The following is a 57,671-nucleotide window of genomic DNA, read 5'->3' as shown; positions in this document are numbered from 1 at the left end:
CATGACGGGGAATGTGGCAGACTGTGGGTTCCACCAGGTATAGGCTGACTGCTGCGCAAATAACGGGTTGACAAGCAGCAGCAATGCTGCGAAAATGAAGCTGTATTGTTTTTTGATCATAAAAAAAGGACACTGCTGTATTGCTACAAAAGTGTCCGGGCGGTTAATTCTTACTGGATTGATGCGCTATTTTACAATTACACCTTCCGCGATAAATGTCAACTCCTCCTCTGGTTTGGTTATCCCCGCAATTTCCTCCTTGCTTTTTCCGGCATCTTTGGCATAGTGCTGCAGGTCGGCCACGGATACCAGCTTTTTCCGGGCCTCGCCTTCAAACACCACCGTTTTGCCCGTAATATCCTTGGGCACAAAAAATGCATAGTCCTTGAACATCACCCGCATGGTACCGCCATTTTCGGTATTCACCTTCATCCAGCAGCCTTTCATCTGACATACCGACTCTACCGTGCCGCTGACTTTGGTATGCATCTGCTCCTTGTCACCCATCTTACCGGCCAGCTGAGTAGCGGGAATTGCATTGGACTCGGTAATATCCTTACCTGCTTTCACGGTATTCTGCGCGTAAACTGTGCCAGCCGCAACCAGCAGCAGGACCAGGCATATGAGTTTTTTCATGGGTTGTTGTGTTTATAATGTGACAAGATCTGCTTTGCAGAGGTTATGCTAAACTTACTTTTTTAAAAACAATTTTACAATACCACCCTATTCCAGTACTTCTACCCAGCCTTTGCAATGCGTACCCTGCGGCGTATCGACTACATAAAAATAAGTCCCGTTACCAATCCCTTTCCCCCAGTCATTCCGGTAATCCGCAGCCTTGAAAACCGACTTGCCCCAGCGATTGAAAACTTCAAAGTTTGATCCCGGGACGGGTACGACAAAAAAGTCATTTTTGCCGTCACCATTGGGTGTGATGACATTGCTTAATGTAAATGCGGGTGCAGCCCGGATCATTTTGGACGCCGTAAGCGCACAACCCGCTGCATTATAAGCTGTAACAGTCACGGTATATTCGCCTTCGGTCCCATACTGATAATTTGTGACCGTCTGCCCAACCTGCCCCACCCCGTTTCCAAGGTCCCATACATACCGCACGCCTTTGCCGGCGGGATCACTCATGGTATACAAAAAAGCCTCATTGCATGCGCCACCCGACTGAATAATGCTGAGTTCGGGCTGATAGGACCGGTCTACCGTCACGCGGATCTGCCGCACAGGCTTGCAACCATCCGCATAAATGCCCTGCACAGTGTAGACAGTCGTTTTTTCAGGCTTTACGGTTACCGAGTTGCCGGTAGTTTGTTCCAGACCATCGGCAGCCTGCCACACGTACTGGCCCGCATCACCCGCTACGGTAAGGGTTACGGTGGCACCCACACAAACCTCCGTGTCGGGCATACCGGCAAAGTCGGTCTTTTTGTTGACCACAACCTTTACAGTACGGGTAACCTTGCAGCCGGCCGCATTGCTGATCACGACGGAGAAATCTGTCGTTTGTTGCACTGTAACACTCGGAGAGGCAGAAGCTGCATTGCTCAACCCCTGTGCAGGCGTCCATTGATAACTCGTTCCGCCGCCTGCCCGCAGCTGCAATGTCGTATTTTCACAAACGGTCGTGTCGGGCATAACCGTGGTATTCAGCGTCACTACGGTAACTTTCTTTTCTGCGACATCCATGCGTTTGCAGCTCAGTTGATTATAGGCAGTAAGCTTTATAATGTACTCGCCCGGCTGATTGAAAACGTACTCAGGACCATCTTCTTCCCGAGAAATCGTGTTTCCATTAACCTGCCAGATATAGTCTATTCCTCCTTCGCTGGTGTTTGCAAATGAAAGCGCGAGCGGGGCACAGCCGGTAGTTACATCTTTGGTTTCACCTGCATATACATCGAAATCGGCACGGAGCCGGTCAATGTCAATCTTGAATGCGGCATTGTTGCAGTTTTCGCTTTTATTGGTTTTGGACCACGCCTGCGGTGTGACGGGAAAGTTGCTTCCCCCGCATGCACAGGTTGCATGGTAAATCGTTCCGTTTTTGTCAAACCGGCTCGTACCTCCGTCCACATGGTCGCCCTCGACCTCGTTGTTGCGGCTGCTACTTCCAAAAAACGTTGCATACAACAATGACCTGGCACCCTGTTCGAGGATGGCAATGTAAAAGTTATTTCCGTTTGTGACCTTCTGCATGGCATCTTCCGTAACAGGCAGGTTGCTGGTACTGCTGAGCGGATTATTGTTTGTCTGACTGTTGACACTCCCGCCCCATCCTGCGAGGTAGATGTTACCGCATTCGCTCACCAGAAATGCCGTGGGCGAAATATCCGGCGTACCGCGACCCGACCCTATGATGGTAGAAAAAACCGAAGTGGTCAGGCTGGCATCCAGCGCATGCACAAACTGGCCGCTTTTTGCATTGCTGTACACGCCTTCGCTCACCGGATAGCTTCCATTTGTAAGACCGTAAATACACACGTTTCCGGCAGGATCAAGATCCAGGAGGTAGCCTGCATCCTGCGAATCAGTACCCAGGTATGTCGTTTTCACAAGCTTATCGCCGCTGAACTTTGCAATGTAAGCATCCTCCGACCCTTTGAGTGCCGGCTGATAAGCACCCTTTGTTCCCGGAAGTGCAATGCTGGTGGTAGAGCCGGTTACATACACATCCCCATTCGGAAGTACTTTCAGTCCAAATGCGGTTTCTTCCTTTTCAGCACCAATGTAGGTACTCCACAGCAGCGTACTCAGTGCGGGATCAAGCTTGGAAACGATCCCGTCCTGATAACCTCCCAGTCTGGTTTGGCCGGGATTTTTCAATGGAAAATTACCCGAATTGGTACTCGATGCGATCAGCACATTATCAGCTGCATCCACCACGATTTCACCGCGGAAAGGATCACCATAATTATGTATGGTAAAAAAGGAAGTCTGGCTGACGCCATCATTCATATCACCACCCAGGTAAGTGGAGGCAGCCAGCTGCCTGCCGTCCGCACTTAGTTTTGAAATAAAAATATCACTTCCATTTGTCAGATCAAGGCCGGAGATAGGCCTTGTACGCACACCCTTCCCGAAGGTTTTTTGAAATGCATCGGATCTCACCGGAAAATTGTCGGAGCCCGTGGTACCGAGTATGAGCAGCTCGTTTTTTGAGTTGACGATCAGGCTGGTAGGCAAATCTGTATCCTGCCCGCCCAGGTAAGTGGCGTAAAGCAGCTGGCTGCCATCGGGAGAAAATTTGAGAATGGCAACATCCACCAACCCTCCGAACCTGACCTGGAAAGCTCCCTGGGTTGCCGGAAAACCCAGCCCGAAGACAGTTCCGCCCGAGTAAAGGTTACCTGCCGCATCGTAAGTAGCCGTGTGGCCCCAGTTGTCCGCAGTTGAGCCCGAGTAGGTGGAAAAAATCAGCTCGGGATCAATGGTGAGCTCACATGTATGATCGTAACTTTCCAATGCAAACCGCACGGTATTGCTGCCAGCAAGGGCAAATTTCGACGAAACAGGCTTTTTGCCCCCATTTACTTCCTGAAATGTAAAAGGCTCAGCCTCTCTGAACTGCCCTACCGAGGTTTTGACAACTATTTGCCCGTTTTCATTCAGTGAAAGCTGCTCCGCCCCCTGGTAGGCAAGGCTGATTCGGGCAGGATCAGCGCCGGGACTCACAATAAATTCGTATTTGAGGGTAAACTGATGCGTATAAACGCGAAGGTCGATGCCGGGATAAATCCCCTTGTAGCGTACTTCCTGGTAAGCGCCGGCATTCCGCGCCCATTTACTTTCGTCCGATCCCATGAAGTAGCTGTAACTGGTCGGCAATGCTTTGGAAGGCACCACGGCAGCATTCGCCGCGGCATTTTCAAAAAACATCTCCACACCATGCGCCCCGATGGTCTCGGGAGGATCTGCATGGCGTGCAAGTGCCTCCGTGTGCGACTTTCCGGCATGCCGCGCTGCTACTGCAGCAGCATCGTACATGACATAAACAATGGATTTTTGTTTCAGAAACAGGAAGCCGCCGGGTATTTCGGTCCGGAAGAGAACTTCGCGCTCCCACTGCCCCTGATTTTGAATAAAAAACATCCCGGTGGCCAGCAGCTTGCCGGGGAACCATAGCAGTACAATAATCAATAGCAGCATTGACTGTAAACTTCTCCCCATAGCCAGCTTTAATTCTTTCTACTTGAACGCAGAAACGGAAATGATATTTTTACAAAATTCATATTCCTGGGGCACATTGGAACCCAGTAACAATAGCTGACCGGCAGTGTTTTGTGTCACATGGTCGAGGTACCAGCGGGTGCCTTCCGCATCGAGGTTGGTGGTAGGTTCGTCAAGAAAAACGACCGGAACATCGGACATGAATGCCAGACCTAACTTCACCCGCTGCTTCATACCCGATGAAAAATGGCGGATAATCTTGCCGCCCGCATGCGACAGCCAGATAAAATCCTCGAAATCAGCAGGAGACATCGCGTTTTTGAATGGTTTAAAACGAACATGAAACTCGACCAGCTCACGCAATGTAAATTCCTCTATGAGTTCCAGGTACGGCGCCGCGATGACCAGGTGCTTGTACCAGTGATCCGAATCAATGGCATTGCCCGGCTCCCGGAAGTAAGTGATGGAACCTTCGGTTACAGGTACCATGCCGGTAAGCAGCTGCAATAAGGTAGATTTTCCGCTGCCATTGGGGCCGGTAAACGTGTAGGCTTTTCCGGTTTCCAGCTCAAAACTCGCATGACGCACGATCCATTCTTTGATGAATTTCTTGCCAAGGTTTTGAACGGAGATGTGCACGGGGGAATGACTGAATGATTGAATGACTGAATGATTGAATGGTGGGGCAAGTTAGTGAGTTAGTGGGTTAGTGAGTTTTTTGGTGACTTGATTTTCATTTTATAGATACCTTTTTCTTACTCTGGTTTTTCGATGGATAGTTTGACGAGTTCGATGCGGGTGTCTTGCATGGAGACTACCTGGAATGAGTAAGGTGGAATCAGGACGGTTTCATTTACTTCCGGCAGGTCACCATGGTAGTCGATCAGCATGCCGGCGAGGGTATCATAGTCGCCCTCGGGTAGCTCCCAGCCATATTTTTCGTTCAGGTAGTCGACCTCGTGGCGTGCGCTGAGGATATAGCTGCCGTCTTCCTGCTGCCGCTCAGTCCAGTCCTCGGTGGAGTCGTACTCATCCTGGATTTCACCGAAAATCTTCTCCACTACATCTTCCACACTCACCAGTCCCGCTGTACCGCCAAACTCATCCACCACCAGTGCCAGGCTGCGGCGCTCTTCCAGAAACCGGAGCATCAGGTCGCTGGCCTGCATAGCCTCGGGTACAATCAGTATAGGTGTGATGATGTTGCTGATTTCTTTCGGTTTTTTAAACAAAGACAAAGCATGGCAATATCCCAGTACATCATCTACCGAATCGCGGATCACGATGATTTTGGAATGCCCGCTGGACAGGAATATGGACCGGAGATCTTCAATGCTGTCGTGCACATTCACCGCCGAAATTTCGGTACGCGGGATCATACAATCCCTGATCCGCAGGTCTTTAAAGTCAAGTGCATTGATAAACATACGCTCCTCAATGCTGTGATCGTCGAAGTCGGGATCATCGGCAGAAACAATATCATCCCGCAGGGAAGCAGACAGGATATTTTCTTTTACAAATGGCTCTACCAGCCAGTACAGGGGTGTCATAAACCATTCCGCAAAGCGCACCGGGAAGGCAGTAAGGTCCAGCACTTTCGGGAAAAACCTGCCAATTTTGACCCAGCCTGTGTAAGAGGCCATCCACGCAGAAATCAGTACGACAAAAAGCAGGAAAATAAGACCTTGTTCCTTACCCGATGAATCCGTGGAAAACATGGGCCAGACCGTCGCCACGGCAAAAAAGCAACCCAGCGCTACCACCAGCAGGCGGATCATACGCAGGATACGGCGCCAGTAAAGCGTTTGCACCACATGCTCATTGTTTTCCTGCCGCCACGAAAAACGGTCGAAGGAGATTTCAAGCAGGGCCGACCGCACAGCGCCATAGTAGCCTGCCAGCACAAAAAATATCAGGGCGGTCAGCAGGGGTGCGGGACTCATTTGCGATGCGGTTTATCCGGCGTATTTTCTTTGCTGGCCTGTGAAGCTTTTAGCCGGTTGAACTGAAAAAAAAGCAGGCATACAATGCTGAGCAGCAACAGCCAGTAACTTTCAAAAAGACCTGCGCGACGGAATTCAAGCACCCACACCACAAAGAAGCCCAGCGTAAGTGCGAGCAGTATGGTTCGGGAAAGTTTGGAATTCATCATGTTGATTTCGGGTCAGCTTTTGTACTGGTCCAAAGATACACAGATTGCTTTAAAACGGCGATTAATGGATAAATCTTCCGCAATGCCGCTAATATGGCCTAGTTATTTGACCCGTTTTGGCTAAAATACCTAACTTGCGCCAGTTGCCGGACAGGCAGGCTTGTGCACCTGAATGGTTTTATAAAATCTTGAATAAATACTCTTCTTTACTATGAGCGAGACCACAAAACGCTTCGCGGCCGGTGTGATTACCGGAGACGGAGTGAGCGAAATTTTCCGTCATGCCAACGAAAATAACTACGCACTCCCGGCAGTCAACGTGGTGGGTACTAACTCGGTAAACGCAGTACTCGAAACTGCCAAAACCGTGAACAGTCCTGTCATCGTCCAGTTTTCAAATGGCGGTGCTATTTTTTATGCAGGTAAAAGCCTCTCCAATGCCAATCAGCAGGCTGCAATTGCCGGTGGTATTTCGGGAGCAATGCACGTGCATCAAATGGCTGCGCTTTACGGAGTGCCTGTCATTCTGCATACCGACCATTGTGCCAAGAAGCTCCTTCCGTGGATCGACGGCCTTCTGGAAGCAGGTGAGCGCTACTATGACCAGCATGGCAAACCATTGTACAGCTCCCACATGCTGGACCTTTCGGAAGAACCGATCGAGGAAAACATTGAAGTATGCTCTAAATATTTTGAGCGCATGGCCAAAATAGGCATGACGCTGGAAATTGAGCTGGGTGTAACCGGCGGAGAAGAAGATGGTGTGGATAACAGCGATGTGGATAGCTCCAAGCTATATACCCAGCCTGAGGAAGTAGCTTACGCTTACGAAGAACTTTCCAAAATCTCTCCCAACTTCACAATTGCCGCAGCCTTCGGAAATGTACACGGCGTGTATAAGCCAGGGAACGTGAAATTGCAGCCTAAGATCCTTAACAACTCGCAAAACTATATCAAGGAAAAATTCGGAACAGGCGACCTGCCCGTGAACTTCGTGTTCCATGGCGGCTCAGGCTCTTCGCGTGAGGAAATCCGTGAGGCAATCGAATACGGTGCGATCAAGATGAACATTGATACCGATATGCAATGGTCGACCTGGGAAGGTATCCTGAAATACTACAAAGAAAAAGAAGGCTATCTGCAAACACAGCTCGGCAACCCCGAAGGTCCTGATTCACCAAACAAGAAATACTACGATCCACGTGTATGGCTTCGTAAAGGTGAAGAAAGCATGATGGCACGTCTGAAAGCAGCATTCGAAGATCTGAACTGCATCAACCAGCTGGGATAATTCCTACCTGACCTGATAAGCAAAAAGCAACCTGATGAGGGTTGCTTTTTTTGTTACAGGCGGAATATTAGCTTTGCGGCTCATTTTACTACTCTCCTCATGAAATTGCTTTTACACCTGAGATCCACATGCTCGGGGATCTTTGTTGCGCTGCTATTCTTTGCTTTTACGAACGTTTGTCTGGCGCAGGAGGAAGACTTCCCGGAAATTACGGATGAGGAAGTTACCGAAGAAGTGGCTGAGCCGGAAGCAGACGAAAATATGACGGATCAGCTCGAAATGGGCACATTGCTGTTTTCGTCTTCTTCCAATACCCCTGTTTATGGTCAGTATAAACTGCAGATCGTGCATCTGCAGACCTACCGCAAAACTGAAATCTGGTTACGGAGGAAAAAGAACCAGCAACATTTCAGGGACGGGATCACGAATGTACATTACAATACCCTGGACCTGCCCGAAGGCGATTACAAGATCTTCGGGTGGAAAATAGAAAGTGGCAATGTGACCTCTTTTACAATTGCGAACTTCTCACTTCCATTTACGATCGTTGCTGGTAAAGTCAATTACTTCGGAGATTATTTTGTCAATGTCAAGGAAGTAAAAAATTGGAGCCCGATCCCTAAAAAACAAACCACGCTCATTGCCAGCGACAGGTTCCGGATTGATTATGACCAAATTAAAAATCGTTTCCCTACACTCGATATCTCCAATACAGTAAGTGCCATTCCTGACTTCCAGGAAGGTAACAGTGTGTACAGCGGTATTTTCTTCAAAGGAATTGGTGCTCCCTGACATTCACTCCTTCTCGCTAGTCGGCTGCGACATGTGATTGGCTTTTTGAAAAGGGAAGAAAGCATGATGGCACCTTTGAATAGAGCATTCGAAGATCTGAATTGCCTGAATCAGCCGGGATGAATTCTGATTGATTTGATAAGAAAAAGCAACCTGGTGAAGGTTGCTTTTTTTGTATTTACACGAATAATCATTTCATGCTACCGTAGGATCAAGGAACTTGCAACTGCTACAAAGTTGTAATTGGTCGCCTGCTATATTATCCAAATTATCTTCAAACATGTTCGCTGGTTGCGAACTCAAATGGCTAATTTTGGATTATGAGAATATTTTCTCTGAAAACCCTCAAAGTGTTTTGGACAAATTACCCCGACTCAGAAATCAACCTCTTACACTGGTACGGTAAAATCGCGAGACAGGATTATCAATCGCCTAACCATGTTATACAGAATTTTAAGGGAGCAGACTACGTCGGAAATGAGCGAATTGTATTTAATATCTGCCATAATAAATACAGATTGATTGCTGCATTCAACTACGAGTATCAGATATGCTTTATTAAGTTTATTGGCACACACAAAGAATACGATAAGGTTGATGCCCGAACTATCGAATATTAACTATGGAAATGATTAAACCAATTAAATCAGAGCAGGACTATGAAAGTGCGCTCACACAAATGGAGCACCTGCTAGACGCAAAGAAAGACACGCCGGATGGCGATACGCTTGAGATACTTGCATTGCTGATTTCTGATTATGAACGCAAGCACTATCCGATCAGACAATTGTCACCCATCGAGGCGTTGAAAGTAGAAATGGAAGAGCAAGGTTTGACGCAGAGTGCACTGGCAGCACGTTTTGGCATGAGTAAAGGATCCATTTCTGATATAATCAATGGCAAAAAGCAGATGAGTGTGCGTTTTATGAAATTTTTACACAAAGACCTCGGCATCCCTGCTGATGTGCTTTTGGCCTGAAAAGCCGGGATGAATCCTGACTGATTTGATCAGCAAAAAGCAACCTGATGAAGTTTGCTTTTTGCTGATCAAATCAGTTCTACAAAACCTACCGGCCGATCATTCAACTACCCGGCAAATCATTTCTTCATGCAGGCTGGCAGATCTGAAACTAATATGTGATACCCAGATTTTGCTTTTGACCAGAGCTATGCTCCGGAATGAGCTCGGGGTACATTCAAATTCCTGAAAGTGAATGCTTATTAAAAAATTGCACCACCCCCACATAACCAGCGTGAATGAAATTGTATAAATGGATACTGCTTTCAGCTTTGGCGGGAGTGACTTCCTGTGATGATCAGTTTGATAAGCAGAAGTATGATTTTCAGCTTTCTGTCGTAAATAAGACGAGCTCCATCATCCCCAAAGTTCGGATTGACGGGGCAAATGGGAGAAAAACATGGACCCTCACTGACCTACCCGCCGGGGAAACGAAAGAAATTAATGTGAATATCAGGCGCGACCTGGGTGTGCCCGAAGGTGGGTTCATTATAACAGCATACCTGAGCTCGACTGATTCCGTCACGCTGAACTCAGGATATTTTACAAACTGGCAATACCAGGGACCGCAGCCAGCCCGGTTTGGGATTTATTCCGGCCAGATCAGAAATGAATAATTCAACAGGCATTCAGGTTCAGACTACTCTTTCTTCATAATCCGCTGCCGGTGCGCCACGCCCCAGTTGCGCAGCACTTCAATCACACTTTTCAGCGAATGCCCATATTCCGTCAGGTTGTACTCTACTATTACGGGAATGGAGTCGTAAACCGTCCGCTTCACGAGGTCATTCGATTCGAGCTCGCGCAGCTCTTTGGACAACATCTTGTCCGTAATGCCAGGCACTTCCTTCGCGATCTGGGAAAAACGCTTGTTGCCGAACATCAGTGAAATGATAATCGGCAATTTCCATTTGCCGCTGAGCACTTCCAGCGCATCGCGCACAGGCAACATGCTTTTGGTACACTCACCTACTGTATGGACCCGAACCGACTCTGTGCTTTTTGTGACCATATCCAAACCAATTTAACTATCCTTTTGTATAGTACTTACTATTGTATAGTCAATTTATTTAAGTTTGTGCAAAAATAAAAATTTCTCTCAATATGAGCGACTTAATTTCAAGACTGCACTGGAGATATGCAGCAAAACGGATGAATGGAAATATAGTACCCGCAGCAAAACTGGGTACGATCCTGGAAGCAATCAACCTGGCGCCAACCTCGGTGGGCCTTCAACCATTCAATATACTGGTTATTGAAGACCGGGAGACCAGGGAAAAGATGCACCAGGCAGCCAACAGCCAGCCACAGATTCTAGAGGCATCTCACGTGCTGGTATTTGCGGCTTGGGAAACGGTTACTGCTGATAATATTGACCATTATATCAATCTGATTGCCTCAACCCGCGGCATTCCGGTGGAATCGCTGGCATTGTTTCAAAACAAGATCAAAGAGAGCCTTCTGAGCCGGTCGCAGGAAGAACTATTTAACTGGTCGGCCCGGCAGGCGTACATTGCGCTTGGCTATGGCCTGATTGCCGCTGCTACCGAACAGGTGGACGCTACGCCTATGGAGGGTTTTGATGCAGCTTTGCTGGATGAGGTCCTGAACCTGAAGGAAAAAGGTTTGAAAAGTGTGGTGATGGTGGCGCTGGGCTACCGGGACGAAGAAAAAGACCCGCTGGCATCGGCCAAAAAGGTACGCAGGCCGCACGAAGAACTTTTTATTACAGTTTAGTTGTAAACAAAATCGGCGACCCGACTGTTTACCCAAACAAAAGAATAAGATGAAAGTCGAAATATGGAGTGACGTAATGTGCCCGTTTTGCTATATCGGCAAGCGGAAGTTTGAAAACGCACTGGCAACCTTCCCTGGTCGCGAGCGCGTAGATGTGGAGTGGAAAAGCTTTCAGCTGAACCCGGACATGAAAACCGAGCCGGGCAAAAGCATTAATGATTACCTGGCAGAAGTAAAAGGCTGGGCTCCGGATTATGCACGGCAGGTCAATGACCACGTGACTAACCTGGCAGCGGAAGTAGGCCTGGAATACAACATGGATCAGGCCGTGGTAGCCAACTCTTTTGATGCACACCGGTTTGTACAGTTTGCCAAAACAAAAGGCAAGGGTGATGAAGCCGAGGAGCAGCTTTTCAGAGCATACTTCACGGATGGAAAAAACACGGCCGACCATGATGTGCTGGTTGCACTCGGAACTGCCATCGGGCTGGACGAAGTGGAGCTGAAATCTGTGCTGTCCGGCAATGAGTTCGGTGCTGCGGTGCGGCAGGATGTGTATGAGGCACAGCAGGTAGGTGCGCGCGGTGTACCGTTTTTTGTCCTCGACCGGAAATACGCCGTGTCCGGCGCTCAGTCATCCGAGACATTCTTTGCGGCACTTGAAAAATCATTTGGTGAGTGGGAAAAAGAAAACCCGCAACCCCTACAGAGCCTGGCTGAGGGTGCTGCCTGCACGCCCGACGGCATTTGTAACTAACGAGCTGAACATACATGGAGCAGCATCTGGCCTTCGCGCTGCATGCTGCTTTTCTTTTTTACCAGTACGATCACAGCCGGCTGGTACAGTTATATAATGTTTTCAAAGCAGGGAAAATTGGTATTTTCGCCCGATCGGAATCCTTGTCTATTCATTATAACTGTACAACACCTCGACGCATGCGCCTGGCTGTCCTTCTCGTATTTTGCTTACTTTCCTACACAGCGCGCGCAGGCGGCATCAAAGGTAAAATTACCGCAGCAGGCGGGCAGCCACTGCCTTATGCGGGTATAACGGCAAGAGGTACAAGTGAAGGCACCATGGCCAACAGTGAGGGGATTTACGAGTTTGCCCTGCCTGCCGGAAACTACGAAATTGTATTTCAATACCTTGGTTTTAAGAGCATTGTAAAAAAAGTCGCCGTCACAGAAGCCTTTACCACACTGGATATAACGCTGGAAGAACAAGCCCTGAACCTGCCGGAGGCCAGCATTGGCAAAGACAAGGAAGACCCCGCCTATACCGTAATGCGGCGGGCGATTGCGAAGGCACGTTTTCATCAGCTTCAGATCAGAGGTTATACGGCACGCGTATATTCCCGGAGTACAGGGCTGCCGACAAAAATCCCCGGACTGCTTGAAAAACGCCTGAAAAAGGAAGGTGTGCAGGAAGGTAAATCGATTCTCAACGAAAGTGTGGCCGAGATCCGCTATCGCCGCCCCAATACGTACAGCCAGAAAATCATCTCAACCCGCAATAGTTTCGACAACAGTTTGCCGTCGCCCAATGAATACATCCTGGCGAGCCTGTACAGTCCTGAAATTGCCGGCACGATCTCTCCCCTTTCGCCCCGGGCATTTGCCTATTATAAATTCGAATACGAAGGTTACTTTGAAGAACACGGGCAGGTTGTCAACAAAATCAGGGTCATACCCAAAGCGTATGGAGAAGGAGTTTTTAAAGGAAGCATTTTTATCCTGGAAGACTTATGGTCCATTCACAGCTACGACCTGCAGACGACCACCAGCGGGCTCAACATTGCGGCCAAACAGTTTTTCAGTCCAATCCAGCAGGTTTGGGTTCCTGTCAACCAGCAATTCAGCCTGAGTGGCAGCTACCTAGGATTTGCCGGTGAGTTCAGGTACCTGGTTTCACTCACTTATCAGAAGCTCGACATTGATCCTGCTTTAAAAGAGCAAATCCAGATTACCGACCATAAGAAAGAGGATAAGCCCTCACCGGAAAAAGGAAACAACCTTGAACAGCTTATTGCACAGCAAAAGGCTTTTTCCACGCGTGACTTTCGCAAACTAACCAGAAAGTACGAGCGTGAACAAAAGAAGGCGGGTGCCGTACAGGAAACCAGCGACCGCCTCGTGCGTGAGGATTCCATTGTTGTGGATCCGCTGGCCAACAAGCGTGACACTGCCTACTGGCAGGTTCTCAGACCTGTTCCCCTCACGCAGTCGGAGGTAGCGAGCTACGTTTCGCAGGATAGCATTCAGGTGGTTAAAACAGTGTCCGGTACCAAAGCCCGGCCCGATTCTCTGTATTTCAAGCCTGTTCACCTGGCTACCGGCAACACTTATGCACTGGGCGATCGCAGGACTTTTTACTTCAAAAGTCCGCTCCTTTCCATCAGCTACAACACGGTAGAGGGCAATGCCATTAATTTTCTGACAAAATGGGAAAAGAAGTGGGGCAAAAACAGCTATTTCAATGTAAACCCACTGATCCGCTACTCATTCGGCCGGAAGCGGGTATACGGAAACCTGGAAACGAATGTGGGAAATGAGAAGTGGAACCTGATGCTTGGCGGCGGCGAGATGGCACGGCAGATCAACAATGCAAACCCGATCCCTCCTCTTCCCAACAGCCTTGCAGCCCGCTTTTTTGACCGGAGTTTTATGAAGCTTTACCAGGGACAGTATGGGACAGCCGAATTTACACTGCGAAACATAGGTGATATACTGAGTATCAGCGGAAATGTGGAGTATGAACACCGAAAGGAATTATTCAACCAGGAGAGCGCCCGGCCTATTTTCTTCTGGAACAATTACAGTTATACCCCCAACAGACCTGTGAGCAAAGAGCTTGCAAATACCGGTTTCCCTCAGCACAATGCATTGTTGTTTAATCTGAATGCACAGATACGTCCGTGGCGCAGGTACCTGATCCGGAATGGCGAGAAACGCTATCTCCGGAGCAAAGGGCCATCATTTGGAGTACATTACAAAAGTGCGGCGGCATTTGGGGGCGACGTAGCTTACGACATGCTTGAAGGGACTATCCGCCAGGACCTGAGCCTGGGGCCACGCAGCCATTTGGAGTATTATGTAAACGGAGGCGGATTTCTCAGTACCAAAAAAATGTACTTTCCTGACTACCGGCATTTTATGGGTAACGAATTCTTTTTTCAGTACGCCTACCCGCCGGACCAGTTCCGGATGTTGCAATACTATCGTTACAGCACCGACTCCTGGTTTTTCCAGGCACATGCCGTATGGACCATGCAACACTTTCTGCTGACGCGGGTGCAGGCACTGCGGGTTACAGGTCTATCGGAAACATTGCAGCTGCATTACCTGCGCGTACCGAGCATTCGCAATTACTCCGAGGTGGTATATGGGCTGGATGACATTCTGCGGGTGATCCGCCTGGAAGCAGTAGCCCAGTTCCACGGAAGCCATTTCAAGCAAATGGGCTTCCGTGTCGGGACATCCATTAAGTTCGGGAGGTAATCAGCGTATTACCTTTTCGCCTCTGGCGCGGGGTGTTTCCCGGTTGGCAGTAGCGGGATAGGTATTGTTTTCAGGCTCTATATCCGCCATTCTCTGGCTCGGATCTATCACAATGCGGACAATATCAGCCTGGTTCCTGTCGATGGTAAACGAATATTCGGGATACGTCCAGCCCCAGTCGGCGAGCAATGTGGTTTTGGAGTAAAGCTTTTCCTCCTTTTCTCCGCGCATCATTTCCAGCGGAATGTAAAAGTTCTCCTGACTTCCGTCTTTATAGCTCACCACTACATCCAGCGGCATGGGCATCTGACCAATACGTTCCAGCACCACATCGGTTTTCCCTGCATTCGCCGTTACTTCGCGGATGCTGTAATCAATGGTTTTCGTAGTACCGACAAAGTCTTCCCAGTACCAGTCAAGTTCAAGTCCCGATTCCTTTTCCATAATGCGCTTCAGATCGGTGGGATTGGGATGCTTGTACTCCCATTCACGAAAGTACCGCTTCATACCGCTTTCGAGCTTGCTGCTGCCGATGATGTAACCCAGCTGGTTCAAAAACACCGCTCCTTTGCTGTAAGCCGCAATGCTGTATGCACGATTGGTATTATAATGATCGGAGTGCGTGGTCATGGGTTCTTCGAGGCCCGATTTTACCAGCGCCCGGTAACTGTTGGTGCTGCCTGCCTGCGGATCTCTTTTAGACGGAAAAAGCTCGGCCATCACCAGGTTCTGCGCATAGGTGGTAAAACCTTCGTCCATCCAGGCGTACTTGGATTCATTGGTACCCAGCAATCCCTGAAACCAGCTGTGGATGGATTCGTGCACGGCCACACTCACCAGCCCGCTCAGTCCCTGACGGCCCGTAATCAGCGTAGCCATCGGATATTCCATCCCGCCGTCGCCACCCTGTATGATGGAGTATTGCTTGTAAGGATAGCGGCCGAACTTTTCATTCATAATCTTGAAGCTGCGCACGGCGAGCGGCTCCATTTCTTTCCAGACACTGGCGAGTGTATCGGTTTGGTAAAAGAAATGCAGGTCAAGTCCATTATCAACCTTCACGATGTCGTGTGCATAGTCCCTGTCAGCGGCCCACATGAAATCATGTACTTCAGGCGCAATAAAATGCCACGTCAGCTTTTCGCCCGGCTTGTGCTTCACATCTTTTTTGGAATAACCGTGACCGATCTTGTCGGGATCCTGAAGGTAGCCGGTAGCAGCCACCACATAGGCAGCATCCAGTTTTATTTTTACATCAAAATCTCCCCAGATACCATAAAATTCCCGGGCAATGTACGGGTTCGCATGCCAGCCTTCATAGTCGTACTCGCACATTTTAGGATACCATTGCGCCATAGAATAGTCGATGTCTTCCTTATTGTCGCGGCCCGTGCGTCTGATCTGTACAGGTACCTGCGCTTCAAACTCCATTTCAAAGGTATGCTGGGTTTTGGGCAGGATTTTCTCAGAAAGCGTCACTTCCAGGATGGTGCCGACCACTTCGTACTTTACAGGCTTTCCATTGTGTTTGAGCGAGCGTATTTTCTCAAATCCGATTTCTGAGGGCGAAAGTTTTGCGATACGGTCTTTCACGCGCGGATCAGGATCACTGATGGTACGCGACCGGACGTCCATCTGGCTGCCCGGCTGAAATGCATTGAGGTATAAGTGATAAAAAACCTTTTGCAGTGTATCGGGCGAGTTGTTGGAGTAAACCAGCTTTTCTGTACCTGTATACTGGTGCTTGGTTGCATCAAAATCCACCTCGATCTGGTACTTCACGCGTTGCTGCCACCGGTCGCTTTGCGCCAGCGCATGACTTGCAATCAAAAGAAAACATGGAATAAATAATCTGAATCTCATCAGGGACTTTAACATGGTTGTTTTTGCAAAATAGTGTATTTGAACGGTTTGTTGGCAGTTTCAGCAATAATGTACTACTTCATCCTGCTGGCTGAAGCCTAGTATTATGGCAACTTTTTGGGAATGTATCTCCACAATGCGCAGGCTGTCTTTGACTGAATTTATGGTTTTTTCTATTGGCAGCGCAGTTTCAGAATTCTGGCACATGTTTGGTAGAAACCAGAACATACATCAATAAATAACATACATCAATAAATTAAGAACATTTAAATCTTTTCAACCATGCTTAAATGGACCGTAATTTTCCTGGTAATCGCCATCATCGCTGGTATTCTGGGCTTTGGAGGCATCGCTGCAGGAGCAGCCGGAATTGCTAAAATCTTGTTCTTTGTGTTCCTTGTACTGTTTGTACTAAGCTTGCTGAGCAGAGGCGTAGGGCGATCCTAGGTTCTGCCAGTATAACACCACACAAAAAAAGCGGATTTCGATCCGCTTTTTTTGTGCCTTCTTATTCCCATTCAATGGTCGCAGGCGGCTTGGAGGAAATGTCATACACTACCCTGTTCACCCCTTTTACGCGATTGATAATATCATTGGAAACTTCTGCCAGGAATTCGTACGGCAAATGCGCCCAGTCGGCGGTCATACCATCCACAGACGTTACGGCCCGCAGTGCAACGACGCGCTCATAGGTACGCTCATCACCCATTACACCCACACTTTGTACAGGCAGCAGCATGGCCCCTGCCTGCCATACATCCTTATACAAGTCCCACTTTCTGAGTCCGCCGGTGAAAATGGCATCCACTTCCTGAAGAATGGCCACCTTCTCCGCAGTAATATCACCCAGAATACGGATGGCCAATCCAGGCCCCGGGAAAGGATGACGGCCCAGAATTTTTTCCGAAATGCCCATGGTCCGTCCTACCGCACGTACCTCGTCTTTGAAAAGGGTATTGAGCGGCTCCACAACTTTGAGCTTCATAAAGTCAGGCAGCCCGCCCACATTGTGGTGAGACTTGATCGTAGCCGATGGACCTTTAATGGAAACAGACTCAATCACATCGGGATAGATGGTACCCTGGCCCAGCCATTTCACATCCTCGATAAGGTGGGCTTCCTGGTCAAAAATGTCGATAAAGGATTTGCCGATCGCCTTGCGTTTTGCCTCAGGATCGGTCAGGCCGGCAAGCAGACCGTAAAAATGGTCTTTCGCATCTACACCTTTAATATTGAGGCCCATATCTTCATAGGAGTGCAGCACTTCCTCAAACTCATTTTTACGCAGCAAACCATTGTCTACAAAAATGCAGTACAGGTTTTTGCCAATCGCCTGGTGCACCAGCATGGCAGCTACCGTGGAGTCTACCCCACCCGAAAGCGCCATCACTACCTTGTCGTTGCCGAGCTTCTGACGCAGGCTGCTGACGGTTTCCTCCACAAATGATTCGGAAGTCCAGTCCTGCGAGCAGCCGCAGATATCCACGACGAAATTGTGCATCAGCTGCTTGCCCTCAGTAGTATGTGTTACCTCGGGGTGAAACTGTATCCCATAAGTAAGCTCATCTTCCAGCTTGAAGGCAGCTACCTGCACGGATTCCGTAGAGGCAATAATGCTGAAATTATCAGGAATCCTGACGATGGTATCCCCATGGGACATCCACACCTGCGACGACTCCGAGATGCCAGCCAGCAAGGACGAATCCCTATCGCCGACTTCGAGCCTCGCCCTGCCGTACTCGCGGTGCTGCGAAGGCTTGACGTCACCGCCCAGCAAATGCGCCATCAGCTGAGCCCCGTAGCACACACCCAGTACCGGAACTACATTACGGAACTGGTCGAGATCAACTTTCGGGGAATCAGCGTCGCGTACGGAGCAGGGGCTGCCTGAGAGGATGACGCCTTTGATATTGGGAGTAAGCTCGGGGAAATTGTTATAGGGATGGATCTCACAATAGACATTCAGCTCGCGTACTCTTCTTGCAATTAGCTGTGTATACTGTGAACCGAAATCTAAAATCAGAATTTGTTCAGTCATATATAGGTTTCTAAAACGCAAAGATAGACAGATTGACCGAAATGGAAATAATTACTTAAAGGTTCGGGAAACAGCTTTAATGCACGCGGAAACCGGCAGAGCGCCATTTAAACTTTTTTTATGGACAAGTGCAACATTCTTTACTCCCTTTGTATCTATAAACAAAATGTAAGGCACACACCGTCCGCTTATATAACATTCAAACCATTTATGTATTGAAAGGTTCTATGTTATACAAAGTACTTACTTTTGCAATGTACCTGACGCAGGAAAGTCAGTTGCATTGAATCATAATCTGTTAGCCATGAAATTCTTAACTTACCTAACTGCGGTAGCCCTGCTACTGACCGGAACTGCTACGTTTGCCCAAACCACGCCCGCCAAAACCGGCAAGGGAAAAGTTTCGGGTGCTGTCCTTGACGAAAAGTCGCAGCCATTTCCTTTCGTGAATGTACTTCTGCTGAATGCAAAAGACTCTGTACTTGTCAAAGGTCTGGCAGCCGATGATAATGGAAAATACCTGTTTGAGCAGGTTGCTGAGGGAAAATACATGGTGCTGGTGTCCATGGTAGGATATCAGAAAAGTTACAGCGAGACTTTCCAGGTAAAAGAGGCACTGGTTGCCCTGCCGGTGCTGGCATTAAAAACAGACACCCAGTCGCTGAACGAAGTGACGGTAGTTGCCAAAAAGCCTTTTATAGAGCAGGAAATTGACCGGACAGTCGTCAATGTTGAAAACAGCATTGTATCCGCCGGCGCCACGGCTCTGGAAGTACTCGAACGTGCTCCCGGCGTAACGGTTGACCAGCAGAATGAGCAGCTCAAACTGCGCGGCAAGGAAGGCGTGATTGTTCAGATCGACGGCAAGCAGACATTTCTGTCACAGCAGGAACTGATTACCCTGCTCCGCAACACCCCCAGCGACAACATCGAGAAAATTGAGCTGATCACTAATCCTTCGGCCAAGTACGATGCAGCCGGCAACTCGGGCATCATCAACATCAAGATGAAACGCAATAAAAATTACGGCACAAACGGGAATGTCAACCTGGGCGGCGCGTGGGCCAAGTACGGCAGGTCCAATGCAACTGCTACTGTCAACCACCGCGCCGGAAAAGTAAGCACATTCGTTAACGGAGGCGCTTTTCTGAACAAAGGATTCAATAACAACGACATTTACCGCACCATACCCTTTGAAAACAAGGTGACGATTTTCGACCAGCGGACCGAGCGTGTCAACAAATCCCAATACTATAATGTACGTGCCGGAGTTGACTATTTTGCTACTGAAAAAACAACTATCGGAGTGCTGGTTTCGGGTTTTTACAACACATTCAGCAATCCTTACGGACAAACCAATACCCGCATCCTGAACGAAGACCTGACGCTTCAGAGAACTTTTCGGACCGACGTTTTTAACGGGGGCAGCCTGAACAACATCAGCGGTAACCTCAACTTCAAACATCAGTTCAATGATAAAGGCAAGGAGCTGACCTTTGATGTGGACTATGTCAACTATTCCGGCGACCGTACGAGCAGGCTGGATACCCGCTACTTCCTGCCCGCAGGCCAGCCCGACGGCAGTCCCGAACTGGTACGGAATGATATGCCTTCGGACATCAACATCGGCGTCGCCAAGCTCGACTATGCGCAGCCTCTGGGAAAAGGCAAATTTGAAACAGGACTGAAATCCAGCTACGTCGCCTCAGACAACAATATGGTGTTCGAGACCAAAACCGATGACTGGGTCATTGATCCTACGCGCTCCAACCGGTTTAAATACACAGAAAACGTGAATGCCGCCTATGTGAATTACAATGGCAACCTGACCAAAAAGATCAAATACCAGCTCGGGCTCCGGGGCGAACACACACACTCCATTGGTAATTCCGTGACATTGAACCAGAAGCGCGACCGGAATTATGTCAATCTTTTCCCGAGCGTGTTCCTGTCTGACCAGCTCGACAGTAACAATGTGATCAATCTTTCATACAGCCGCCGGATTGACCGTCCGAACTACCAGTCGCTGAACCCTTTTGAGTTTTATCTTGACCCATATACTTTCCAGCGCGGTAATCCCAACCTCAAACCCCAGTATACCAATTCTTTCCAGCTGGTACACGTTTACAAAAACCTCCTGAACACCACGCTCGCATACAGCCGCATCAAGGATATGATCGCCGACGAGCTGCCTCAGCAGATCGCGTCTGAAAACAAAACATTCGTCACTTCCGATAACCTTGATAACCAGGACAATGTGAGTCTGACGGTTTCATTCCCCATAACCGTAGCCAAATGGTGGACAGTACAGGCGAATTTCACGGGAGTGTACAACCATTACAACTCCATATACCTGGGCGAAACGCTCGAAATCAAGCAGGCTTCGTGGAATATGTATGCCAGTAACCAGTTTACAATGCCCAAAGGATGGTCTGGCGAGATCTCGGGCTGGTATAACAGCAGGGCATTTTACGGATTGTATGCTGCCAAACCAATGGGCATGCTCAATGCAGGTATTCAGAAGAACATCCTGAATAAAAAAGGAACGATACGATTCAATGTAAACGACATTTTCTGGACCAATAAATTCCGGGGCCGGGCGATTTACAAGGACATTGATTTTGTAGTAAAATCTCAGTGGCCCAGCCGGCAGTTCAGGTTAACCCTGACCTATAACTTCGGAAACCAGAATGTGAAGGGAGCCCGCCAGCGGAATACCGGTTCTGACGATCTGCAGAAACGCGCAAGTGGCGGCAATTAAGCAGGAATAACGGCTGAGAAGCCGCATTCATAAATTAGTTAGGTTTGTTATGCAGAAAATCCATCCCACGGCTTCGAGGGATGGATTCTTGTCTTATAAACAGTATAAATCAGTTTTCGAGTGCGGCTACGCCAGGCAGGACTTTGCCTTCCATGTATTCCAGCAATGCGCCACCGCCGGTAGATACGTAGCTTACGCGGTCACCAAATCCTGCATTATTGATCGCAGAAGCCGAGTCGCCGCCGCCAATCAGTGAAAATGCATCGTTTTCTTCGGTTACCGCCACCACTGCCTCAGCGATTGCATTGGTTCCGATCGCGAAGTTCGGGAATTCGAACACGCCCATCGGACCGTTCCAGAGTACTGTTTTTGAATTTTTGATGATCTCAGCAAATATCTTCACAGTCTCCGGACCAATATCGAGTCCTTCCCAATCATCGGGAATCTGGCCGGCTGCTACTACCTTGCGTTCAGCATCGTTTGAAAAATCATTGGCTACCACGGTATCCACAGGCAAGATCAGGTTGACACCCCTTTCTTTTGCCTTCTGAACCAGTTCGAGCGTAAGATCCTGCTTATCTGCTTCCAGCAGCGACTTTCCGATGCTTCCGCCTTGTGCTTTGGAGAATGTATAGGACATTCCGCCGCCGATGATCAGGTTATCAACTTTATCAAGCAGTCTTTCTATAATCAGGATTTTGTCGGAGATTTTGGCACCGCCCATGATCGCGGTAAAAGGCCTTTCCGAATGGTCGAGCAGCCTTTCAGCATTATCAAGCTCAGCCTGCATCACATACCCGCAAACCTTATCCTTGAAAAACTTACCGATAACCGCCGTAGATGCGTGTGCCCGGTGAGCGGTACCAAATGCGTCCATCACCCAAACATCACCCAGCTTCGCGAGCTTTCCGGCAAATTCCTCATTTCCTTTTTCTTCTTCTTTGTAAAAACGCAGGTTTTCAAGCAGCAATACTTCGCCCGGCTGCAGGGAAGCAGCTTGCTCCGTAGCGCTCTCGCCGATGCAGTCGTCGGCAAACTTCACCGTTTTGCCCAGAATGAGCGAAAGCGGGTTGACAAGGTGTTTCAGGGAAAATTTTTCGGTAGGTCCGTCTTTCGGCCTTCCCAGGTGCGACATCATGATGACGGCGCCTCCATCGTTAAGAATCTTACTGATTGTGGGAATTGTAGCACGGATACGTGTATCGTCCGTGATCTCAAATTTGTCGTTCAGTGGAACGTTAAAGTCAACGCGTACCAGGGCTTTTTTGCCTGAGAAATCGTAAGAATCTAATGTAGTCATGGGCAGGTAAAATTGTTTTCCATAGGCAGCAAATGTAAACCAATTTCTTTATTATATACTATGATTGATAGGTGCAGCAGCTTTTGTAATAGGTTAAGTTCAATTTTTACCTTTTATTATTCTAAAAACATCATCAATAAAAGAATAACTGTAAATCCGCAACTTTGCTGTCTGAAAACGGGGAATTTGGTAACTTTAAACTTCATTACACTGGCCACTTTCGTTTAGATTATCGTGCTACCGGATCCATTTGGGCAGAATAACGAGTTCCCGACCGACTTACCTCCCAAGTATTACCACGAGTATTTCAATTATGTGCTCGATTTCGTAAAACGTCGGTACTTCCATGTACTCAATGCCGAGGAAGAAACTTTCCTGCGCGACTACGAAGGATTGAGCGAGGATGCACAATGCCTCTTTATCCGCTTTAGCAACCGCAGCAAGTCGTTTTTCCGGGTTGAAACAATATCCTACTCGGAAATCACAGACATGCCCGCAGTACTCACCGAGCTGCTGGAAAATCACTTCATCGAATCCCTTTGCGGAGCGCATACCAGCCGCTTTTCAGAAATCATTGACCTTTTTACAAAACCGGAACTCCTGGCTGTCACAAAGCTGCTCGAACCGCCTGTGATGCCTTCGAAAAGCATCAAGAAACCCGACCTGGTGCGCTGGCTCCTGCACGAATACGATTTCAGCACGCTCTGTGAAATCATCAGCGAGCTGGAACCGGTCGTGAAGGTAGCCTATGAAGCGGAGGTGATGTTGATGAAATTCCTTTTTTTCGGCAACCGGCATGCCGATATGACCGAGTTCGTGATCCGCGACCTGGGACACGTGCGTTTTCAGAATTTCGACGAGCAGCATCTGGCGGTTCAGTTTGATACCCGTAAGGATGTGGACGATACGCTGATGGTGTCGTTGATGAAGGAAACTTTCGACCTGATCAAGCAAGAACAGCCTCCGGAGGATATTTATGACTGGTTTATGAACTGGCATACCAGCAGCGGGACCGGGCTCAGCCCCAAGGCAGCCGCTTCCTTTAATGCATTCATCCTCCGCGTGAGCGCCTGGCTCGAACGAAAAAAGATGCTTTCACAAGCGCTGACCATTTACCAGCTGACGAATGATGCGCCTGCGCGCGAAAGACGGGTAAGGCTGCTTTTCAATCTGGGAGAAATAGAGGAAGCACTGGCGCTTTGTGAAGAAATTGCTGAGAGTCCGCAAAATGCGGACGAGCGCTTTTTCAGCCTGGATTTTTACGAAAAAATAAAGAATAAAAAGACCCGGGTCATCAAGCGCACTACCCAGGCACTGAAAGCGGCGGAGGCGATAGAAGTACCTGTTATGTACCGCTTCCGGGTAGAATATGGCGCGCTCGAACATTACCGCGCATTGGGGTACCAGGCTTTTTTCAGTGAAAATGAACCCTGGAGGTCACTGTTCGGGCTGTTGTTTTGGGACATTATATATGATACCAATGTGCAGACGATCCACAATCCGTTCCAGCGCATTCCCTCGGATTTCTTTATGCCCGATTTTTATTTTAAAAGGGAAAATCAACTGAAAGAAAGACTGACAGCTGCCAGTACCCGCGAAGTGATCAACGAAATTGTCACGCAGACTTTCGTTGATCACTATGGGGTTACCAATGTACTTGTGCCGTGGTATGAAGGCGCGCTGGAAAAGGTACTGACCCTGACCTCGCTGCTCACCGTGCAGCAAATGCATCTGGTCCTGCTTGAAATGGCGCTCAACCTGCGCGAGAACACCCGTGGCTTTCCGGATCTGCTTGTGTGGAATGAAAACGAATATGCGTTTATAGAGATCAAATCCCCGACCGACCACCTGTCATCCCGGCAGCTGCACTGGCAGCACTTTTTCCGTGAACATGGCGTCCAGAGCCGGATCGTGCGCGTGAACTGGCTGAAAGATGCGGATCAGTTGATGGTGAATGAAGCTACCACCGGCAGGTGATCGGAGGCGTATTTTTCATTGATCACCCTCGTATCCCCACCTTTGAGAAGATCGCTTTTCCTGTACATAATAAAATCAATCGTTTTGTCCGGATTTTCGACGGGGATTGTAAATCCGCAGGCTGAGCAGGTGCGAACAAAATACTGGTCGAGGTAAGCAATCACCTTGCTATCGGGTGTTGCATTGAAATCACCTCCCAAGATTACCGGCAGCTCGGTACCCTGAAAATGCTTCAAGAGTGTTTCGGCCTGCAAAACCCGGTTGGGCTCCTTCAAACCCAAGTGCGTGCTCGCAAAAATGATCTTTTTCCGATTGGGCAGCTGCACGGTTACCGCCGCCAAAGTCCGGTTTTCTTCTTTCAGCTCAGGATGAATCGGCAATGCAATGCGCATGGAATCCAGGATCGGATACCTGGACAATACAGCTACGCCGTAATCCCCGCCCTGATGGTCTATTGCTTTGGAAAAATAGAAATTCATTCCGGTAAGTGCTGCAAGCTGCCGGGCCTGGTTTTTACCTTTTCCTGAACGCTCGGTATTTACATCCACTTCCTGCAAAGCCACAAAGTCAGGCTTTTCGGCATTGATCACTTTTGCGATCGCTTCCACATCAATCCTGTCGCCAGCCGAGGGTGGGTTACAATGGTGGATATTATAAGTCATTACCTTGATACGAGCAGCTTTGCGCCCCGGCTTACCGGGCTTGTGCATTACGCCGGCTGATGCAAACAGGTGTACAAAGACCACCAGCAATCCTGAAAAAACCAGACTTCTCATGTTAAAAATGGATTTAGGAAAATGGAAATAAGGCAAAAATAGTGGGTTACGCTTTAATCAGGCATTTTTGATTATCATTACAAATCAATTAAAAATGCTGGTTCATGATGCTAAGAAAACTGCTGCTGGTAACCGTGAGTGCCATTTGGTCGCAAATGGTACTGGGACAAACCAGGCCGGAAGATGTAAAAACCTTCATCCTGCCCAATGGTATGAAGTTCCTTGTCCTGGAAGACCATTCCATTCCTACGGCCAATATGTACCTGTTCTGGAAGGTAGGCTCCCGGAACGAAGCGCCCGGGATCACGGGGCTTTCGCACTTCTTTGAACATATGATGTTCAATGGATCAAAAAATTACAGCCCGAAGCAGTTTGACCGCGTCATGGAAGCCAATGGTGGCTCCAACAATGCCTATACTTCCGAGAATGTAACCGTGTACACCGACTGGTTTCAGAAAGACGCACTGGAAACGATTTTCAAACTGGAATCCGACCGGATCGCAAACTTGTCCATCGCACCCGAAATGGTGGAAAGCGAGCGGGGCGTGGTACTCTCCGAGCGGAGTACAGGTCTTGAAAACAGCAATTACCGCCTGCTGGGCGAGCAGGTACAATCTGTTGCTTTTCAGGAACATCCGTACATGTTCCCGGTGATCGGGTTTGAGTCTGATATTAAAAGCTGGACGCAGCAGGACCTCGAAACGTATTTCAAAACCTACTACTCTCCCAATAATACCACGGTTGTGGTGGTGGGGGATGTGACTTTTGATCAGGTAAAAAAATATGCAGACCAGTACATGGCGCCCATTGCAGCGCGCGGACTGCCTCCTAAGATCCGGACCGTGGAACCCGCGCAGAACGGTGAAAAGCGGGTCACGACCTACAAGGATATTTCCACGCCCAATGTCATGCTGGCCTACCACACGCCCCAAACCAGCCACGCCGATTTTTATGCACTCGACCTGCTGAGCAGCTTGCTTACCTCAGGAAACTCTTCCCGGCTGGTAAAATCGCTGGTGATGGATACTACCGTGGCCACGCAGGTTTTCACCTCATTCGACCAGGGTTTTGACCCCGGCCTTTTTGTGGTTTACGGCATTGCAGGCGACAGCATTACCGCTCCCGGTCTTGAAAAAGCCATTACTGCCCAGATTGACCTGGTTGCAAAAAGCGGCGTCACAGAGAATGAACTGCAGAAAGTGAAAAATCAGAAGCTGATGGAGTTTTACCATACCCTGGAAACCATCAATGGTAAAGCCAACAGCCTGGGTACTTACGATGTATTTTTCGGTGATTACCGGCGAATGTTCGAAGCGCCTGAGCTGTACCGGAAGGTTACCCTCGACGACATCCGGCGCGTGGCTGCCCAGTATTTTACAGAAAGGAACAGGACCGTGGGATACCTGCTACCCGATCAGAAAAATTAACCCTTCATGAACATCCGGCTTTCACTATGAAAAAAATACTTTTTATACTTTTCACGGCTATTTCCTTTACTGCCGTCGCCCAGCAAAACTTCCAGGTTCCCAAATACGAGAAGTTCAAGCTGAAAAACGGGCTGACCATTTACCTGATGGAACAGCATGAAGTGCCTCTTGTCAATGTATCGGCTGTTTTTGATGCAGGATCCATCAATGATGGCGACCGGTACGGACTGGCGAGTCTCACGGCGGATGCGCTTGTGTTTGGTACTAAAAAATACACCAAGCCCCAGATCGAGGAAATGACCGACTTCATGGGTGCTGACCTCAATACCTATGCGTCCAAGGATGCGGCGGGACTTACAGCTTCATTTGCAGCAAAAGATCAGGAGAAAATGCTGGATCTCATTCAGCAGGTGCTGCTTTACCCGGTATTTGATCAAACCGAATTTGACAAACATAAGCAGAGAACATTGTTACAGCTGACGCAGCAGAAGGAAAGCCCTAGGACGGTGATTGGCAACTACTTCAATGCATTTATGTTCAAAAGCTTTCCGTATGCTACACCAGGTGGCGGCACGCGGCCGACGGTGGAAAAGATCACTGCCGCCGATGTAAAAACATTTTACCAGAACAACTACACAACTGGCCGCGGTGCGATTGCGGTAGTAGGCGACTTTAAAACTGCCGATATGAAAAAGAAGCTGACCACGCTTTTCGGATCGTGGAAAACGGCGGATTACCGTCTGGTGAAACGTGTAGCTCCTGACCTTGATTTTGACAAAAGCCGTGTGCTGCTGGTAAACAAAGACGATGCACGGGAAACTACTTTTATGATCGGGGGAAAGGGTATTGACTTCAACTCAGCCGATTACGTACCGGTGATGGTGATCAACACCATTCTTGGCGGACGGTTTACATCCTGGCTCAATGATGCATTGCGCGTTAACTCGGGCCTTACTTACGGCGCACGAAGCCAGTTCAGCAGGTACAAATACGCAGGAACCTTCCTGATCAGCACTTTTACAAAAAACGCTACAACCATGCCTGCTATCGATATGGCACTCGGCGTGCTCGACAGCCTGCATAAAACGGGCATCAATGAGGAAATCCTTGCCTCGGCAAAGGCTTATGTCAAAGGCGACTTTCCTCCTGAGTATGAGTCTGCCGGCGCACTCGCCCGATTGCTGACGGATATGTATGTCTATAATTTTGACGAATCCTACATTAATACATTCCAGGCAAAAGTGGACGGACTGACCACGGCCCGTGCCCGCGAAATTATTGATACCTATTTTCCCAAAGACAAACTGCAGTTTGTCCTGATTGGGAAGGCCGACGAGATTCGGGAGGGTGCAAAAAAGTACGGGGAAGTAACTGAAAAGCAGATCAAAGCTGACGGTTTTTAGTCATGCGTGGCTGCCATGCTGCAAGTAGGTTTTTGGAACGAGAGTACTTTTGGTGAAGATAAATTTTAAAAACAGATCCGACAATGAAGCAAATTTTTAAACTACTCTGCCTTGCGATAGGCACCCTTGTCTGCCAGCAGAGCTTTGGCCAGGGCAAGGCGGTATATACCAATCCAATTGGTTTACAAGCTTATACATTCCGCGGCAGCTGGGATAAAGGCATTGAGGCTACATTAGACACCATCAAATCACTGGGAGTGACGGAAATGGAAGGCGGCCCGATTAAAGGCATGACAACCGCGGAGCTCCGCAAGCAGCTCGATAAGCGGGGTATCAAAATGGTGTCCATCGGTGCAGATTATGTCAAACTCGCCGAAAGTAGTGCGCAAACCATCCAGGATGCCAAAGCGCTGGGTGCCAAATACGTGATGGTAGCCTGGATTCCTCACAAAGGAAAGTTTGACCTGGAAACGGCAAAGAAAGCAGTAGCCGATTTCAACAAGGCCGGAAAAGAATTGAAAGCGGCCGGCATTGAGCTGACCTACCATAATCACGGCTACGAGTTTGAGCCGTATGAAGATGGTACCCTTTTCGACTATCTCGTCAAAAATACCAATCCTGAATACGTCAACTTCGAAATGGACGTACTCTGGACAGCATTTCCGGGCCAGGACCCGGCCGCACTGCTGCTGAAATATCCGACCCGCTGGAAACTTATGCACCTGAAAGACCTCAAAAAAGGCGTGGAAGGTAATTTGTCCGGTGGCACCCCTACTACCAACGACGTAGCCCTCGGTACCGGCCAGATCGACATCCCTGCAACATTAAAAGCTGCAAAAAAAGTAGGCATCAAGCATTACTTTATTGAGGATGAGAGTCCTTCATACTTGAAGCAGATTCCGGTGACGATCGCTTATATAAAGGGAATTAAGGAGTAAGGGGAAGAAGGGAGGAAAGGAGGAATGGAGAAAGGGAGGAATTAAACAGTAATGCACTTGTACGCCTTCTTGTCACCCTGAGCGCAGTCGAAGGGCAGATGCGGTAGCTTAAAAGTGCTTTTTTGCTACCGCATCGTGCTTCGACTGCGCTCAGCATGACAAATGTTGGCAGTTCCCACCATCTCACTTTCCTTCCTTCCTACTTTCTTCATTCCACCTTCCTCCTTTCCCTCCTTCCTCCATTCCCCCTTTCTCCTTTCCCACCTTCCTCCTTTCCTCCATAATTTCCTTACTTTGCAGAAAAAAGGATTTGTATGGAACCAGCGTTGCTTGATGAGGTACCATCATTGGATTTGGCGCATTTCACTTCCGGTGATGAAGAGAAAAAAAGACAATTTGTAGCCGACCTCGGTGCGGCTTTTACGAATATTGGATTTGTGGCGATCAAAAACCATGGTCTGAGTGATGAGCTGCGTGAAAAGCTTTACAGTGCGGCGCAAACATTTTTTTCCCAACCAGAACATCTCAAAAGAAAATACGAATTCCCTGAGCTGTTTGGGCAGCGGGGTTATATCAGCAAAGGAAAAGAAACCGCAAAAGGCTTTAAAGTTGCGGATTTAAAAGAGTTTTATCACGTCGGCCAGCCCGAGCCAGTTGGCAGTATGCCGCACAATGTGTTTCCCGAGGAAGTACCCGAGTTTGAAACCTACACCCTGCAGGTATACCGTACTTTTGAAGATACGGGTAAAACGCTGCTGCGTGCCATCGCCATTTACCTGAACCTGCCGGAGGATTATTTTGAAGAAAAGGTCCGGAATGGCGACAGCCTGCTCCGTGCCCTGCATTATTTCCCTATCCCGAATCCTGAACTCGTCCCGGAAGGCGCGGTACGTGCGGCGGCTCATGGAGATATCAACCTCATTACTTTGCTCATGGGCGCCAGTGCCGAAGGTCTGGAAGTGTTGCGCCACGACGGCAAATGGATTGCGATAACAGCCCTGCCCGACCAGATTGTTGTCAATGTGGGTGATATGCTCGACCGGCTGACGAACCACAAGCTCAAATCAACCATTCACCGGGTAGTAAATCCGCCCCGCGAAAAAATGGGCACATCGCGGTACAGCATACCGTTTTTCATGCACCCGCGGGCAGACATGAACCTCGCCAGTCTGGAAAGCTGCATCTCGCCCGAGTATCCCAAGTTGTACACCGATATGACGGCAGGGGAATTTCTGGACGAAAGATTAAGGGAACTGGGATTAAAGAAATAAACCCTTGGCCTACCCTCCTATCCGCCGGTTCCGCTACATCATTTACCTGATGGACATTCTTTTGCTGTCGCTTACAGCATTCGGAGGTCCGCAGGTACATTTGATGATGATGATCGAGCGGCTTGTCAGGAAGCGCCGGTACATTACGGAAGAAGAACTGCTCGAACTTCAGGCACTCTGCCAGGTACTTCCCGGACCCAGCTCCACGCAGACGGTTACTGCCATCGGGCTGAAAATCGGCGGACAGCCGCTGGCTTATCTTAGCCTGCTGGTATGGTCACTGCCGGCCATGGTGCTCATGACCCTGGCGGCAATCGGTATTCATTATCTTGAAAAAAATAACATATCCCTGGGTTTCACGCGGTTTGTGGGACCGATGGCTGTGGCATTCCTGATTTACGGCGCTTACATGATCGCCCGCAAGGTAGTGCATAATCACCTGGGCTGGTCGCTGCTGATCCTGTCTACCATCGTGGCGCACTTCTACCCTTCTCCCTATATGACACCCGTCCTGATTGTGTCCGGAGGCGTGGCGGCTTCACTTAATTTCAGGAAACATGAAAAGATGGAGCGCGGGCCCATCCGCATCAAGTGGCGGCCCATCATTTTCTGGATTTCGGTGCTGATTGCCGCGGCAGTGATCGGAAAGATTACCAATTCGCTTCCGGTCAGACTTTTTGAAAACTTCTACCGCAACGGAAGTCTTGTTTTCGGGGGCGGTCAGGTGCTGATTCCGTTATTATATAATGAGTTTGTAGAGTTCAAGCATTACCTCACGGAGCAGGAATTTCTGGCAGGTATGGCGCTGACACAGGTAGTACCGGGGCCGGTTTTTTCCATTGCAACGTTTGTAGGAAGTACTTCCATGCAGTCCGACGGCATTGCCGGACAAATGCTGGGCGGGTTTGTATCTACTGCGGGCATCTTTCTGCCGGGCACATTCTTCATCTTTTTCGCCTACCCGGTTTGGGACCAGCTGAAACGATACCGGGGGATCCGGGCCTCGCTGGAAGGCATTCATGCTGCGAGCTGTGGGCTTACGATCGCTGCGGCCGTGTCGCTTTTCCAGCCCATGGCCAGTTCGCCCCAGCCGCTGATCACTGCCATCATTACTTTGCTGGTGATTGCATTTGCCAAAATACCCTCCTATCTGATTATCCTGGCTGGCCTGGTACTGGGGCTGGTGTTTTGAAGAATGCAGCAATTTTTCCCTAACTTGTCTTTTAAAGAAACCTTCACTTAATCATTTTCAAATGACACATACTACCTCAAATCCAAAAATCCACGAAGGCCGCAATCTCAAACGTTTCCGCGAAATGCTCGGCATTAAGCAAGATGCATTTGCATTTGAGCTCGGCGAAGATTGGAATCAGCAGAAAGTCTCACTGCTTGAACAAAAAGAGAAGATTGATGCGAACATTTTAGATCAGGTTGCCGCAGTTCTCAAAATTCCAGCTGCGGCAATTCAGCAGTTTGAAGAAGAAAAAGCTATTAATATCATTACCAACACCTTTAACAATCACGATCAGTCAAATGGGATGAATATTTACCCGACGATCAATCAACATCCTGTCGACAGGATTATCCAGTTTCACGAGGAAAAAATCGCATTGTACGAGCGAATGCTGAGAGAGAAAGATGAGATGATGCTAATGTTGAAGGAGTTGATTGAGAGAAAGTAATAAAGTTAATCCTCACCTTTGTCACCCTGAGCGCAGTCGAAGGGCGATGCGGCAGCTAAAAAATACTTTGGTTGATATCTTGAGCGCTTGCCCTTCGACCGCCTGACGACCTCCCCTTCGACTCCGCTCAGGGTGACAAAAAGAGGTTTAATAACTTTTGTCAAGAAAATCCTAATTACAAACAAAAACCAATACAGCTTACACCAAATACCTGTGATGAAAATCCTTGCCTCCTTACTCCTATTTCTCCTGGTAAACAGTACCCTTTCTATTGCCCAAATAACCACTCCCCCAGCCTTCCTGCGACAAAACCGGCAGTGGGTAGACTCGGTATTTGCGACGCTTTCACCGGATGAGCGCATTGCGCAGCTGATCATGGTGGCGGCAGTTTCGGATGTAAAAAGGGCGGTGATTGATCCCAAAACGAGCAATCCCGCAGCCGTAGAAAAGCTGATCCGCGAGAATAAAGTGGGCGGAGTCGTTTTCTTTCAGGGTGGACCGGTGCCTCAGGCCCGATTGACAAACCACTATCAATCCGTCTCAAAAGTACCCTTACTGATTGCTATGGATGCCGAGTTCGGGCTGGCAATGCGGATTGACAGTACTGTAAGATATCCTTATCAAATGACGCTTGGTGCGATCCAGGGCAATAATCAGCTGATTTATGAAATGGGCTCCCAACTGGCCACACAGGCACGCCGGCTGGGCGTTCACATCAACTTCGCACCGGTAGCCGATGTGAATAACAATCCCAATAACCCGGTGATCAGCTTCCGGTCTTTTGGTGAAAACAAATATAAAGTAGCTGAAAAAGCAGTAGCCTACATGCGCGGAATGCAGGAAAGCGGCCTGCTCACGAGCGCCAAACATTTTCCGGGACATGGTGATACGGGTACCGATTCGCATTTTGACCTACCCGTCATCACGCACGATCGCAACAGAATTGACTCGCTGGAACTGTATCCATTTAAAGCTTTGATGAACAATGGATTGAGCGGCGTAATGATTGCTCACCTCAGCATTCCGGCACTTGACAAAACACCCAATTTACCTTCAACCTTATCCAAGCCCATTGTATCGGACCTGCTCAAAAGCGAGCTGGGCTTCCAGGGACTGATCTACTCCGATGCAATGAACATGAAAGGTGTTACCAAGTTTTTCCCCGACGGAAAAGCCGACGCCATGGGGCTGGAAGCTGGTATGGATGTACTGGAATTTACAGAGGATGTGAATAAATCCATTGCAGAGATCAAGAAAAGCATTGCTGCGGGCCGCATTACGCAGGCTGAAATTGATTTCCGCTGCCGCAAGGTACTGGAAGCCAAAGCCTGGGCAGGACTGAACCACTACAAGCCGGTCGTGATGGATCGCCTCTACGAAGACCTGAACCCTAAGGAAGCCGAGCTTACCAACAGGCTGCTGACCGAAAAAGCATTGACTGTCCTGAAAAATGAAAACAACCTGCTTCCGCTCCGCAACCTTGATACCCTGAAAATAGCTTCGGTTTCGCTGGGTGCCGATACCGTCACCACTTTTCAGAAAACACTCGGACTTTATACAACTATTGATCACTACTATCTCCCTGCAAAGGCTACGGACGCGCAGGCTGCTGACTTGAAATCAAAGTTGGGGAACTACAACCTGCTGCTGGTGGGTGTGCACCTGGGGAGCGTATCGCCCAAAACAAATTACGGACTTACCGACCCGATGCGGATGGTACTAAAAGACCTTACAGCATCAGGAAAGGCGGTCGTATCGGTATTTGGCAATCCGTATGCATTGAACAAAATGGATCACCCCGAGCTGGCAAAAGGCCTTGTAATGGCTTATCAGTCCACTACCTACACACAGGACCTTTCGGCTCAGCTGATTTTTGGTGCGATACCGGGAGAGGGAAAGTTGCCGGTAACGGTCAATGCTGACTTTCCCTACAATGCCGGAATGGAGACGCCCGCAATTGGCCGCCTCAAATACACCATTCCCGAAGAACTGGGCATGGATTCAGAGGTAATTACCTTTAAAATCGACTCTATTGCCAAGCTGGCCATCACCCAGAAAGCAACCCCGGGCTGCGTGGTGCAGCTGGCCAAAGATGGAAAGGTGTTTTTCAGGAAAGCTTACGGAAAGCATACCTATGAAGGACCTGAAACCGTGCAGCTCAATGACCTGTACGACCTGGCATCTGTAACTAAAATCACTGCTTCTACCCTGGCGCTCATGAGTCTCTGGGATCAGAAAAAGTTTGATCTTGATGCTACAATGAAAGATTATCTGCCTGATTTTGAAAAGTCCAACAAGGCTGATCTTCCCTGGCGGAAGGTACTCACCCACAGTGCCCGGCTGAAAGCATTTATTGTACTCTGGAAAGAAGCGCAGAACCCGGACGGAAGCTGGAAGAAGAAAACATTCAGCACCAAACAGTCCAAAAAGTATCCCATTTCCGTGGTGGACGACAGCCTGTATATTTTCAAGGATTATGATAAAACGATTTTCAAATCGATCCGCGACTCTCCCCTGAATGAAAAAGAGGGCTATGTGTACAGTGACCTTTCATTTATCCTGTATCCTCAGATTGTCAAGAGGCTGACCGGTGAAGATTTTGAAAGCTACCTCAAAAACCATTACTACCACAAGCTGGGAGCGAATACATTAACCTTCAATCCCAAGCGTTTTTACAAGCTGGAAGACATTGTGCCAAGCGAGCGCGACACGTTTTTCCGGATGACCCAGCTGCATGGCCAGGTGCATGATGAGGCTGCCGCAATGCTCGGCGGACTGAGCGGTCATGCCGGATTATTCGGAACTTCCAATGATGTGATGAAAGTGTGGCAGATGTATCTGCAGCAGGGGTACTACGGAGGCGAGCAGGTGCTTTCCAAAGATGCGTTGATCGAATTTACCCGGTACCAGTATCCCGAGACCGGCAGCCGCAGGGGTATCGGATTTGACAAGCCGACATTTAAATATTCCGGGAATGCACCGCGCTATGCCAGCCCGTCGAGCTTCGGGCATACGGGCTACACCGGCATTATGACCTGGGCTGATCCTGCGTGGAAGCTGAACTATGTTTTTCTTTCAAACCGGGTTTATCCGACCCGTGAGAACAACAAGATTTCATCGCTGAATATCCGCACGGCCATCATGGATGTGGTGTACCAGGAATTACTTAAAAAGTAAGCGGCCCGGAAGAACCTTCAGGTTATCTTTTTACATTTGTAGTACTATCTCGATTGTTAATCTCCTCAGCATGGCACAGCACTACCGGTTTGATAAAGAAAAAGCATCGCGCCGACCTGGCGTTACCCCGTTGAAAGATGCGATCAACCAGATGCTTGAGCGGTACAGTCTCCGTAACCGGTTTGACCAGTCTTACGTTGCTGCGCATTGGGACCAGATCATGGGTACTGCCATTGCATCCCGCACCCGGTCTGTGTATATCAAGGAAGGCGTTTTGTTTCTGCAGATAGAATCAGCACCCCTGCGCAATGAGCTGCTTCGTGCCAAATCAAAAATCATTGAGCTGATCAACAAAGACATGGGCAGCAACCTCGTGCACGACGTAGTCTTTGTATGACCTATGAGCGAGATCAAGTTTCCGCCGTTTTTACAACCCGGTGATCGGGTCGGTATTGTCGCACCTGCAAGTGCTGTACAATATGACGACCTTATTCCGGGCATCGAGCTGCTCCGCTCGTGGGGCCTGGAAGTAGTGGAAGGAGCTACTTTAAAAAGCCATTTTCATCAGTTTTCGGCTACGGACGAAGCGCGGCAGCAAGAGCTGCAGGACATGCTGGACGATCCGTCGATCCACGCGATTATGGCGGCACGGGGTGGTTACGGATGCTCACGGATTGTAGACAAACTGGACTTTACGCATTTTCAGAAACATCCCAAATGGATTGTCGGATTCAGTGACCTTACGGTACTGCTGTCCCATATTTACAACCTGGGCTACGCCGGCATTCACGGCCCGATGGCCAAGTCGATAACTGCATTTGGAAGCAGCCTTGCGGCAGAGTCGGTCGGTCAGATGCTTTTTGGTGAGCTTCCCGCCTATGCTGTAAGTGCGCACCCGCTCAACCGTTTCGGCACTGCAACTGCCGAAGTCGTAGGCGGGAATCTTTGCATCCTGGCGCACCTGCTTGGGTCAGGTACGGAAGTTGATACAAAGGGGAAAATTCTTTTTATAGAGGACATTCATGAATACCTCTATAACCTGGACCGCATGATGATCCAACTCAAACGCGCCGGCAAGCTCGAACAGCTGGCAGGGCTGATTGTAGGCCAGTTTACCGATATGAAAGATAACAGCGACCCGGATTTTGGCAAGAGTACCTACGAGATCGTGCACGAGCATGTTTCGCAATACTCCTACCCCGTTTGCTTTGATTTTCCCGTGGGTCACGTGGGTGACAACCGGGCGATGGGCATTGGTATGACTGCTGATTTCACGGTTGGCGAGCGCGTCGCTGAACTGACATTTCTGACCTCCTCATCTACAATTATCTGATCTAAAATGACAGCCTTTAAAGACAAGGTAGTATGGATAACCGGTGCCTCTTCGGGCATTGGAGAGGCGCTCGCACTTGCTTTTGCAGAAGAAGGTGCAAAGCTTGTACTTACGGCCAGACGTGAAGCTGAGCTGCAAAGGGTTAAAAACAAGACCGGCCTGCCGGACCATCATGTGCTGATCATCCCCATGGATGTGACGGATTTTGAAAAAGCCGCCCCGGCAGCGGAGCAGGTGATCGGTCATTTCGGACGTATCGATATCATGGTGCACAATGCGGGAATCAGCCAGCGATCGTACATTCAGGATACCGATTTTGAGGTGTACCGTAAACTGATGGATGTCAACTTTTTCAGTACGGTTGCGCTGACCAAAGCGATTCTCCCGCATATGGTCGCACAAAAAAGCGGGCATTTCGTGGTGATCAGCAGCGTGGCCGGGAAGATCGGCACCATCATGCGCTCTGGCTACAATGCCGCCAAACACGCCGTCATAGGCTTTTACGATTCACTGCGTGCTGAGGGCTACAAAGACAATATCCAGGTTACGACCGTGTTGCCGGGTTATATCAAAACAAACATTTCCCTCAATGCGCTGAATGCAGCCGGGGATAAGTTTGGTAAAATGGACCGCAATCAGCAAAACGGCATTCCGGCAGAAGAATGTGCCGAGCGTATTCTTCAGGCGGTCAAAAACAACAAAAGGGAAATCTACATCGGCGGGTTCCGCGAAGTAGCCGGACTGTACATGAAACGCTTTTTCCCTGGCTTCGTCTTCAATCAGGTCAGGAAAGACGTACCCGAGTAAACCCTCACTTTTTACCCTGGTTTTTCTCAAGATAATCAACAGCCAGCCTGCTGAGCGAGCGAATACCGAGCACCAGGCTGCCTTCATCCACATAAAAGTCGGGGGTGTGATGCGGTGCGGCTTCCGATACTTTTTTCCCCTTCGGCATTCCACCCAGGAAAAAGAAAAAGCCCGGTACTTTCTGCTGGTAATAGGAAAAATCCTCTGCTCCTGTTTTCGCAGGAATGAGCTGTACATTGTCTTTGCCGGCTACATTCTGTAAGGTACCAATCATTTTTTCCGTCAATGCTTCATTATTATAGGTAACCGGGTAAAGTACATCAATCTTCACCGTGGCCCTGGCACCTGCACTTTCCGCAATGTTTGTTGCAATCTCATTGACACGCTGATGTACAAATGTGTGCATCTCTTCATCAAAGGTGCGGATCGTACCGATCATCCTGACCGACTCGGGGATGATGTTTTCCCGGATGCCGCCATGAATAGCGCCTACGGTAACTACGGCAGGAGCTTTGGTCAGGTTGAGGTTGCGGCTTACAATGGTTTGCAGGCCTGTCACGATCTGTGCAGAGGTCACTACCGGGTCAATGCCGGACCAGGGATATGCACCGTGCGTTTGCTTGCCGAGTACGTCAATGCTGTAAAAGTCTACGGCGGCCATCGTAGCGCCGGGGCGGTATGCAATTTTTCCTACTTCTATCTGGGAGTCAATGTGTAAGCCAAATACTGCTTCCACCACCGGGTTTTCGAGTACACCTTCCTTTACCATCAGCTTGGCCCCGCCTTCCTCTCCCTGCGGCGCACCTTCCTCCGCCGGCTGGAAAATAAACTTTACCGTACCCCGCAAATCGGCCTTCATTCCGGAAAGTACTTCTGCCACGCCCATCAGGATTGCAATGTGCGTGTCGTGTCCGCATGCATGCATCACCCCTGTCTGCTGCCCGTTGTACGATGCGGTTGCGGCAGATTTAAAAGGCAGGTCGCCGCGCTCAGTCACAGGCAGGGCGTCCATATCAGCCCTTAATGCAACAACCGGCCCGGGCTTGCCTCCTTTCAGCAGACCGACTACGCCCGTCTTGGCTACGCCGGATTGTACCTCAATGCCCAACTTTTTCAAATGGGCTGCCACTTTCTCGGCAGTTTTGAATTCCCGGTTACCCAGCTCCGGATTCTGATGAAAATCGCGTCGCCATGTTACAACTTTCCCATCCAGTGCCGCCGCACGCTGGTCGATGGCAGCGGTAAGGCTGCCCTGTGCAAATGAGGCCGAAGACGCCATGACAAGCATGGTTGAGAGCAGTGTTTTATACATGTTTTACAAACGTTTATAAAATACAAAATCTTAAAATAGTACTAAGAACATTTAATCAGTGCATTGTGCCGGAGCAGTACTCACAGCCGCATTGACTCAGGCAAATCAATTTAGAACCAATCTTAATTATGCCAACGTATAAGACTTGCGTTCAAACCGCTTAATAATTGCCAAAGTGCAAAGGACTAGGTTGTAATGATACAAAAAAGCCAATAAAGAGCAGCAATCCTTAACATTCACGTAACAAGCCCGGATCTTTTAACAAATCCCTCAAATTGAAAAATTATCAAAAAACCTACCCCATCTAGTATATAATTTGTTGAAAAGAGCTACTTGACCAAACGAAATTTTGAAATTTTGCAATCACGGGTTGTAATGGTTGAACTAATAATTAATTTTGCAACATTATGCTAACATAACGATAACTAACTCTTTTAATCAAGCATGAGGAAGACTCTATCATTCTTACTGAGTTGCATGGTGCTGTTAAGCGCACAGTTGTATGCTCAGAATCGCACGGTGACGGGCAAGGTCACTGCGGAAGACGGTTCCACTCTGCCGGGTGTGAACATTTCTTTAAAAGGTACTACTCGCGGTACTACCACCAATGCACAGGGTGAATATTCGATACCCGCTGAGACAGGAGCTACACTGGTTTACAGCTTCATCGGTTTTCAGACAAGCGAAGCCACAGTTGGCAGCCAGACCAGCATTGATATCGTGCTCAAAAATGATGTAAGCCAGCTGCAGGAAGTCGTTGTTACTGCCTTGGGTCAGGAAAGAAAAAGGAATGAGCTCGTTTACGCTGCCCAACAGGTGAATGCCGAGCAGATCACACAGGCTCGTAACCCGAACGTAATGAACGCCCTGGCAGGTAAAATTGCCGGTTTGGACATTAAAACAAACAACAACATGGGTGGATCGACCAGCGCGATCATCCGTGGTTATAAATCCATTACCGGTAACAACCAGGCTTTGTGGGTAATTGACGGTGTACCTGTTACCAATGCCAACACCAACTCTTCCGATCAACAGACAGGCCGCGCCGGAACGGATTATGGTAATGCTGCTTCGGATATCAACCCGGACAACATTGCTTCCATCAACGTATTGAAAGGTGCTGCTGCAACTGCGCTTTACGGTTCACGCGCTTCAAACGGTGTTATTCTGGTAACTACCAAACAAGGCCGTAAAAACAGCTTCGACGTAACTGTGAACAGCGGTGTTACGTGGGGTAAAATTGACAAGAGCACTTACGTGAAATACCAGAATGAATATGGTGCAGGTTACGGCGGCGACGGCGCGAAAGATCAGTTCTACAAGGGTAACCTTGGCTCAGGCGAAGGTGATATCGCCGTATTCGATGCGGATGCTTCTTTCGGTGCGAAATTCGATCCGTCCAGAATGGTGTACCAATGGAATTCACTGGACCCTACGTCTCCTACTTTCGGTAAAATGACCCCATGGGTTGCTGCTAAGAACGGCCCGAACGCATTCTTTGAAACGGCTGTCACTTCCAACCAGAGCGTAAGCATCCTGGGCGGTGGTGAAAACACGACATTCAAGATCGGTTATACCCGTAATGATGAAAAAGGTGTTTTGCCAAACTCCAAGCTCGGTAAAAACCTGTTCAACTTCTCAGCGTCTTTCGACCTGACCAAGAAATTGACCGTGTCTGCCAATGCGAACTATTCACAGGTAAAAGGACTTGGCCGCTACGGAACAGGTTATGACGGTAAAAACCCGAACCAGCAGTTCAGACAGTGGTTCCAGACTAACGTGGATATCCTTGAACAAAAAGATGCTTATTTCAGAAACCGCCAGAATGTTACCTGGAACTGGGGAGATCCTACGGCTCCATTTGATCAAAACGGACCGATTTACTCAGAAAACCCGTATTTCTCGCGTTACGAAAACTACTCTAACGACACCCGCGACAACTTCTTCGGCTATGCTGCGGCAGTTTACAAAATCGCACCATGGGTTGACCTTACTACCCGGTTTGCCTATAACGGCACGCAGGATATGCAGGAAGAGCGCATTGCTTTCGGCAGCGCAGATCCGGCTGAATACAAGCGTTACAACAGAGGTTTCAATGAAACCAACCTGGACGTAATCTTCAATTTCCGCAAAGCGATTACCAAAGACATCAACTTCTCAGGTTTGGCAGGTGGAAGCATGCGCCGCTCGAAAGAAACCTCGATCCGCGCGCAAACCAATGGTGGTATGGTAGTACCAGGTCTGTATTCACTGACCAACTCGGCCAACCCGATCGAATCTCCCACTGAAACTTACAGAAGAATCGGTGTGGACGGTCTTTACGCTCAGGCGTCATTTGGTTATAAAGACCTCGTAAACCTTGACCTGACCGCGCGTCAGGATAAATCGACTACGCTCAGCAAGGGTAACAACACTTATTTCTATCCTGCGATCGGTGCGAACTTCAACCTTTCAAACCTGGAAGCCATGAAGAGCCAGCGCTGGCTTACCATGGCCAAGCTGAGCGCCAACTACGCAGAAGTTGGTAATGATGCACCCTGGGGCAGTACCATTGACGTGTATGACAAACCAACCGGACTTGGCAGCATCCCTTATTTTACACTGAGAAACACAAAGAACAACCCTGACCTGAGACCTGAAAGAACGAAGAACTACGAATTCGGTCTTGAAAGTGCATTCCTGAATGACCGCGTAGGTTTGAACTTCACTTACTACCGTTCTTCTACACTTGATCAGATCCTTCCGGTATCCATTACCGCAGCAACTGGTTACGCCTTCCGTTATGTAAACTCGGGTGAAGTACAGAACAAGGGTATTGAAATCTCCGCGTATGTGACGCCGATCAGAGTGCAGGACTTCTCATGGACGGTGAACGTAAACTTCTCAAGAAACCGTAACAAGGTGATCAGCCTGTACGGCTCAGGGGATCAGGAGGTGACAAACGTTACGATTGCCAGTCTTCAGGGTGGTGTTTCCACTAACGCAGCCAAAGGACAGCCTTTCGGTATTATCCGCGGAACAAACTTCGTGTATCATGAAGGAACAGGTCAGAAAGTGGTAAGATCTAACGGTTTGTATGCCGCTACAGCAAGCTCGTCGGAAATTATCGGTAACCCGAACCCTGATTGGATCGCGGGTCTTTCGAACTCGTTCAAATACAAAACATTGTCATTGAGCTTCCTGCTTGATATACGTCACGGCGGTAATGTATGGTCACTTGACCAGTGGTATGGAGAAGGAACAGGTCTTTATCCGATCACTGCAGGCCTCAACGAACTTGGCAATCCTAAGAGAAACCCGGTTTACTTGTACGACAAAGACGGCAAGAAAATCGGTGATGCTCCAAACCAGGGCGGTGTGCTGTTCCCGGGTGTACAAGCTGACGGAACTCCGAATACGATTCGTGCTGCGAACGTAGACGGTAATGGTGCTACTGCCTACGGATACCCTGGCAACCCGCCAAGAGCGATGTACATCTACGATGCCAGCTACATCAAATTGAGAGAAGTTGCGCTGACCTTTGCACTTCCACGTGCCATTGTAAGCAAACTGCGCGCATTCAAAGAGATCGACATTTCAGCAATTGGTCGTAACCTTTGGATCATTCACAAAAACATGGAATTTCAGGATCCTGAAGAAGGTCTGGGTTCAGGTTTGCTGAATGGTGCGGGCGGATACCAAAGCGGTGCTTACCCGGCTGTGAGAAACTATGGTTTTAATGTTAAATTCCGTTTCTAAGCAATATGAAAAAATTAATCATTCTCTTTCTTCCCTTCCTGTTGCTGACGGCCTGTGTCGACAGCCTTGAAGATTACAATGTGGATACCAAGCGCCCGTCGAAGGTTCCACCCGTGACTTTGTTCTCCAATGCATTGAAAGGTCTGGCGGATACGCTTACGACTCCGAACGTCAATGTAAACAACTACAGGCTCTACACCCAGCAGTGGACTACCACCACTTATCTGGATGAGCCACGCTACAACGTAACTGCCCGTATTATCCCGGAATCATTCTGGCGCGGATTGTATAAAGGCGTAATTTCTGATTTGAATGAGGCAAGAAGACTCATCAATGAAGACGCTTTCCTTGGCCAGGGTACCAAGGATGTGCAGCTTGCACAGATTGAGATCGTGGAGGTGATGACGTGGGCTGCATTGGTCAATACTTTCGGTGATATTCCTTATTCAGAATCCATGAATCCGGAAAACCCGTTGCCTAAGTATGATGATGCAAAAACGGTATATGATGCGATCCTTGCCCGCCTGGATGCTGCGCTTCCAAAGCTTGAGGCCAATGGAACTCCATTTGAAGGCGGTGACCTGCTTTACAAAGGAAATATCGCGGAATGGAAAAAATTCGGTAACTCGCTGAAGCTGAAACTGGCGATGATCATTGCCGACAGCGATCCTGCAAAAGCAAAAACGATGGTGGCAGAAGCAGCTCCGAAAGTATTCACCAGCAACGCAGACAAAGCAGCCTTCCCCTACATTTCGACGCCGCCAAACTACAACCCGATCGCGCAAAACCTGAACTCGTTGTATACCAGCCGTCAGGACTTTGTACCATCTGCAACGATCGTGAACCCGATGAACGATCTGAAAGATCCGAGAAGACCTTTCTACTTCACAAAAAAAGACAGCGTTTACGTAGGCGGACAGTACGGGTTCCTGAACACATATTCGAGCTTCTCGCACATCAGTGAGAAAATCATTGACCCTGCTTTCGAAGGATTGCTTTTGGATTATTCCGAAGTGGAATTCCTGCTTGCCGAAGCTGTGGAAAGAGGTTTTATCACCGGATCGGCAGCGGAACACTACAACAAAGCGGTGACAGCTTCCATTACTTACTGGGGTGGAAAACCTGAGGAAGCTGCGGTTTACCTGGCGCAACCTAAAGTGGCTTATGCAACCGCATCGGCCAACTGGAAAGAAAAAATCGGTTTTCAGAAGTGGCTCGCACTTTACAACAGAGGCTGGGAGTCATGGGTGGAATGGAGAAGACTTGATTATCCGAAACTGTCGCCACCTTCGGGCGGAAACGTTCAGCCTGGTCTGGTGATCCCCGTACGTATGATTTACCCGATCATTGAGCAAACCCTGAACGGCGCAAACCGTGCAGCAGCTGCAACGGCCATTGGTGGAGACCTTGCTACTACCAAGCTATGGTGGGACAAGTTCTGATCTGAACCATTTCAATATAAAACAAAAGCGGCGGGGTCATATCCCGCCGCTTTTGTTTTATATCAGTATGTTTTGTCAGTTCGCGCTTTCACCACTTTTTCATCTGGCATATATTGTAATCTTCCAAGTATTTGTAACATGCGAAGGCAGATTAACAGAAGTTTACTTGCATTTGTCAAAGCAATATTTATTTTTACAAGAAGTAAGTAACAATAACAAACCTAACCAATTTAATGAGGAAAATTTTACTGCCCTTTTTGGGCGGCCTGCTCTTGCTATGCATGCAGGTACGCGCCCAAAGCCGCGAAGTAACCGGAAAGGTTACATCCAAAGAAGACGGCTCCATGCTACCGGGAGTGACGGTCAGGGTTGCCGGTACCAGCTCCGGAACGCTCACGAACGAAAAAGGGGAATTCAGCATCAATGCCCGCACGGGACAAAACCTGGTGTTCTCATTTGTCGGCTTTTTGTTACAGGAGGTCAAGGTACCCGAATCGGGCACTATGGAAGTGGCGATGACCCTCGATGAACTTGCGCTGAATGAGGTGGTGATCACGGCGGGAGGTCTCACGGCACAGCGACGTGAGCTCGGTAACCAGTCGACTACGGTGAAAGCACAGGACATTGTGCAGGGTAAGCCGATCAGCGTTGCAGCCAGCCTTGCAGGACGGGTACCGGGTTTGCTCGTGATGGGTGTAAGCAGCGGGGTGAATCCGAATTACCGTCTCGTACTTCGCGGAAACCGCTCACTGACAGGTAACAACCAGGCGCTGGTTGTGATTGACAATATCATATCCACCAATGATATCCTCGGTAACCTGAACCCGGAAGATATTGAAGACATCCAGGTGCTGAATGGTGCCGGTGCGGCTGCATTGTATGGTTCCGATGCTTCCAATGGCGCATTGATCGTCACTACTAAAAAAGGAAAGTCGGGTATAACCCAGTTCCGTGTTTCCAATACAACAACTTTGGAAAAAGTAAGCTTCCTGCCCCAGCTTCAGAATGGTTTCGGATCGGGTACTACGCCGGATGATGTTCCTTCGTATACACCTTACGAAAACCAGCAGTATGGCCCGGCATTTGACGGATCAATCGTCAATATCGGTAAACCGATTCAGGATGGTTCTATCCAGTCGGTACCCTACTCTACCAAGAACTTCCGGGAAGACTTCTGGAACACAGGCGTAGCCAACCAAACCGACCTGAGCGTGACATCAGGTGATGATAAAGGTACATTCTACCTGTCGGCGCAGTATTTTGATCAGAAATCAACGGTTCCTTACGACAAGTACAAAAGGTACAGTGTGCGTGCCAACATTGTTCGTCACATTTACAAAAACCTGACGGCATCTTTTAACACCAACTTCATCGCAGGCCGCACCGACCAGAGCAGCCAGACTGCAAATGCTTATGAAAACCTGCTGATGTCGCCCGGCCAGGTGGATGTGACGAAATATGAAGACTGGCAGAACAATCCGTTTGCAAATCCTAACGGATATTTCAACGAATACTATCAGAATCCTTACTTCACGCTGGCAAATAACCACTGGGTGCAGCGAAACGACTACCTGCAGGGAAATATGGAATTGAAGTGGAACCCGATCACTCCATTGACATTCACTTACCGCGTAGGAATGAGCGGACGTAATTTGTCGGGTAAAGTGCATACAGGCAAATTCGTTTATTCAGATTATACCAAAAGCATTTCCGGTAGCTCCAAGACGGATATTGCGGGCTTGGTCGTGGACTATGCAGGTTATACCACGCAATTTGTGAATGACTTCCTGGCCGAATTCAAAACCAACCTGAGTCCATCCTTCAACCTGAATGTTGCGCTGGGAACTACGGTTCGTGAGAATGCAACAAAGGCGATCGGGGTGACTGCAAATGGTCTTGTGATTGACGGGCTTTACAATATTGGAAACAGCCTCAACCCACCGCAGGCCAATGAAAGCAACTACAAAGCCCGGCAGATCGGGGTTTACGGAGAAGCCCGCCTGGGTTTCAAAGAACTGCTTTATCTGCACGTTACAGCAAGAAATGACTGGCGCTCGATCCTTGCGAAAGAAAACCGTTCGTTCTTCTATCCTTCCGCAGACATTTCTTTTATTGCCAGCGACGCGATTCCTGCACTTTCCAACTCTGCATTCCTGGAAAGCTTGAAACTGCGTGCAGGTTACTCGCAGGTGGGACAAGTGAACCTGGGCAACAATGCGGCTTTCGGACCTATCCCTTTGAGCAACCTGGGTGCTTACTCACTCAGCAGTACATTTTCGCAGGCTTTTGGTTACCCTTACACAAGCGGAGCAGGTTTTGTGCTGGACAATACGCTGGTATCAGCCAACCTGAAACCAGAGATCACGAAGGGAATCGAAGGCGGTATTGATTTTGAATTCCGTCCGTGGAGTATTGGTGGTGGTATTACCTACTACAAAACCAACACGATTGACCAGACCATTACAGTTTTGATTCCAAGCTCTACGGGTTTCAGTTCCTTGAGAACAAACATCGGTGAGGTGCAAAACAAAGGGATTGAGGCAACATTGCACATTACTCCGATCAAAACGGCGTATGGACTGCAGGTACAGCTGGGTGCCAATTATACCTACAACCAGAACAAAGTGCTTTCCCTGTCTGCACAATCCAATGAGCTGAGTGTTGGTTCTTCCGGCTCGGCCGCCAAAGTAATTGCAAAAGTGGGCTCTCCTTTCCCGCTTCTTCAGGTTACTGATTATAACCGCGATCCGCAGGGAAGAATTATTGTAGATGCAAAAACAGGTTATCCGGCTACCAATGGTACGTTCCATGATGTGGGCATCACCAATCCACCGCACATTCTGGGTTTGAACGGAACAGTGACTTTGAAAAAGGTGAGACTGAGCCTGCTGTTTGAATACCGTAACGGACATTACATCTTCAATTCCGTTTCAGGAGGATATGACTTCTCGGGTGCCGGTGTTCGTACGGGCTGGTACAACAGGGATCGTTTTGTAATTCCAAATTCTTCTTACCTGAATGCAGAGGGTGAGTACGTGGAAAATACCAACATTGCTGTAAGAAGCGGAGGTGCCGATTTCTGGACAGACGGTACCAGAAATACCAACATTGGTCAAAACTACACGAACTCTGCGGGCTTCTGGAAATTGCGCGAAGCCTCACTCGCCTACGATCTGCCTGCCGGACTGCTGAACCAGACAAAGTTTATCAAAGGTGCCAGCATCAGCGTTCAGGGAAGAAACCTCTTTATATGGGCTCCTAAATCAAACCTTTATACAGATCCTGAGTATAGCGCACTGGGTTCAGACAGCAATGCGGTAGGTTTTACCAGTCTTGGACAAACACCGCCTGCACGTTACTTCGGGGGCACATTATCTCTAACATTCTAATTCAATATCAATGAAAAGATATAACATCGGTTGGATGCTGGCACTGTTGGTCACAGTCCTGTCGTCTTGTAGTGATTATCTCGATATCAATACCAACCCCAACCAGGCCACCAGCGTGCAGCCGCTGCTGGTATTGCCTGCTGCCATCACGGGGACGGCATCGGTAACGAGCCAGTATAACAGTTATGGTTCGCATTTTGGAGGCTATATGGCCAATGCGGGCGGATTTTCGGGATTTGGTAACTTGTTCAATTACCAGCTGATCCCTGACAATTACAATGCACTTTGGGTGAGTGCATATGACAACCTGAATGATTACAAATATGTGATTGATCAGACTGAGGGTGATGATACGCAGGCTTATGCCAATGCAGCTGCAAACATCATGGTCGCTTACAACTTCCAGAAGCTTGTGGATGCATTCGGCGACGTGCCTTATACCGAAGCTTTGCAGAACAATGCAAACCTGACACCCAAGTATGATGATGCCGCGACAATTTACCAGGATCTGGTTACCAAGCTGGATGCAGCCATCGCACTGATTGATGCGGCTGAATTCCCTACTGCGCTGAACTCTTCTTCCGATCCGATGTTCAAAGGCGACATGACGCAATGGAAAAAATTTGCCAACACTGTGAAGCTGCGCATCCTGATCCGCATCTCCGGGGTACCGGCACTTTCATCCTTTGTGACAACCAAGTTTGCTGCGCTGGACAAAACCCTGGGCTTTATCACTGATGATGCGATTGTTAATCCCGGGTATGTGAAAGACAAGCCAAACCCACTCTGGAATACATGGGGTTATCAGTCAACCGGTACCCTTGCCAATTCTTCACGCCTTCCGACCGAATTTGCGTATGGTTTTTACGGCGGCCAGAAGCTGACGGATGAATGGCGCGGAGCTGTGACTTTTGTAAACTTTGATACCGGCACACCCGTAAACCAGCTCGGCAACGAAGTAGATGCCCCTACGATTGTGACCAACTATTCAAGCTGGTATACCGGAGAGTACAGCAGCTCGTCGAGCATCAGCAATGCATTGGGTATCCTCAAAGGACCAAGCCAGGGACAAGTGCTTATGCTGCTTGCCGAAGCCCAGTTTTTACAGGCAGAAGCAAGACTGAAAGGTTTTATCACCGGTGACTATGCGGCCAGTTTCGACGCCGGGATTGCTGCATCATTTACTTACCTGTACAAAGATGTGACCAATGTGGTGGCAGCAGGAAAGAATGTAGCCGCAGACGTAGTAGCGTATAAAGCCGAAAATGATGATAAATACCTGGTTAATATCAAGCTGGCCACCACTCCGGCCCAGCGCCTGGAAGCAATCATTACGCAAAAATGGATTGCCGTGAACATGATCAATTCGGAAGAAGGCTACAATGAATTCAGAAGAACAGGCTACCCGGTTACACAACCAAACGGTGATGGCTATCACAACATCGCGTCCCTGCTGTCGACCTCAACCCGTGCTGACAAGCTCCCTTCCAGAATTCTCTATCCAACTTCCGAGCAGTCGTACAATGCTGGAAATTACAGAGTGATTAACCCATTTACTGATTTGATCTTCTGGGATCCTAACTGAAAAATTTAATATGAACTGTTCAATAAAAATAGCTGGCCTGCTTCTCTTTGGTATGGCCGTAACATCCTGCCTCAAAGACGATATTACCCTGGACCCGGACAAGTCGACCAACGTGGTTGAATTTAAAAATCCGTCCAGCTTTGTATCACCTTCCGGCAGTACTTATTCCCTCTACTCCCAGTCATTTGACCTGGCCGAAGAAGCGGATTATCCCATTACTGTAAGCTACTCGGGCGCACATGTTGCCCCTGAGGACATTACTGTAACATTGGGCGTGGATACGGCGGCAGTAACGCAGTACAACACGGAGCAGGAGGAAGAATTTGATGCAATCACGCCTGATCTGTACACGTTACCGGCATCCGTCGTAATCCCCAAAGGAAAACGTACTGCCGAGGTGCTCATCAAGCTGAAACCATCCAAGTTTGATTTTGCAAAAAGCTACGTGCTGCCGATTCAAATCAAATCTGTTTCAACCGGCACCATCAGTGGTAATTTCGGGACGATTCTGCTGGCTGTAAAAGCGAAGAACATCTACGATGCCACCTATAAAGCTACGGGATATGTATATCACCCGACTGCTTCGAGGGCTGTCGATAGAGAAAAGGAGGTAGTAACCGTTTCACCAACAACCGTGAAAATCGAGCTGGGTGACCTGGGCGGATCAGGCTACTTTGCCGATGTAACGGTCAATCCAACTACCAACAAGGTTACCATCAAGCCATCCGCAGGAGCTGCCGGCGGAGCTTACACGCAGTTTGATACCGCGCTGCCTGCTCCCTACGCGCCGGCATGGCCCAATGCTGCCAAGGCCAACAACACCTACGATCCGGCAACCAAAACTTTTTACCTGAGATACGGGTATATGGGGGCCAATGGCTGGCGCGTGACGGAGGAGATTTTGGTAAGGGAATAGGAACTGCCATTTACATTACCATACCAGATGAATAACAAAAGCCGGTCAAATGACCGGCTTTTGTTACATTGAAGCATGAAAACTTACACGACGATATCCAGGATCATGCTGATGGTCATGCTTGCGGGCATGTTGTTCGTGATCGGATTGTTTTATACCCAGCATTGGGAAATCAGCCCCTACCTGTACGTGATCTTCCTGGCACTGGCAGCAGTGCTGCTGTACGACCTGGCGAAATTGAAAAGATAGCGGATCACGACGGCTAAAAACAAAGCCCGCATGTGAAAATGAAAACGGGTTTTGCAGGCAGCATAGCCTCAGGTCATTTATTTCATTATTTTTGAGAAAATTGCTCAATCTCTGAAACAATGGAATTTCTCAAAAGCGAACGCCTGAACAATCTCAAATACGAGATTCGCGGAGCTACCTACCAGAAAGCACTGGAACTCGAAAGTATGGGTTACAAGATCCATAATCTCAATATCGGGAACCCGGCGCCTTTTGGTTTTGATTCCCCCGACGAAATTGTTCACGACATCATCATGAATATCCGCAATGCACAGGGATATTCTGATTCGAGGGGGCTGTTTGCGGCGCGCAAGGCTGTCATGCACTACACGCAAACGGTAGGAATCCAGGAAGTAGAGATCAATGATATTTTTATCGGAAACGGTGTCAGTGAACTGATCCTGCTTTCCATGCAGGCATTGCTGAATCCGGGAGACGAAATTCTGGTACCATCACCCGACTACCCGCTCTGGACTGCATCCATCGCGCTCAGCGGCGGCAAGCCCGTGCATTACCTGTGCGACGAGCAATCCGACTGGAATCCCGATCTGGCCGATCTTGAAAGCAAAATCACCTCCCGCACCAAGGGTATTGTGCTGATCAATCCGAACAATCCTACCGGCGCGGTGTACGACAAAGAAGTCCTTACCCGCATGGCCAGGATTGCCGAAGAGCACGGCCTCATTATATTTTCTGACGAAATCTACGACAAGATCCTGTTTGACGGGGCTGTACATCATCCCATGGGTTCCATTGTGCACGATACACTTTGTGTGACATACGGAGGCCTGTCCAAAAACTATCGCTCAGCCGGCTTCCGTGGCGGCTGGATGATCCTCAGCGGGGCCAAACAAAAAGCAAAATCGTATACCGAAGGTCTGCTGCTGCTTGCCAGCATGCGCCTTTGTGCAAATGTGCCGACACAATATGCAATCCAGACTGCATTGGGCGGATACCAGAGCATCAAAGAACTGGTAGCTCCCTCAGGCCGGCTTTATAAGCAGATGAACCTTGTTTATGAAAGACTTACATCCATTCCGGGTGTTTCCTGTGTAAAACCCAAAGGTGCATTGTATGTTTTCCCGAAAATTGATATGAAGAAATTCGGACTCAAAAACGATGAAAAGTTTGTATACGACCTCCTCAGTGACCAGAAGGTGCTGGTGGTGGCGGGTACTGGCTTCAACTACGTGTCCGATGATCACTTCCGTATTGTTTTCCTGCCCACTGTAGACGAGCTCAACCAGGCGATGGACAAGCTTGAATACTTCCTGGAAACCCGCCGGGTACTCTCGTCCAGAACCATTGAAGATGTGATCGCCTGAAAATTTAACTTGCCAGTCCTTATTTGCTGATTATTGATGACAACTGTGGGAAGTTCCGTTCAGGAAGCCAAAAGACAGCGTTTATTCCTGGTTCTATGCGGCATTTTTCTTACCAATGCATTGATTGCCGAGATCATAGGTGGAAAAATCTTTTCACTTGAAGCCTTACTCGGTATCCCCCCGGCACAGCTGCTGATCGGCGGTCAGCGCCTTGATTTCAATATGACAGCAGGTGTAGTCAACTGGCCGGTAGTATTCCTCACGTCTGATATCATCAATGAATACTTCGGACACAAGGGCGTGAAACGCATTTCTTACCTCACTGCCTGCTTTATTGCCTACACTTTCATCACGATTTTTGTAGCTACCCAGCTGCCCCCGGCCCAGTTCTGGCTCGATTTGAACAATACCGACAAAGCAGGTAATGTGTTCAACATCAATGATGCATTTTCAAAAATCTTCAACCAGGGATTGGGGATCATGATCGGATCAATCGTTGCGTTCCTGCTCGGACAATTGCTGGATGTGCTTGTATTTTCGTGGCTGAGAAGAAAAACAGGCAGCCGGTACATCTGGCTGCGGGCTACCGGCTCCACCATGTTTTCCCAGCTCATTGACAGCTTCGTGGTGATTACCATTGCCTTTTATGTTTTTGGAAACTGGAATTTAAACCAGATTTTCTCTGTCGGTACCATCAACTACCTGTATAAAGGATGTGTAGCCATCCTGATGACGCCGCTGCTTTACGTTGCGCATTATTTTATTGACAAATACCTGGGCAAAGAATACGCCGAGGAACTTTCGCACCGGGCGGCCCACGAGTAGGCTCAGCCCAGCTGTCGACGCAGGTTGTCGAGCATTACGGCCGTAGCAATGCCTACATTGAGCGACTCCGCATCCCCGAACCTCGGAATGGTCACACGGTCTGTAATGAGCTTTTCAACTTCCTCCCCGATCCCGTTTGATTCATTGCCCATAACAATGCAGCCGCCTTCGCCTGCAAAACGAAATTCGTACAGCGAAGTACCTCCCAGAAATGCCCCTACCAGCTGTGATTTCGCCATTGTTTTACCTAAATAATCCGCCAGGTCCGTATAGAAAATATGGATGCGCGTAAATGAGCCTTTGCTTGCTGCTATGACTTTGGGATTGTAAAAATCCGTAGTATCATTTGAACAAACGATCTTGCGGATGCCGTACCAGTCGGCCACGCGGATGATGGTACCGAGGTTTCCGGGATCGCGCACATCGTCCAGTGCAAGTATATATTCAGCTTCTGAGGGAGACAAAAACGCATTCGGCTTCGTTTTAGCAACAGCCAGGCACGAATCATTCGTCTGAAATGACCCGAGCACTTCCAGCTCTTTTGCAGTCACCGTTTCAGTGACACTTTGGTGGCGGGTTAGAATAGTTGCGTATTTTTGCTGAAATTCAGGGGTACACAGGACAAGCTCGACTTCATAGTCTGAACCCAGCAGTTCAAGCACACTTTTGGCTCCTTCCACCACAAATGCCTCATGAAGAAGCCGGTACTTCTTGACTTTAAGCGAGTTGATATACTTGATACGATTTTTTGACAGCATTGAAAGTTAATTGTAGGATTACATATAGCTGGGTTCTGATCCTGGTCCTGCTAAGCCTGGCCTCCTGCGCTCCCAGGCCCGCATCCCAATCCAGAAGCTACTATCTGGGTAACTCTTCCTTTAAAGGTAACCGCATTATCAGCAACTCGGAGCTCGACGCACTGATTGCGCAAAGGCCTAACCGCCGCTTTCTCGGACTTCCGTTTTTCCCGTATGTGGGCCTCTACCGCTTTGGAGAGCTGTTTTACAACAAGGAAGAAAAGCAGCGGAGGCTTATCGAGGTTACGCAAAATTATCAGAAAGAATCGCGCATTTACGAAAACAATCCCCGAAAACTGGATAAGATACAGCGCAAGTATGCCAAAAAACTTCAGAAAGCGCAGGTTCGTGTAGATCAGGGCAACTTCTGGATGCGCGTACTCGGTGAAGTTCCGGTCTACTTCGACTCTTCGGAGGTAAAGCAGAATGCCGAAAAAATGCAGAAGTACCTGTATAATAATGGTTTTTTCAATGCTTCTGTGGACTACAAACCCGATACGATTTTTAACCGGATCAGGGTGACGTACCTGGTAGCCGAGCGAAAGCCGACCATGATCAGGGATATTCAATACCAGATCCGCAATGTGCTGGCTGACAGCATTGTCAGGGCCAATACAAAGGATGCCGTACTTGTCGGTCGCCGGCGTTATGACGGCGATGCCTTTGAAGAAGAGCGGATCAGGCTGGAAACATTGCTGCGGAATGAGGGCTACCTGGGCTTTACGCGGCAGAATATTTCATACCTCGTCAACGATACGATCCGCAATCCGCTAACCGACAGCCTCTTCAAATCGGTGGATGTGCAGGTGCGGGTCAATGTGCCCGACCAGCCCGGCAGACCGCTGCGGTACAGGATCAACTCCGTACATTTTGAAGTGCTCCCCTCTGCCGGACAGATGGACTCCACTTTTCGAAAGGATACGACCTTTCACCAGGGCATTCATTATATTTTCACGGATAAACATTTCGCCACCCGCATTCTCGACAGCAAAATCCAGGTGCGTCCGGGCGCAATTTACAGCCAGAAGAAAGAGCGCGACAGCCAGCAGCAGCTTTCCCTCACGGATCAGTTCCGGTTTGTGAATTATAACTACACGCTCGATTCTTCGGGCAAGGGTGTTAACAGCTATTTCAGGGTTATTCCCCTTGAAAAGTACCAGATCTCGACGGATCTTGGACTCAATGTAATTCAGTTACAGGGTGCGCCCGGCCCGTTTGCCAACTTTTCGTACAAGATCCGGAATGTTTTCAATGGCCTCGAAAACTTTGAAGCAAACCTGCGTGGCGGGATCGAGCTGGTACCCGGTTTTCTGGGAAACCAGCAGATATACCGGAGCGAAGAGATCGCCCTGAATACCTCTCTTATTTTTCCGCGGCTGCTTACACCTGCCAGTATCCTGCAAAAACAAACCGCCGGCTACAATCCGCGCACGCAGGTAGGACTGGGTTACAACTATGTCAACCGGCCTGAGTATACCCGTACCAACGTAAAAATGGCGATGACCTATTCGTGGCAGCCTACCATTCATACGCTGTTTAATGTATCGCTGATGGATCTCAACATTCTCAATACGCAGAATATCCGCCAGGATTTTCAAAGCCTGCTCGAAAGCCTGCAATTACAGGGTAACAACCTGATCAACAGCTTTCAGAAATCATTTGTATCGGATATCAATGTCAACTTTGTGTATAATACCAATGCGCTGATCGGACCGCAGCGGAATGCGCGGTACCTGCGGGTGGCTTTTGAATCAGGCGGGACTACGCTGAATGTGATCCCAAAACAGGAACAGCTGATCAAAAACATTTTTGGTGACCTGCAATTTTATAAATACCTGCGCTGGAACGTAGATTACCGCCGCTACTGGCCTTCGGGCAAGCGGTCGGCCTTTGTGGCCCGTGCCAATACAGGGGCGATTTACAGCTACGGCGACAGCAAGGTACCGCCTTATGAAAAGTACTTTTTTGCAGGAGGGTCGAGCAGCTTGCGGGCCTGGCTGCCCCGGCGCCTGGGTCCCGGTTCGTCCCCGCCGCGGCTGACGCCCAATAACCTGTCCATAGAATCGCCCAGTGAGTTTCTGCTGGAAGGCAACCTGGAATGGAGGGGATTTCTGGCGAAGTTTTTCGGGGATATCAATTATGCCTTTTTCATTGATGCAGGAAATGTATGGAACCTGAGCAGGTCGTCCACGGAGTCACAAAAGCTGGAAGCGGGCAAGTTCCTGCGCGAAATTGCAGTAGGTACCGGGTTTGGACTACGCTACGACCTTTCGTTTTTCATTCTTCGTTTTGATTTCGGCGTAAAAGTGTACGATCCGTCATTACAGCGTTTCGTCCTCGACGAGCTGGAACTCAACCGTCTTTTCAGAAGGTCACAGTCCAACTTCCTGAATGTTAACCTGGGGGTAGGCTATCCTTTCTAGTAACACGAAAAAGGCGCAGGCCATGCTGACAGTTTGTCAGTTTTTACCAAATCTTGCTATCTTTGTAATCTTTGAAAAAGTGAAAGTCTGCCGCATGCAGGCTGTTACTTTCCTTGTAACAAGTGAATAGTCATTCCTCTATGGACCACAAAGTTGCCAATTCCCTGAAGATTCTGAGCGAGGCGGATAAGGAAGCCTGCGAAACGGTGCACATCACCGAAAATGAGCCTGGCGTAGGCAAAAAGAAGCTTTTTATTGAGAGTTATGGTTGCCAGATGAACTTTGCCGACAGCGAGATCGTCGCTTCGGTGATGCGGGATGCAGGCTTTGTAACCACATCGGACGTAAATACTGCCGACCTGATTTTCCTGAATACCTGTGCCATCCGCGACAATGCAGAGCAGCGCGTCAGAAACCGGCTTAAACAACTCAGTTTTGTTAAAAAAAGGAACCCCGGCGCATTGATCGGCGTACTGGGCTGCATGGCTGAGCGCCTGAAAGCCAACCTTCTTGAAGAAGAAAAGGTCGTGGACATTGTGACCGGCCCTGATGCGTACCGCGATCTCCCCCGGCTTGTCGAGGAAGCAGAAACGGGACAAAAAGGCGTGAATGTGTTCCTGTCGCGCGAAGAAACCTATGCTGACATTTCACCCATCCGTCTTAATTCCAATGGCGTGACAGCATTTATTTCCATTATGCGCGGCTGTGACAACATGTGCAGCTTCTGTGTGGTGCCATTTACCCGCGGCCGTGAGCGGAGCCGTGACGCTTTTTCAATTATCAGGGAGGCCAATGGTCTTTTTGCAGAAGGATACCGGGAGGTAACACTGCTGGGCCAGAATGTGGACAGCTACAAATGGCAGTCTGAGTCGGGAACGATCAACTTCGCGCAGCTGCTGGAAATGGTAGCCCGCGTCAGCCCCGACCTGCGTGTCAGGTTCAGTACCTCGCATCCCAAGGATATTACCGACGAGGTGCTGTACACCATGAAGAGATACGACAATATCTGCAAATACATCCATCTGCCCGCCCAGAGCGGCAACAGCCGGGTGCTCGAACTCATGAACCGCACCTACGACCGGGAATGGTACATAGGACGGATCAATGCAATCAGGAATATCCTGGGTGAGAACTGCGGAATTTCACACGACATGATTTCGGGTTTTTGTACCGAAACGGAGGCAGAACATCAGGATTCTTTAAGCCTGCTTGAATTTGTCCGTTTTGATTTCGGCTATATGTTTTCCTACTCGGAACGACCCGGTACCCTGGCCGCAAAGAAATTTGCGGATGACATTCCGGAAAGTGTAAAAAGCCGGAGATTATCCGAAATGATTGAAGTACAGCGGCGCATTTCCCTGGAACGCAACCAGCGGCTGGTGGGCACCGTGCAGCGGGTACTGGTGGAAGGGGCGTCCAAGAAATCGGAGGCGGATCTTTCAGGCAGGAGCGACCAGAACAAGGTGGTCGTTTTCCCACGTGAAAATTTCAAAAAAGGTGAGTACGTAGACGTGCTGATCACCGAATGTACGGCGGCTACGCTGCTTGGGCGCGTTGTTCAGGAAGAACCAGTACTGGCCTGAGCGTATGCCGCTTCCAGAAAATGCTATTTATCATCTGTAAAAAAGCTCCCGGCAACTGCCGGGAGCTTGGAGCTTTTACATGAATTCATCTGAAATACAATCCATAAAAAACCGTTTCGGGATCATTGGGAATTCTCCCGGACTGAACCACGCCATTAATGTTGCAGTGCAGGTAGCCGGTACGGACCTTACCGTCCTGATTACGGGCGAAAGCGGAAGCGGAAAGGAATCATTTTCCAAGATCATCCATAGTATCAGCTCCCGCAAGCATGGTCCTTTTATAGCGATCAACTGCGGCGCAATCCCTGAGGGAACAATTGACTCAGAGCTGTTTGGCCATGAGAAAGGTTCATTCACAGGCGCTCTGGATGCTAGGAAGGGCTATTTTGAAACAACAAACGGAGGTACCATATTCCTGGATGAGGTAGGTGAAATGCCGCTGGGTACCCAGGCCCGGCTGCTGCGCGTGCTCGAAAATGGCGAGTATATCCGGGTTGGCTCATCCAAGGTACTCAAAACCAACGTGCGGGTAGTGGCTGCTACCAACGTGAACCTGCTGGATGCAGTGAACCACGGAAAATTCCGGGAAGATCTTTATTACCGCCTCAACACGGTGCCCATTTATGTG

General features: G+C 48.9%; 45 protein-coding genes (2 of these 45 only partly in view). 32 read left to right on the top strand and 13 right to left on the bottom strand.

Annotated elements, in window-relative coordinates; all coding sequences use genetic code 11:
• From HWI92_RS24215 to HWI92_RS24190, 6 genes are all read right to left on the bottom strand, one after another.
• Nucleotides 1-120, bottom strand: the beginning of a protein-coding gene (locus HWI92_RS24215; protein ID WP_204659984.1) for an SGNH/GDSL hydrolase family protein. It extends 1,668 nt beyond the left edge of the window; 120 of the gene's 1,788 nt are visible here — the first part of the coding sequence; the start codon lies at nt 118-120; its stop codon lies beyond the left edge, outside the window.
• Between the two features lie 66 nt (nt 121-186).
• On the bottom strand, nt 187-636 hold the full coding sequence (locus HWI92_RS24210; RefSeq protein WP_204659983.1) for a DUF4920 domain-containing protein: 450 nt from the start codon (nt 634-636) through the stop codon (nt 187-189).
• A gap of 87 nt (nt 637-723) precedes the next feature.
• Nucleotides 724-4,158: a DUF7948 domain-containing protein gene (locus tag HWI92_RS24205; RefSeq protein WP_229248579.1), complete on the bottom strand. Its 3,435-nt coding sequence runs from the start codon at nt 4,156-4,158 to the stop codon at nt 724-726.
• A 39-nt stretch (nt 4,159-4,197) separates the two neighbouring features.
• Entirely contained in the window at nt 4,198-4,818 is a 621-nt protein-coding gene (locus HWI92_RS24200; RefSeq protein ID WP_204659981.1) for an ABC transporter ATP-binding protein, read from the bottom strand.
• Nucleotides 4,819-4,934: 116 nt separating this feature from the next.
• Nucleotides 4,935-6,122: a hemolysin family protein gene (locus HWI92_RS24195; RefSeq protein ID WP_204659980.1), complete on the bottom strand. Its 1,188-nt coding sequence runs from the start codon at nt 6,120-6,122 to the stop codon at nt 4,935-4,937.
• The gene (locus HWI92_RS24190; RefSeq protein WP_204659979.1) at nt 6,119-6,331 is read right to left on the bottom strand and encodes a hypothetical protein; all 213 of its coding nucleotides are present in this window, start codon (nt 6,329-6,331) and stop codon (nt 6,119-6,121) included. The genes HWI92_RS24195 and HWI92_RS24190 overlap by 4 nt, the downstream gene beginning before the upstream one ends.
• A 211-nt stretch (nt 6,332-6,542) precedes the next feature.
• On the opposite strand from HWI92_RS24190, the gene fbaA reads away from it, so the two are divergent.
• The 5 genes from fbaA (at nt 6,543) to HWI92_RS24165 (ending at nt 10,049) form a co-directional block, all read left to right on the top strand.
• Nucleotides 6,543-7,622 (top strand): class II fructose-bisphosphate aldolase, encoded by a 1,080-nt coding sequence (fbaA, locus tag HWI92_RS24185; RefSeq protein WP_204659978.1) that lies wholly within the window; start codon nt 6,543-6,545, stop codon nt 7,620-7,622.
• 99 nt (nt 7,623-7,721) lie between these two features.
• Complete coding sequence (locus tag HWI92_RS24180) at nt 7,722-8,414, top strand: hypothetical protein (protein ID WP_204659977.1); 693 nt, start codon at nt 7,722-7,724, stop codon at nt 8,412-8,414.
• Between the two features lie 320 nt (nt 8,415-8,734).
• Nucleotides 8,735-9,034 (top strand): type II toxin-antitoxin system HigB family toxin, encoded by a 300-nt coding sequence (locus HWI92_RS24175; protein WP_204659976.1) that lies wholly within the window; start codon nt 8,735-8,737, stop codon nt 9,032-9,034.
• Nucleotides 9,035-9,036: 2 nt separating this feature from the next.
• Nucleotides 9,037-9,393: a helix-turn-helix domain-containing protein gene (locus HWI92_RS24170; protein ID WP_204659975.1), complete on the top strand. Its 357-nt coding sequence runs from the start codon at nt 9,037-9,039 to the stop codon at nt 9,391-9,393.
• A gap of 278 nt (nt 9,394-9,671) precedes the next feature.
• Entirely contained in the window at nt 9,672-10,049 is a 378-nt protein-coding gene (locus HWI92_RS24165) for a hypothetical protein (RefSeq protein WP_204659974.1), read from the top strand.
• Between the two features lie 23 nt (nt 10,050-10,072).
• On the opposite strand, the gene HWI92_RS24160 is transcribed toward HWI92_RS24165, so the two are convergent.
• Nucleotides 10,073-10,444: a winged helix-turn-helix transcriptional regulator gene (locus HWI92_RS24160; RefSeq protein ID WP_204659973.1), complete on the bottom strand. Its 372-nt coding sequence runs from the start codon at nt 10,442-10,444 to the stop codon at nt 10,073-10,075.
• Nucleotides 10,445-10,536: 92 nt separating this feature from the next.
• Between HWI92_RS24160 and HWI92_RS24155 the strand changes: the two genes are divergently transcribed.
• The 3 genes from HWI92_RS24155 to HWI92_RS24145 are packed head-to-tail and all read left to right on the top strand — an operon-like array spanning nt 10,537 to nt 14,667.
• Nucleotides 10,537-11,169: an NAD(P)H-dependent oxidoreductase gene (locus HWI92_RS24155; protein WP_204659972.1), complete on the top strand. Its 633-nt coding sequence runs from the start codon at nt 10,537-10,539 to the stop codon at nt 11,167-11,169.
• Nucleotides 11,170-11,218: 49 nt separating this feature from the next.
• On the top strand, nt 11,219-11,926 hold the full coding sequence (locus HWI92_RS24150; RefSeq protein ID WP_204659971.1) for a DsbA family oxidoreductase: 708 nt from the start codon (nt 11,219-11,221) through the stop codon (nt 11,924-11,926).
• 14 nt (nt 11,927-11,940) lie between these two features.
• Nucleotides 11,941-14,667: a DUF5686 and carboxypeptidase regulatory-like domain-containing protein gene (locus HWI92_RS24145; protein ID WP_229248568.1), complete on the top strand. Its 2,727-nt coding sequence runs from the start codon at nt 11,941-11,943 to the stop codon at nt 14,665-14,667.
• On the opposite strand, the gene HWI92_RS24140 is transcribed toward HWI92_RS24145, so the two are convergent.
• Nucleotides 14,668-16,530: a M1 family metallopeptidase gene (locus HWI92_RS24140; RefSeq protein ID WP_204659970.1), complete on the bottom strand. Its 1,863-nt coding sequence runs from the start codon at nt 16,528-16,530 to the stop codon at nt 14,668-14,670. It abuts the gene before it with no gap.
• A 282-nt stretch (nt 16,531-16,812) separates the two neighbouring features.
• Between HWI92_RS24140 and HWI92_RS24135 the strand changes: the two genes are divergently transcribed.
• Nucleotides 16,813-16,977 carry a DUF1328 family protein gene (locus tag HWI92_RS24135; protein ID WP_204659969.1) on the top strand — a complete coding sequence of 55 codons (165 nt, stop codon included), beginning with the start codon at nt 16,813-16,815 and terminating at the stop codon, nt 16,975-16,977.
• Between the two features lie 61 nt (nt 16,978-17,038).
• Here HWI92_RS24135 and guaA read toward each other — a convergent pair whose 3' ends face one another.
• Nucleotides 17,039-18,568 carry a glutamine-hydrolyzing GMP synthase gene (guaA, locus tag HWI92_RS24130; RefSeq protein WP_204659968.1) on the bottom strand — a complete coding sequence of 510 codons (1,530 nt, stop codon included), beginning with the start codon at nt 18,566-18,568 and terminating at the stop codon, nt 17,039-17,041.
• 304 nt (nt 18,569-18,872) lie between these two features.
• On the opposite strand from guaA, the gene HWI92_RS24125 reads away from it, so the two are divergent.
• The gene (locus HWI92_RS24125) at nt 18,873-21,329 is read left to right on the top strand and encodes a TonB-dependent receptor (protein WP_204659967.1); all 2,457 of its coding nucleotides are present in this window, start codon (nt 18,873-18,875) and stop codon (nt 21,327-21,329) included.
• A 109-nt stretch (nt 21,330-21,438) separates the two neighbouring features.
• Here HWI92_RS24125 and HWI92_RS24120 read toward each other — a convergent pair whose 3' ends face one another.
• A complete protein-coding gene (locus HWI92_RS24120; RefSeq protein WP_204659966.1) occupies nt 21,439-22,629 on the bottom strand; it encodes a phosphoglycerate kinase in 1,191 nt (396 codons plus the stop codon).
• A gap of 234 nt (nt 22,630-22,863) precedes the next feature.
• Here HWI92_RS24120 and HWI92_RS24115 point away from each other — a divergent pair, with 234 nt between their 5' ends.
• Entirely contained in the window at nt 22,864-24,606 is a 1,743-nt protein-coding gene (locus HWI92_RS24115; RefSeq protein ID WP_229248561.1) for a VRR-NUC domain-containing protein, read from the top strand.
• Here HWI92_RS24115 and HWI92_RS24110 read toward each other — a convergent pair.
• Nucleotides 24,570-25,382 carry an endonuclease/exonuclease/phosphatase family protein gene (locus HWI92_RS24110; protein WP_229248559.1) on the bottom strand — a complete coding sequence of 271 codons (813 nt, stop codon included), beginning with the start codon at nt 25,380-25,382 and terminating at the stop codon, nt 24,570-24,572. The genes HWI92_RS24115 and HWI92_RS24110 overlap by 37 nt on opposite strands.
• Nucleotides 25,383-25,486: 104 nt before the next feature.
• Between HWI92_RS24110 and HWI92_RS24105 the strand changes: the two genes are divergently transcribed.
• From HWI92_RS24105 to HWI92_RS24060, 10 genes are all read left to right on the top strand, one after another.
• The gene (locus tag HWI92_RS24105) at nt 25,487-26,809 is read left to right on the top strand and encodes a M16 family metallopeptidase (RefSeq protein ID WP_204659965.1); all 1,323 of its coding nucleotides are present in this window, start codon (nt 25,487-25,489) and stop codon (nt 26,807-26,809) included.
• Nucleotides 26,810-26,835: 26 nt separating this feature from the next.
• A complete protein-coding gene (locus HWI92_RS24100; RefSeq protein ID WP_204659964.1) occupies nt 26,836-28,212 on the top strand; it encodes a M16 family metallopeptidase in 1,377 nt (458 codons plus the stop codon).
• Between the two features lie 83 nt (nt 28,213-28,295).
• Nucleotides 28,296-29,150, top strand: coding sequence for a sugar phosphate isomerase/epimerase family protein (locus HWI92_RS24095; protein WP_204659963.1), 855 nt, complete (start codon nt 28,296-28,298; stop codon nt 29,148-29,150).
• 314 nt (nt 29,151-29,464) lie between these two features.
• A complete protein-coding gene (locus HWI92_RS24090; protein WP_204659962.1) occupies nt 29,465-30,421 on the top strand; it encodes an isopenicillin N synthase family dioxygenase in 957 nt (318 codons plus the stop codon).
• 49 nt (nt 30,422-30,470) lie between these two features.
• The gene (chrA, locus tag HWI92_RS24085) at nt 30,471-31,613 is read left to right on the top strand and encodes a chromate efflux transporter (RefSeq protein WP_204664830.1); all 1,143 of its coding nucleotides are present in this window, start codon (nt 30,471-30,473) and stop codon (nt 31,611-31,613) included.
• A gap of 61 nt (nt 31,614-31,674) precedes the next feature.
• A complete protein-coding gene (locus tag HWI92_RS24080; RefSeq protein WP_204659961.1) occupies nt 31,675-32,103 on the top strand; it encodes a helix-turn-helix domain-containing protein in 429 nt (142 codons plus the stop codon).
• Between the two features lie 216 nt (nt 32,104-32,319).
• Nucleotides 32,320-35,280 (top strand): serine hydrolase domain-containing protein, encoded by a 2,961-nt coding sequence (locus tag HWI92_RS24075; RefSeq protein WP_204659960.1) that lies wholly within the window; start codon nt 32,320-32,322, stop codon nt 35,278-35,280.
• A gap of 70 nt (nt 35,281-35,350) precedes the next feature.
• On the top strand, nt 35,351-35,677 hold the full coding sequence (locus HWI92_RS24070) for a DciA family protein (RefSeq protein ID WP_204659959.1): 327 nt from the start codon (nt 35,351-35,353) through the stop codon (nt 35,675-35,677).
• Nucleotides 35,678-35,680: 3 nt separating this feature from the next.
• Complete coding sequence (locus tag HWI92_RS24065; RefSeq protein WP_204659958.1) at nt 35,681-36,613, top strand: S66 peptidase family protein; 933 nt, start codon at nt 35,681-35,683, stop codon at nt 36,611-36,613.
• Nucleotides 36,614-36,619: 6 nt separating this feature from the next.
• A complete protein-coding gene (locus HWI92_RS24060) occupies nt 36,620-37,420 on the top strand; it encodes an SDR family oxidoreductase (RefSeq protein ID WP_204659957.1) in 801 nt (266 codons plus the stop codon).
• Nucleotides 37,421-37,424: 4 nt separating this feature from the next.
• Here the strand turns inward: HWI92_RS24060 and HWI92_RS24055 are convergent, their stop codons facing one another.
• Entirely contained in the window at nt 37,425-38,732 is a 1,308-nt protein-coding gene (locus HWI92_RS24055; protein ID WP_204659956.1) for an amidohydrolase, read from the bottom strand.
• A gap of 444 nt (nt 38,733-39,176) precedes the next feature.
• On the opposite strand from HWI92_RS24055, the gene HWI92_RS24050 reads away from it, so the two are divergent.
• The 8 genes from HWI92_RS24050 (at nt 39,177) to HWI92_RS24015 (ending at nt 52,240) form a co-directional block, all read left to right on the top strand.
• Complete coding sequence (locus tag HWI92_RS24050; protein ID WP_229248557.1) at nt 39,177-42,470, top strand: SusC/RagA family TonB-linked outer membrane protein; 3,294 nt, start codon at nt 39,177-39,179, stop codon at nt 42,468-42,470.
• Nucleotides 42,471-42,475: 5 nt separating this feature from the next.
• Nucleotides 42,476-43,912 (top strand): SusD/RagB family nutrient-binding outer membrane lipoprotein, encoded by a 1,437-nt coding sequence (locus HWI92_RS24045; RefSeq protein WP_204659955.1) that lies wholly within the window; start codon nt 42,476-42,478, stop codon nt 43,910-43,912.
• Between the two features lie 233 nt (nt 43,913-44,145).
• Nucleotides 44,146-47,301: a SusC/RagA family TonB-linked outer membrane protein gene (locus HWI92_RS24040; protein WP_204659954.1), complete on the top strand. Its 3,156-nt coding sequence runs from the start codon at nt 44,146-44,148 to the stop codon at nt 47,299-47,301.
• 10 nt (nt 47,302-47,311) lie between these two features.
• Entirely contained in the window at nt 47,312-48,886 is a 1,575-nt protein-coding gene (locus HWI92_RS24035) for a SusD/RagB family nutrient-binding outer membrane lipoprotein (protein ID WP_204659953.1), read from the top strand.
• A gap of 10 nt (nt 48,887-48,896) precedes the next feature.
• Nucleotides 48,897-49,802 (top strand): BT_3987 domain-containing protein, encoded by a 906-nt coding sequence (locus tag HWI92_RS24030; RefSeq protein ID WP_204659952.1) that lies wholly within the window; start codon nt 48,897-48,899, stop codon nt 49,800-49,802.
• Nucleotides 49,803-49,877: 75 nt separating this feature from the next.
• Nucleotides 49,878-50,051, top strand: coding sequence for a hypothetical protein (locus tag HWI92_RS24025; RefSeq protein ID WP_204659951.1), 174 nt, complete (start codon nt 49,878-49,880; stop codon nt 50,049-50,051).
• Between the two features lie 119 nt (nt 50,052-50,170).
• Complete coding sequence (locus HWI92_RS24020) at nt 50,171-51,415, top strand: pyridoxal phosphate-dependent aminotransferase (protein ID WP_204659950.1); 1,245 nt, start codon at nt 50,171-50,173, stop codon at nt 51,413-51,415.
• A gap of 45 nt (nt 51,416-51,460) precedes the next feature.
• Complete coding sequence (locus tag HWI92_RS24015; RefSeq protein WP_229248547.1) at nt 51,461-52,240, top strand: queuosine precursor transporter; 780 nt, start codon at nt 51,461-51,463, stop codon at nt 52,238-52,240.
• 2 nt (nt 52,241-52,242) lie between these two features.
• Here HWI92_RS24015 and HWI92_RS24010 read toward each other — a convergent pair whose 3' ends face one another.
• The gene (locus tag HWI92_RS24010; RefSeq protein ID WP_204659949.1) at nt 52,243-52,998 is read right to left on the bottom strand and encodes a TrmH family RNA methyltransferase; all 756 of its coding nucleotides are present in this window, start codon (nt 52,996-52,998) and stop codon (nt 52,243-52,245) included.
• On the opposite strand from HWI92_RS24010, the gene tamL reads away from it, so the two are divergent.
• The 3 genes from tamL to HWI92_RS23995 form a co-directional block, all read left to right on the top strand.
• Nucleotides 52,998-55,460 (top strand): translocation and assembly module lipoprotein TamL, encoded by a 2,463-nt coding sequence (gene tamL, locus HWI92_RS24005; RefSeq protein WP_229248545.1) that lies wholly within the window; start codon nt 52,998-53,000, stop codon nt 55,458-55,460. The genes HWI92_RS24010 and tamL overlap by 1 nt on opposite strands.
• Before the next feature lie 140 nt (nt 55,461-55,600).
• Nucleotides 55,601-57,043, top strand: a complete 1,443-nt coding sequence (gene miaB, locus HWI92_RS24000; RefSeq protein ID WP_204659948.1) for a tRNA (N6-isopentenyl adenosine(37)-C2)-methylthiotransferase MiaB — start codon at nt 55,601-55,603, stop codon at nt 57,041-57,043.
• A 79-nt stretch (nt 57,044-57,122) separates the two neighbouring features.
• Nucleotides 57,123-57,671 carry the start of a sigma-54 interaction domain-containing protein gene (locus HWI92_RS23995; RefSeq protein ID WP_204659947.1) on the top strand. The gene runs 747 nt beyond the window's last position, so the window shows 549 of its 1,296 coding nt (coding positions 1-549); its start codon is at nt 57,123-57,125; its stop codon lies beyond the right edge, outside the window.

Origin of the sequence: Dyadobacter sandarakinus, assembly GCF_016894445.1 — a bacterium.
In the GTDB taxonomy this organism is placed as follows: domain Bacteria; phylum Bacteroidota; class Bacteroidia; order Cytophagales; family Spirosomataceae; genus Dyadobacter; species Dyadobacter sandarakinus.
Note: the sequence above shows the minus strand (reverse complement) of the source record. Positions and strands in the feature narration are given on the sequence as shown.

Coding starts and splice junctions, on each gene's coding strand:
- HWI92_RS24135 (WP_204659969.1), top strand. CDS start 16,813: ATGCTTAAATGGACCGTAATTTTCCTGGTAATCGCCATCATCGCTGGT.
- HWI92_RS24070 (WP_204659959.1), top strand. CDS start 35,351: ATGGCACAGCACTACCGGTTTGATAAAGAAAAAGCATCGCGCCGACCT.
- HWI92_RS24140 (WP_204659970.1), bottom strand. CDS start 16,530: ATGAGATTCAGATTATTTATTCCATGTTTTCTTTTGATTGCAAGTCAT.
- HWI92_RS24040 (WP_204659954.1), top strand. CDS start 44,146: ATGAGGAAAATTTTACTGCCCTTTTTGGGCGGCCTGCTCTTGCTATGC.
- HWI92_RS24190 (WP_204659979.1), bottom strand. CDS start 6,331: ATGATGAATTCCAAACTTTCCCGAACCATACTGCTCGCACTTACGCTG.
- HWI92_RS24020 (WP_204659950.1), top strand. CDS start 50,171: ATGGAATTTCTCAAAAGCGAACGCCTGAACAATCTCAAATACGAGATT.
- HWI92_RS24110 (WP_229248559.1), bottom strand. CDS start 25,382: ATGAGAAGTCTGGTTTTTTCAGGATTGCTGGTGGTCTTTGTACACCTG.
- HWI92_RS24010 (WP_204659949.1), bottom strand. CDS start 52,998: ATGCTGTCAAAAAATCGTATCAAGTATATCAACTCGCTTAAAGTCAAG.
- HWI92_RS24125 (WP_204659967.1), top strand. CDS start 18,873: ATGAAATTCTTAACTTACCTAACTGCGGTAGCCCTGCTACTGACCGGA.
- HWI92_RS24170 (WP_204659975.1), top strand. CDS start 9,037: ATGGAAATGATTAAACCAATTAAATCAGAGCAGGACTATGAAAGTGCG.
- HWI92_RS24205 (WP_229248579.1), bottom strand. CDS start 4,158: ATGCTGCTATTGATTATTGTACTGCTATGGTTCCCCGGCAAGCTGCTG.
- HWI92_RS24180 (WP_204659977.1), top strand. CDS start 7,722: ATGAAATTGCTTTTACACCTGAGATCCACATGCTCGGGGATCTTTGTT.
- HWI92_RS24045 (WP_204659955.1), top strand. CDS start 42,476: ATGAAAAAATTAATCATTCTCTTTCTTCCCTTCCTGTTGCTGACGGCC.
- HWI92_RS24095 (WP_204659963.1), top strand. CDS start 28,296: ATGAAGCAAATTTTTAAACTACTCTGCCTTGCGATAGGCACCCTTGTC.
- chrA (WP_204664830.1), top strand. CDS start 30,471: ATGGACATTCTTTTGCTGTCGCTTACAGCATTCGGAGGTCCGCAGGTA.
- HWI92_RS24030 (WP_204659952.1), top strand. CDS start 48,897: ATGAACTGTTCAATAAAAATAGCTGGCCTGCTTCTCTTTGGTATGGCC.
- HWI92_RS24050 (WP_229248557.1), top strand. CDS start 39,177: ATGAGGAAGACTCTATCATTCTTACTGAGTTGCATGGTGCTGTTAAGC.
- HWI92_RS24035 (WP_204659953.1), top strand. CDS start 47,312: ATGAAAAGATATAACATCGGTTGGATGCTGGCACTGTTGGTCACAGTC.
- HWI92_RS24210 (WP_204659983.1), bottom strand. CDS start 636: ATGAAAAAACTCATATGCCTGGTCCTGCTGCTGGTTGCGGCTGGCACA.
- HWI92_RS24090 (WP_204659962.1), top strand. CDS start 29,465: ATGGAACCAGCGTTGCTTGATGAGGTACCATCATTGGATTTGGCGCAT.
- HWI92_RS24025 (WP_204659951.1), top strand. CDS start 49,878: ATGAAAACTTACACGACGATATCCAGGATCATGCTGATGGTCATGCTT.
- HWI92_RS24145 (WP_229248568.1), top strand. CDS start 11,941: ATGGAGCAGCATCTGGCCTTCGCGCTGCATGCTGCTTTTCTTTTTTAC.
- HWI92_RS24195 (WP_204659980.1), bottom strand. CDS start 6,122: ATGAGTCCCGCACCCCTGCTGACCGCCCTGATATTTTTTGTGCTGGCA.
- HWI92_RS24080 (WP_204659961.1), top strand. CDS start 31,675: ATGACACATACTACCTCAAATCCAAAAATCCACGAAGGCCGCAATCTC.
- HWI92_RS24120 (WP_204659966.1), bottom strand. CDS start 22,629: ATGACTACATTAGATTCTTACGATTTCTCAGGCAAAAAAGCCCTGGTA.
- HWI92_RS24065 (WP_204659958.1), top strand. CDS start 35,681: ATGAGCGAGATCAAGTTTCCGCCGTTTTTACAACCCGGTGATCGGGTC.
- HWI92_RS24105 (WP_204659965.1), top strand. CDS start 25,487: ATGATGCTAAGAAAACTGCTGCTGGTAACCGTGAGTGCCATTTGGTCG.
- HWI92_RS24075 (WP_204659960.1), top strand. CDS start 32,320: ATGAAAATCCTTGCCTCCTTACTCCTATTTCTCCTGGTAAACAGTACC.
- HWI92_RS24165 (WP_204659974.1), top strand. CDS start 9,672: ATGAAATTGTATAAATGGATACTGCTTTCAGCTTTGGCGGGAGTGACT.
- fbaA (WP_204659978.1), top strand. CDS start 6,543: ATGAGCGAGACCACAAAACGCTTCGCGGCCGGTGTGATTACCGGAGAC.
- HWI92_RS24055 (WP_204659956.1), bottom strand. CDS start 38,732: ATGTATAAAACACTGCTCTCAACCATGCTTGTCATGGCGTCTTCGGCC.
- HWI92_RS24100 (WP_204659964.1), top strand. CDS start 26,836: ATGAAAAAAATACTTTTTATACTTTTCACGGCTATTTCCTTTACTGCC.
- HWI92_RS24155 (WP_204659972.1), top strand. CDS start 10,537: ATGAGCGACTTAATTTCAAGACTGCACTGGAGATATGCAGCAAAACGG.
- HWI92_RS24175 (WP_204659976.1), top strand. CDS start 8,735: ATGAGAATATTTTCTCTGAAAACCCTCAAAGTGTTTTGGACAAATTAC.
- miaB (WP_204659948.1), top strand. CDS start 55,601: ATGGACCACAAAGTTGCCAATTCCCTGAAGATTCTGAGCGAGGCGGAT.
- guaA (WP_204659968.1), bottom strand. CDS start 18,568: ATGACTGAACAAATTCTGATTTTAGATTTCGGTTCACAGTATACACAG.
- HWI92_RS24060 (WP_204659957.1), top strand. CDS start 36,620: ATGACAGCCTTTAAAGACAAGGTAGTATGGATAACCGGTGCCTCTTCG.
- HWI92_RS24160 (WP_204659973.1), bottom strand. CDS start 10,444: ATGGTCACAAAAAGCACAGAGTCGGTTCGGGTCCATACAGTAGGTGAG.
- HWI92_RS24150 (WP_204659971.1), top strand. CDS start 11,219: ATGAAAGTCGAAATATGGAGTGACGTAATGTGCCCGTTTTGCTATATC.